This is a genomic window from Nonomuraea cypriaca (assembly GCF_015645445.1).
Lineage (GTDB): Bacteria > Actinomycetota > Actinomycetes > Streptosporangiales > Streptosporangiaceae > Nonomuraea > Nonomuraea cypriaca.
Window position 1 is genome coordinate 1 of sequence record NZ_JADOGI010000014.1, and the last position, 56,887, is coordinate 56,887.

General features: G+C 68.2%; 51 protein-coding genes (1 of these 51 cut by a window edge). 22 read left to right on the top strand and 29 right to left on the bottom strand.

Going from position 1 to position 56,887, the window contains the following annotated elements; translation table 11 throughout:
• Positions 1 to 1,834: glycoside hydrolase family 97 catalytic domain-containing protein (locus ITP53_RS06815; RefSeq protein ID WP_195894441.1), on the bottom strand; the 1,834-nt coding region annotated here is incomplete at its 3' end.
• 250 nt (positions 1,835 to 2,084) lie between these two features.
• Positions 2,085 to 4,592: a glycoside hydrolase family 97 catalytic domain-containing protein gene (locus ITP53_RS06820; RefSeq protein ID WP_195894442.1), complete on the bottom strand. Its 2,508-nt coding sequence runs from the start codon at positions 4,590 to 4,592 to the stop codon at positions 2,085 to 2,087.
• A 526-nt stretch (positions 4,593 to 5,118) separates the two neighbouring features.
• Between ITP53_RS06820 and ITP53_RS06825 the strand changes: the two genes are divergently transcribed.
• The 3 genes from ITP53_RS06825 (at position 5,119) to ITP53_RS06835 (ending at position 7,582) form a co-directional block, all read left to right on the top strand.
• A complete protein-coding gene (locus ITP53_RS06825) occupies positions 5,119 to 5,430 on the top strand; it encodes an SRPBCC domain-containing protein (protein ID WP_195894443.1) in 312 nt (103 codons plus the stop codon).
• A 709-nt stretch (positions 5,431 to 6,139) separates the two neighbouring features.
• Positions 6,140 to 6,928: an alpha/beta fold hydrolase gene (locus ITP53_RS06830; protein WP_207755605.1), complete on the top strand. Its 789-nt coding sequence runs from the start codon at positions 6,140 to 6,142 to the stop codon at positions 6,926 to 6,928.
• 177 nt (positions 6,929 to 7,105) lie between these two features.
• A complete protein-coding gene (locus tag ITP53_RS06835) occupies positions 7,106 to 7,582 on the top strand; it encodes a site-specific integrase (protein ID WP_195894444.1) in 477 nt (158 codons plus the stop codon).
• 13 nt (positions 7,583 to 7,595) lie between these two features.
• Here the strand turns inward: ITP53_RS06835 and ITP53_RS06840 are convergent, their stop codons facing one another.
• The gene (locus ITP53_RS06840) at positions 7,596 to 9,251 is read right to left on the bottom strand and encodes an ethanolamine ammonia-lyase reactivating factor EutA (protein WP_195894445.1); all 1,656 of its coding nucleotides are present in this window, start codon (positions 9,249 to 9,251) and stop codon (positions 7,596 to 7,598) included.
• Entirely contained in the window at positions 9,248 to 10,354 is a 1,107-nt protein-coding gene (locus tag ITP53_RS06845) for a cupin domain-containing protein (RefSeq protein ID WP_207755606.1), read from the bottom strand. Before ITP53_RS06845 ends, ITP53_RS06840 begins: the two co-directional genes overlap by 4 nt.
• A 302-nt stretch (positions 10,355 to 10,656) precedes the next feature.
• Between ITP53_RS06845 and ITP53_RS06850 the strand changes: the two genes are divergently transcribed.
• Together ITP53_RS06850 and ITP53_RS06855 are read left to right on the top strand one after the other, a co-directional pair.
• A complete protein-coding gene (locus tag ITP53_RS06850; RefSeq protein WP_195894447.1) occupies positions 10,657 to 11,394 on the top strand; it encodes a FadR/GntR family transcriptional regulator in 738 nt (245 codons plus the stop codon).
• A 68-nt stretch (positions 11,395 to 11,462) separates the two neighbouring features.
• Entirely contained in the window at positions 11,463 to 11,705 is a 243-nt protein-coding gene (locus tag ITP53_RS06855; protein ID WP_195894448.1) for an AAA family ATPase, read from the top strand.
• 131 nt (positions 11,706 to 11,836) lie between these two features.
• Here the strand turns inward: ITP53_RS06855 and ITP53_RS06860 are convergent, their stop codons facing one another.
• Entirely contained in the window at positions 11,837 to 13,090 is a 1,254-nt protein-coding gene (locus ITP53_RS06860; protein WP_195894449.1) for an MFS transporter, read from the bottom strand.
• Positions 13,091 to 13,462: 372 nt separating this feature from the next.
• Between ITP53_RS06860 and ITP53_RS59090 the strand changes: the two genes are divergently transcribed.
• The 6 genes from ITP53_RS59090 (at position 13,463) to ITP53_RS06885 (ending at position 20,313) form a co-directional block, all read left to right on the top strand.
• Positions 13,463 to 13,591 (top strand): hypothetical protein, encoded by a 129-nt coding sequence (locus tag ITP53_RS59090; protein WP_268960956.1) that lies wholly within the window; start codon positions 13,463 to 13,465, stop codon positions 13,589 to 13,591.
• A gap of 178 nt (positions 13,592 to 13,769) precedes the next feature.
• Positions 13,770 to 14,801, top strand: coding sequence for an ABC transporter substrate-binding protein (locus ITP53_RS06865; RefSeq protein WP_195894450.1), 1,032 nt, complete (start codon positions 13,770 to 13,772; stop codon positions 14,799 to 14,801).
• Positions 14,802 to 14,872: 71 nt separating this feature from the next.
• Positions 14,873 to 15,946: an ABC transporter substrate-binding protein gene (locus ITP53_RS06870; RefSeq protein ID WP_195894451.1), complete on the top strand. Its 1,074-nt coding sequence runs from the start codon at positions 14,873 to 14,875 to the stop codon at positions 15,944 to 15,946.
• An 84-nt stretch (positions 15,947 to 16,030) separates the two neighbouring features.
• Positions 16,031 to 17,758, top strand: coding sequence for an ABC transporter permease (locus tag ITP53_RS06875; protein ID WP_195894452.1), 1,728 nt, complete (start codon positions 16,031 to 16,033; stop codon positions 17,756 to 17,758).
• 26 nt (positions 17,759 to 17,784) lie between these two features.
• Entirely contained in the window at positions 17,785 to 18,936 is a 1,152-nt protein-coding gene (locus tag ITP53_RS06880; RefSeq protein ID WP_195894453.1) for an ABC transporter ATP-binding protein, read from the top strand.
• A 90-nt stretch (positions 18,937 to 19,026) separates the two neighbouring features.
• Positions 19,027 to 20,313 (top strand): MFS transporter, encoded by a 1,287-nt coding sequence (locus ITP53_RS06885; protein ID WP_207755607.1) that lies wholly within the window; start codon positions 19,027 to 19,029, stop codon positions 20,311 to 20,313.
• Between the two features lie 147 nt (positions 20,314 to 20,460).
• Here ITP53_RS06885 and ITP53_RS06890 read toward each other — a convergent pair whose 3' ends face one another.
• The 5 genes from ITP53_RS06890 to ITP53_RS06910 form a co-directional block, all read right to left on the bottom strand.
• On the bottom strand, positions 20,461 to 21,198 hold the full coding sequence (locus ITP53_RS06890; protein WP_195894454.1) for a phosphoglyceromutase: 738 nt from the start codon (positions 21,196 to 21,198) through the stop codon (positions 20,461 to 20,463).
• Between the two features lie 159 nt (positions 21,199 to 21,357).
• Positions 21,358 to 21,618 carry a hypothetical protein gene (locus ITP53_RS06895; protein WP_195894455.1) on the bottom strand — a complete coding sequence of 87 codons (261 nt, stop codon included), beginning with the start codon at positions 21,616 to 21,618 and terminating at the stop codon, positions 21,358 to 21,360.
• On the bottom strand, positions 21,609 to 22,922 hold the full coding sequence (locus ITP53_RS06900; protein WP_195894456.1) for an NAD(P)/FAD-dependent oxidoreductase: 1,314 nt from the start codon (positions 22,920 to 22,922) through the stop codon (positions 21,609 to 21,611). The genes ITP53_RS06895 and ITP53_RS06900 overlap by 10 nt, the downstream gene beginning before the upstream one ends.
• A 600-nt stretch (positions 22,923 to 23,522) precedes the next feature.
• Positions 23,523 to 24,518: a cupin domain-containing protein gene (locus ITP53_RS06905; protein WP_195894457.1), complete on the bottom strand. Its 996-nt coding sequence runs from the start codon at positions 24,516 to 24,518 to the stop codon at positions 23,523 to 23,525.
• A gap of 152 nt (positions 24,519 to 24,670) precedes the next feature.
• Positions 24,671 to 25,087 (bottom strand): hypothetical protein, encoded by a 417-nt coding sequence (locus tag ITP53_RS06910; protein ID WP_195894458.1) that lies wholly within the window; start codon positions 25,085 to 25,087, stop codon positions 24,671 to 24,673.
• 212 nt (positions 25,088 to 25,299) lie between these two features.
• Between ITP53_RS06910 and ITP53_RS06915 the strand changes: the two genes are divergently transcribed.
• Both ITP53_RS06915 and ITP53_RS06920 read left to right on the top strand, forming a co-directional pair.
• A complete protein-coding gene (locus ITP53_RS06915; protein ID WP_195894459.1) occupies positions 25,300 to 25,461 on the top strand; it encodes a hypothetical protein in 162 nt (53 codons plus the stop codon).
• Positions 25,458 to 26,792 (top strand): NAD(P)/FAD-dependent oxidoreductase, encoded by a 1,335-nt coding sequence (locus tag ITP53_RS06920; protein WP_207755608.1) that lies wholly within the window; start codon positions 25,458 to 25,460, stop codon positions 26,790 to 26,792. The genes ITP53_RS06915 and ITP53_RS06920 overlap by 4 nt, the downstream gene beginning before the upstream one ends.
• 11 nt (positions 26,793 to 26,803) lie before the next feature.
• Here the strand turns inward: ITP53_RS06920 and ITP53_RS06925 are convergent, their stop codons facing one another.
• Genes ITP53_RS06925 through ITP53_RS06945 form a run of 5 tightly spaced genes read right to left on the bottom strand, consistent with a single transcriptional unit; the run spans position 26,804 to position 31,373 of the window.
• A complete protein-coding gene (locus ITP53_RS06925; protein WP_195894460.1) occupies positions 26,804 to 27,541 on the bottom strand; it encodes a class II aldolase/adducin family protein in 738 nt (245 codons plus the stop codon).
• The gene (locus tag ITP53_RS06930) at positions 27,538 to 28,515 is read right to left on the bottom strand and encodes a substrate-binding domain-containing protein (RefSeq protein ID WP_207755609.1); all 978 of its coding nucleotides are present in this window, start codon (positions 28,513 to 28,515) and stop codon (positions 27,538 to 27,540) included. The genes ITP53_RS06925 and ITP53_RS06930 overlap by 4 nt, the downstream gene beginning before the upstream one ends.
• A gap of 10 nt (positions 28,516 to 28,525) precedes the next feature.
• Positions 28,526 to 29,530, bottom strand: coding sequence for an amidohydrolase family protein (locus tag ITP53_RS06935; RefSeq protein ID WP_195894462.1), 1,005 nt, complete (start codon positions 29,528 to 29,530; stop codon positions 28,526 to 28,528).
• Positions 29,527 to 30,231 carry a 4-carboxy-4-hydroxy-2-oxoadipate aldolase/oxaloacetate decarboxylase gene (locus tag ITP53_RS06940; protein WP_207755623.1) on the bottom strand — a complete coding sequence of 235 codons (705 nt, stop codon included), beginning with the start codon at positions 30,229 to 30,231 and terminating at the stop codon, positions 29,527 to 29,529. Before ITP53_RS06940 ends, ITP53_RS06935 begins: the two co-directional genes overlap by 4 nt.
• Entirely contained in the window at positions 30,228 to 31,373 is a 1,146-nt protein-coding gene (locus ITP53_RS06945) for a zinc-dependent alcohol dehydrogenase (RefSeq protein ID WP_195894463.1), read from the bottom strand. The genes ITP53_RS06940 and ITP53_RS06945 overlap by 4 nt, the downstream gene beginning before the upstream one ends.
• 46 nt (positions 31,374 to 31,419) lie before the next feature.
• On the opposite strand from ITP53_RS06945, the gene ITP53_RS06950 reads away from it, so the two are divergent.
• Complete coding sequence (locus ITP53_RS06950) at positions 31,420 to 32,352, top strand: substrate-binding periplasmic protein (protein WP_195894464.1); 933 nt, start codon at positions 31,420 to 31,422, stop codon at positions 32,350 to 32,352.
• Between the two features lie 3 nt (positions 32,353 to 32,355).
• Positions 32,356 to 32,799: an RpiB/LacA/LacB family sugar-phosphate isomerase gene (locus tag ITP53_RS06955; protein WP_195894465.1), complete on the top strand. Its 444-nt coding sequence runs from the start codon at positions 32,356 to 32,358 to the stop codon at positions 32,797 to 32,799.
• A 3-nt stretch (positions 32,800 to 32,802) separates the two neighbouring features.
• Here ITP53_RS06955 and ITP53_RS06960 read toward each other — a convergent pair whose 3' ends face one another.
• The 5 genes from ITP53_RS06960 to ITP53_RS06980 form a co-directional block, all read right to left on the bottom strand.
• Positions 32,803 to 33,657 carry an alpha/beta fold hydrolase gene (locus tag ITP53_RS06960; protein WP_195894466.1) on the bottom strand — a complete coding sequence of 285 codons (855 nt, stop codon included), beginning with the start codon at positions 33,655 to 33,657 and terminating at the stop codon, positions 32,803 to 32,805.
• 8 nt (positions 33,658 to 33,665) lie between these two features.
• Entirely contained in the window at positions 33,666 to 34,496 is an 831-nt protein-coding gene (locus tag ITP53_RS06965; protein ID WP_195894467.1) for a 3-methyl-2-oxobutanoate hydroxymethyltransferase, read from the bottom strand.
• The gene (locus ITP53_RS06970; protein ID WP_195894468.1) at positions 34,493 to 34,972 is read right to left on the bottom strand and encodes a 3-methyl-2-oxobutanoate hydroxymethyltransferase; all 480 of its coding nucleotides are present in this window, start codon (positions 34,970 to 34,972) and stop codon (positions 34,493 to 34,495) included. The genes ITP53_RS06965 and ITP53_RS06970 overlap by 4 nt, the downstream gene beginning before the upstream one ends.
• A 19-nt stretch (positions 34,973 to 34,991) precedes the next feature.
• Complete coding sequence (locus ITP53_RS06975; protein ID WP_195894469.1) at positions 34,992 to 36,275, bottom strand: aromatic ring-hydroxylating dioxygenase subunit alpha; 1,284 nt, start codon at positions 36,273 to 36,275, stop codon at positions 34,992 to 34,994.
• Positions 36,276 to 36,351: 76 nt separating this feature from the next.
• Positions 36,352 to 36,675, bottom strand: coding sequence for a 2Fe-2S iron-sulfur cluster-binding protein (locus ITP53_RS06980; protein ID WP_195894470.1), 324 nt, complete (start codon positions 36,673 to 36,675; stop codon positions 36,352 to 36,354).
• Positions 36,676 to 37,407: 732 nt separating this feature from the next.
• On the opposite strand from ITP53_RS06980, the gene ITP53_RS06985 reads away from it, so the two are divergent.
• Positions 37,408 to 38,175, top strand: coding sequence for a FadR/GntR family transcriptional regulator (locus ITP53_RS06985; RefSeq protein ID WP_195894471.1), 768 nt, complete (start codon positions 37,408 to 37,410; stop codon positions 38,173 to 38,175).
• A 57-nt stretch (positions 38,176 to 38,232) separates the two neighbouring features.
• Here ITP53_RS06985 and ITP53_RS06990 read toward each other — a convergent pair whose 3' ends face one another.
• Genes ITP53_RS06990 through ITP53_RS07000 form a run of 3 tightly spaced genes read right to left on the bottom strand, consistent with a single transcriptional unit; the run spans position 38,233 to position 41,925 of the window.
• Entirely contained in the window at positions 38,233 to 39,318 is a 1,086-nt protein-coding gene (locus tag ITP53_RS06990; protein ID WP_207755610.1) for a LacI family DNA-binding transcriptional regulator, read from the bottom strand.
• Positions 39,303 to 40,868 carry a glycoside hydrolase family 36 protein gene (locus ITP53_RS06995; protein WP_207755611.1) on the bottom strand — a complete coding sequence of 522 codons (1,566 nt, stop codon included), beginning with the start codon at positions 40,866 to 40,868 and terminating at the stop codon, positions 39,303 to 39,305. The genes ITP53_RS06990 and ITP53_RS06995 overlap by 16 nt, the downstream gene beginning before the upstream one ends.
• A 58-nt stretch (positions 40,869 to 40,926) precedes the next feature.
• Positions 40,927 to 41,925, bottom strand: a complete 999-nt coding sequence (locus tag ITP53_RS07000; RefSeq protein ID WP_195894473.1) for a hydroxyacid dehydrogenase — start codon at positions 41,923 to 41,925, stop codon at positions 40,927 to 40,929.
• 364 nt (positions 41,926 to 42,289) lie between these two features.
• On the opposite strand from ITP53_RS07000, the gene ITP53_RS07005 reads away from it, so the two are divergent.
• The 5 genes from ITP53_RS07005 (at position 42,290) to ITP53_RS07025 (ending at position 47,456) form a co-directional block, all read left to right on the top strand.
• Complete coding sequence (locus ITP53_RS07005; protein ID WP_195894474.1) at positions 42,290 to 43,759, top strand: glycoside hydrolase family 43 protein; 1,470 nt, start codon at positions 42,290 to 42,292, stop codon at positions 43,757 to 43,759.
• A gap of 34 nt (positions 43,760 to 43,793) precedes the next feature.
• Positions 43,794 to 45,107 (top strand): ABC transporter substrate-binding protein, encoded by a 1,314-nt coding sequence (locus tag ITP53_RS07010; protein ID WP_195894475.1) that lies wholly within the window; start codon positions 43,794 to 43,796, stop codon positions 45,105 to 45,107.
• A 65-nt stretch (positions 45,108 to 45,172) separates the two neighbouring features.
• Complete coding sequence (locus tag ITP53_RS07015) at positions 45,173 to 46,045, top strand: carbohydrate ABC transporter permease (RefSeq protein ID WP_195894476.1); 873 nt, start codon at positions 45,173 to 45,175, stop codon at positions 46,043 to 46,045.
• Positions 46,042 to 46,932, top strand: a complete 891-nt coding sequence (locus tag ITP53_RS07020; RefSeq protein ID WP_195894477.1) for a carbohydrate ABC transporter permease — start codon at positions 46,042 to 46,044, stop codon at positions 46,930 to 46,932. The genes ITP53_RS07015 and ITP53_RS07020 overlap by 4 nt, the downstream gene beginning before the upstream one ends.
• Positions 46,929 to 47,456, top strand: coding sequence for a LacI family DNA-binding transcriptional regulator (locus ITP53_RS07025; RefSeq protein ID WP_195894478.1), 528 nt, complete (start codon positions 46,929 to 46,931; stop codon positions 47,454 to 47,456). Before ITP53_RS07020 ends, ITP53_RS07025 begins: the two co-directional genes overlap by 4 nt.
• A 54-nt stretch (positions 47,457 to 47,510) precedes the next feature.
• Here ITP53_RS07025 and ITP53_RS07030 read toward each other — a convergent pair whose 3' ends face one another.
• The 3 genes from ITP53_RS07030 to ITP53_RS07040 all read right to left on the bottom strand — a co-directional run bounded on the left by ITP53_RS07030 (position 47,511) and on the right by ITP53_RS07040 (position 53,917).
• Positions 47,511 to 52,085 (bottom strand): Tat pathway signal protein, encoded by a 4,575-nt coding sequence (locus ITP53_RS07030; protein WP_195894479.1) that lies wholly within the window; start codon positions 52,083 to 52,085, stop codon positions 47,511 to 47,513.
• 65 nt (positions 52,086 to 52,150) lie between these two features.
• Positions 52,151 to 53,356 carry an alginate lyase family protein gene (locus ITP53_RS07035; RefSeq protein ID WP_195894480.1) on the bottom strand — a complete coding sequence of 402 codons (1,206 nt, stop codon included), beginning with the start codon at positions 53,354 to 53,356 and terminating at the stop codon, positions 52,151 to 52,153.
• A 261-nt stretch (positions 53,357 to 53,617) separates the two neighbouring features.
• On the bottom strand, positions 53,618 to 53,917 hold the full coding sequence (locus ITP53_RS07040; RefSeq protein WP_195894481.1) for an alpha/beta fold hydrolase: 300 nt from the start codon (positions 53,915 to 53,917) through the stop codon (positions 53,618 to 53,620).
• A 589-nt stretch (positions 53,918 to 54,506) separates the two neighbouring features.
• Here ITP53_RS07040 and ITP53_RS07045 point away from each other — a divergent pair.
• Positions 54,507 to 55,052 carry a hypothetical protein gene (locus ITP53_RS07045; protein ID WP_195894482.1) on the top strand — a complete coding sequence of 182 codons (546 nt, stop codon included), beginning with the start codon at positions 54,507 to 54,509 and terminating at the stop codon, positions 55,050 to 55,052.
• A gap of 242 nt (positions 55,053 to 55,294) precedes the next feature.
• On the opposite strand, the gene ITP53_RS07050 is transcribed toward ITP53_RS07045, so the two are convergent.
• From ITP53_RS07050 to ITP53_RS07060, 3 genes are all read right to left on the bottom strand, one after another.
• Positions 55,295 to 55,567 (bottom strand): SDR family oxidoreductase, encoded by a 273-nt coding sequence (locus ITP53_RS07050; protein ID WP_236050536.1) that lies wholly within the window; start codon positions 55,565 to 55,567, stop codon positions 55,295 to 55,297.
• 524 nt (positions 55,568 to 56,091) lie between these two features.
• Positions 56,092 to 56,256, bottom strand: a complete 165-nt coding sequence (locus ITP53_RS07055) for a hypothetical protein (RefSeq protein ID WP_195894483.1) — start codon at positions 56,254 to 56,256, stop codon at positions 56,092 to 56,094.
• Positions 56,249 to 56,887: the 3' portion of a DsbA family oxidoreductase gene (locus tag ITP53_RS07060; protein ID WP_195894484.1), read on the bottom strand. Its footprint extends 33 nt past the window's final position; 639 of the gene's 672 nt are visible here — the last part of the coding sequence; its start codon lies off the right edge, out of view — the gene reads right to left on this strand; the stop codon is at positions 56,249 to 56,251. The genes ITP53_RS07055 and ITP53_RS07060 overlap by 8 nt, the downstream gene beginning before the upstream one ends.

Consider the following 56,887-nt stretch of genomic DNA (forward strand, 5'->3'; position numbering starts at 1 on the left):
GGGCGGGATGGTGCGGCCGGGGCGCGGCGCGGAAGACGTCCGCGCCCGCCGGCGCCACGATGGCGGCGAAACCACCGTCGCGGGCCACGGCGACGTCGATGCCGTCCGCGGCGGTCGTCGTCGTCTCGGCGAGGCCGGTCGCCGGTGGGGCGTCGGGCGTCGGCGGGGCATACGGCGCCGGTGGGGCGTCGGTGACGATCCACACCTGGGCGTCCGGTCCCACGCCGAGCCGGTCCAGCGGCACGTGGATCACGCGCGCGTCACCGGTGGCGATTCCGCCCAGGAACCACCGGTCGCCGGCGCGGCGGCCGATGACCGCGTGCGTGTCGGGGTCGCCCGCCAGCAACACCGTCTCGTCCCAGACCGGCGCCAGCTCCGCCAGGAACCGGGCCGCGACCGGCCGCGCCGCATAGGCGTCGACGTGATCGGCGAAGTGGGTGATCCCGCATTCGAACGCCACCGAGAGCCCGAGCTCATGGCCGTCACTGGTGGTGCGGCCGGCGGCGCCGAAGGCGACCGGGGTGGCGTCCATCGCCCCGACGATGTTGCGGGTGAACGGCTGGATGACGTTGTGGGCGGCGGTGAGCGCCTGGTTCTCGAAGAAGACGTAGTACTCGGCGCCGCGGATCGCCTCGTACCCGATCACCTGGGGGAACGTGCGCATCCAGCCGCGCGGGATGACCGAGCCATGGAAGTTCACCATGAGGCCGAGCCGCGCGGATTCGGTCAGGATCGTGTCGTACCAGCGATAACGGTCCTTCGACTCCGACTCCATGAAGTCGACCTTGATCCCGGCGACGCCCCAGGAGCGCCACAGCGCCAGCTTGCGCAGGCCCTCAGGGCTGTTGAGATCGCGCCAGATGGTCCACAGGTGCACCTGGATGCCGCGGCGGCTGGCATACGCGACGATCTCCGGTACCCAGGTCTCCTCCCAGCCGCAGTCGATCAGCAGGTGCTCCCAGCCGAGGTCGGCGGCGACATCGACGAAGTGCCGCTGCTTGGCCTGCTGCGCGCCCGAGTAGAAGTCGGACCACCACGACCAGGCCGCGCGACCGGGGCGTACCCAGGTCGCGTCCGCCAACTCGGGCGCGACGGCCGGCGCCAGCTCCTCGACGAACAGCGAGGACACGAGCTCGGCGAGGGTTCCGACGAGGAAGACGCGCCACGGCGTCACGACGCCGCGGGTGACCTCGACGGCGTCGTCGGCCAGGGTGAAGCGCAGCGTCCGGCCGCCTTGCGGCGCCGACCCGTCCGAGCCGCCCGGCGGCTCTGGCTCGCCGGCGCGCACGTGCGCGCCGGCGAAACGGCCGTCGATCCCGGACTCGGTGATCAGGAGATGCGTCGTCCCGTCCAGGCGGGTGAGGAAGGGAAGCCCGTACGCGCCGCTCGCCAGCTCGGCGGTGTCCACGCCGAACCGGGCGGTTTCGTACCAGGTCTGGTAGTCGAGGACCCAGCTTCGCGACCAGGCGGGCAGGGTGACGGCGGTGCGATCCCCCGTCACACGGGTGGTGCCGTCCAGCGCGGGCAGGGCGTAGCGGATCGCCACGCCGTCGCGCCCGACGCGCAGGATGACCTGCCACTCGACACCGCCGGCCGCGCGGAACGTGTGCACGCTCTCGTGGTGTTCGTAGTCGTGGTCGCCGGCGGACTTGCCGGAGCGCAAAGTGAACCGATCGCGAACCGTTCGGTCCGAGACATGCACGAGCTCCGCGTCCGTGCCCAGGTGGATGCCGTCGATCGAGAATCCGAGCGGAACCCGGTCAAGGACCGTCTCGTCGTCGCGGGTCACGGTCAACTGCACGCCCTCGTCCGTGCTACGGATCCAGGCGTTCACTGGGCCGTTCACTGGGCCGTTCACTGGGCCGTTCACTGGGCCCCCGCTCGTCGTTCGGCGGGGGCGTACATCGTTGCTCAACACGTTCTCCATCGGATGCCGTCGGGTTGCTCACGTGGCGATGACCTGCCATCACCAGGGATGTCACAGGTCGCGTCATCCTCGGGCCCACTGAAATTTCTTAGTTGGGAAAGGGACGATTCGGCAATTCGGCGCAGGTCTGGGGCGCAAGCGCCCCAGACCTCTGAGCTCACATCACCACGTCGAGCGAGTCGACCGTCACCCCCGCCCCGGACGCGTCCTTGATCAGAATCGTGTTCACGCCGGCGCTCAGGGGGAGCCCGACGGTGGCGGTGCCGGGGGCGTCGTCGCCGCCCGTCGCGTGCAGCGGGACCGTCACCGGCATGCCGCCGTTGACCGCGACCTTGATCGACGCGGCGGCGGACGACGCATAGTGGATCCGCACCGTCTTGTTGCCGGTGAGGTGGCCCTGGAACGGCACCGAGAGCGAGCCGGCCGCCAGACCGGACACCCCGTTGCCGCCCGAGCATCCCGAGCACACGTCCACGGCCGCGCCGCCCGCGCGCGTGTTCGCCGCGGCCTCGGCCTCGACCGTGCGTGAGATCGTCAGCGCGTCGATGTCCGGCGCATGGGCGCCCGCGTTCATGAACGTGATCGTGTTCGCGCCGGCGTTGAGCGGCACGTCGAGCGACCACTTGCCCACGTGCTCCCAGCCGCCGGAGTCCTTGACGTTCTCCGTCGCGATGGTGGTGCCGTTGACCTGGACCTGGACCGATCGCGGGTCGCCGGAGGTGTAGGTGAAGGTCAGCTTGTGCGGGCCCGCGGTCGCGGTCGTCACGCCATCGAACCGCACCGAGCCGCCGGCCCCGACGTTGCCCACCTTCTGGCCGCCCGAACAGCCCTTGCACGCCTGGATGCCGGCGCCACCGCCCAGGGTGTTCGACGCGCTCTCCGCCTCGTACCGGCTGTCACCGGTGCCGATCATCGCGAGGGGCGTCTTCGAGATGCGTACCGAGACGCCGCCGGTGGCGATCATCGGCAGCGAGAGCGTGGTCGCGCTCGTGACGGTCCGGGTCGACGTGGTGAGCCGGCCCGAGGCGTCGTCAGAGAAGATCGTCGCGGTGTGGTCGCCCGAGCCGAGGAACGACAGCGGGACCGAGGCGGTCCTGGCCGGCGACGTCATCGCGCCGACGAACCAGTCGTCGCCGGACCGGCGCGCGACCGTGATGTGGTCGCCGGGGAACCCTTCGACGACCTTCGTCTCGTCCCACACCGTTGGGATCGCGCGCATCAGGTGACGGCCGGCCCACTGCTCGTAGGCCGCGGCCGAGTCGGCGTAGTTGACCATCGCGGAGGTGAAGACGATCGCCTGCGCCAGGGAGTGACCCTGGGTGAGAATCGACGCGTTCTCCGAGATCATCGTTGGCGTGTAGTCCATCCCGCCGAGCATGTTGCGGATGAAGGGGTACGTCACGTCCTGGCGAGCGGTCGTGGGCGGCGGATACAGGTAGTGCTCGGTGCCGGCGACCGCCTCCGAGGTCACCACCCACGGCCAGGTGCGGTTCTCACCGCTCGGCTTGGTGCTGCCGTGGAAGTTGAGCATCATCTGGTGGTTCGCCGCCGCCTGACCGATCGACTGGTACCAGCTCATCGCCTGCTGCGAGTCGCTGAGGAAGAAGTCCACCTTGAGGCCGTCGATGCCGTAGCCCTTGTGCTCGGCCATCAGGGCCTCGGCGTCGGCGGGTTCGGCGAACGGCTCGGCGGTGACCCAGGCGAACATCTTCACGCCGCGCTGCTTGGCATACGCGGCGATCGCCGGCAGGTCCGTCGTGCGGTTGTAGCAGCAGTCCATGGTCACGTACTCGAAGCCCATGGCCTCGGCGAAGTCGACGTACTCCTTCTGCTTGTCGAGATCGCTCGCGCTGTCCCCGTCGGCGTACCAGGACCACGCGGCGCGTCCCGGGCGGACCCAGGAGGCGTTCACCGACGCCGGGGGGTTGAGGTGCTGCACCAGATCGGAGTTGTAGAGCGTGTTCAGGTTCCCCGCGATGATCGCCGCGCGCCAGGGCGTCTGGAAGGGATACGTCGCCGAGATCGGGAACGCCTGATCCGGCGTCCGCTCGAGGTTCAGCAGCCCGTCGTTCGCCCCGCTGCCTTTCAGCAGGGACGGTACGTAGGAGGCGTTCGAGTTCACCACCTGTGCCTCGGTGATGACCGTGAAGTAGGCGTTGTCGTCGATCGACGCCAGCAGCGGCATCGTGAGCTCGGTGCCGGAATTCAGCTGGGACGCGTTCCGATAGGTGTAGTCCTGCTCGTAGTTCGCGTTCCACGGTGCCGCCCAGCCACCCGTCGTCGTGGGCAGGCGGAATCCGCTGGTCTCATCCGTGATCGACACCGCCCCGCCGCCCGGCAGCCGGTACCGGTAGGCGATGCCGTCGTCGTAGGCGCGAATCACCAGCTCCAGCGTCTGCCCGCTCTTCGCGTACCGCAGGATCAGCTCGTTGGCATGATCGCGATACGATGGCTTGGCTCCCGCCGGCAACGAGTAGGTGGTGTCGGTCGTGGTGCGCGCCTCGCTGACATAGCTCAGTCCGGACCGCAGATCGACCGTCGAGGTGGCGATGCCCAGGGGAGAGTCGCCGAAGACCGATGTGGTGCCGGCGGTCACCGCGAACGTCAGGGCGCCTGCCGTCTGCTCGGTGACGGTGAAGGTGACCTGTCCGTTGGGGGAGCTCACGCTGCGCGTGGTGAGCGCGGACGCGGGGGGCGCTGTGAGCAGGGACACGAGCATCCCGAGCACAGCGACGGCGACTAACACGGCTGAGCGTCGCTCTCTTGTCCTTCGCGACATTTCGCCTCCGGTTGAGCGTGGTGGGCTGGACTTCACTAGACAGACACGCACGGTGAGGCAAAACTATGGGCCCCGCTGAGCGCGGCCGGAATAGTGGAACCGTTGGATCGGCTGGACATTCCGACTGCGTCGGCTAAGTGTCCGACGGCCCCGCTGGAGGTCCGAGGAGCTTCACTGATCGGCCGGGCGCGCCCCGCTCGGGCGCACCCCCAGGTGGGCGCACGAACGTCACCCCGGCCGACAGGCAAGACCGACAAAGCTCAGCAGGTCTAATACGGGCTGTACGGTCCGCTGATCAAGGAACGCACCTGATGAGTGCTGTGATCCAGGCATCGACGGAGATCGGCCTGGAGGGCGCCGGCGTGGCGCGCGAGCCCGCAACCACCGCGAGATCGGCCGCCGAGACGGCGCCATGAGCATGATCCTTCGCCGCGACTACAACGCGTCCATCGAGGATGTGTGGGCGGCGTGCACGGAGCCCGACCGGTTGAGCCGCTGGTTCCTCAAGGTCAGCGGTGACCTGCGGCTCGGCGGCACGTTCGCGCTCGATGGCAACGCCCACGGTGAGATCCTCCGCTGCGAGCGCCCCCACCTGTTCGTGATCACCTGGAAGTACAGCGACTCCCCGACAGCCAGGTCGGCCGGCCTCGTCGCCCAGGAGTGGGTGGCCCTGGCGCGGGCCGAAGGGCTCCCACTGCTGGCGGAGCTGCCGGACCGGACCTGACGGATAGAGATCCTCGGCGAGGCCCCCGGCCGCATCTCTGGCCCGGCTCGCTCACGCTCGGATTGCCCACACACCCATCAAGATCCAGTGCAACGAATCATTATCCCGAATGAGGATCATGGGGGAGTGCACGCGGGAGTTGTCTGACGATAGCCCGTGAGGCTTGCCAGGGCCGTAAGACTTGGCGATACGTGGGTACATCGTGCCAACTCCAGACAACGCCGAACGCCCGAAGGAGCTGGTGTTGTCGGTTGCAGGTGAAGCTGTCGGTGTTCGCGCGTTGTTGTCGGTGCTCGTGTCGGTGTTCAGGTTGAGTTGACGGGCTCCGCCTTCGGTTCGGATCTTGGTGGTGCAGAATGGTCAGCCATAACGGCTTTGCGCGCGCTGGCCGGTGGGATGGACGCGCCTCCCCGGGACGAGGTGTACGAGGTAGGTCCGGTACGTCGCTGAGGGCGGCAGGTTATGCCGCGTCTCGTTTGGATGAGGTGGGTGCGGTGCGGTTCGAGGTGGCATCGCCGGCGCGGGGATTGCCTCCTACAAGGGGCAGCGGAACTTCCCGGTGAGGCGGCGGTCGTCCCCCGTCCGGTGAACTGACCTGGCGGCTCGTCGTGGCCGCGGAGAGGATGCATCCGGACGCGACCGTCCCGGGGCGGCGGGTCTGAACCGAACCTGAAGCCGATCGTAAGTCCCACTGGCCAGCATGAGCCGCATGACGAACCACATGAGCGACTACGCCCCCGTCAACGGCATGCGGATGTACTACGAGATCCACGGCACCGGCGACCCGCTGGTCCTGCTCCACGGCACCTTCTCGGCGATCGGCACCTCGTTCGGCCGGCTCCTGCCGCACCTCGCCAAGACTCGAAAGGTCATCGCCGTCGAGTTCCAGGGGCACGGGCGCACGGCCGACATCGACCGCCCCTTCTCCTCTCAGCTCTTGGCCGACGACGTCGCCGCGCTGCTTGACCACTTCGGCATCGGCACGGCCGACCTGTTCGGCTACAGCCTGGGCTCCAGCGTGGCCTTCCACGTGGCGCTCAAGCGGCCCGACCTCGTCCGCAAGCTGGTCCTCGCCTCATTCTCCTTCTCTGCGGACGGGATGCACCCGGGGCTGTCCGACGGTTTCGAGAGCCTGCGACCGGAACACCTCATCGGGTCGCCCTTCCACGACGAGTACCTCCAACTGGCACCGCGGCCCGCCGACTTCCCCGCGCTGGTCGAGAAGGTGAACGACTTCATGCGCAACCTGCGCAATCCCACCGCGGAGGACGTGCAATCGATCACGGCGCCCACAATGGTCGTCATCGGGGACTCCGACATCATCCGGCCGGAGCACGCCGTGGAGACGTTCCGGCTGCTCGGCGGCGGTGTGGCCGGCGACCAGGTCGGGCTGCCGAAGTCGCGGCTCGCCGTGCTACCCGGCACCACGCACGTCACGCTCGTGCACCGCGCCGACTGGCTCTCCTCCATGATCGACGAGTTCCTCGACGCGTCCTGAGGCGGCGGTGTCCACTCCTCCTTCATGCCGTCGCGTAGTTGGTGATCATGGTAAGTGGTTTGAGGATCGTCAGTTCACCGACAACAACTGGACGACTCCACCAAATCCGTCCGCATGAGCATGTCGGACCGCAGGTCACGCGTGCCCGCTCCGCCAACTTCCATCTGGAAAGGACAGGTGTGGACCGACGAACGCGTCATGGACTGGAACCGCGAGTTGCACAAGCGCCTGGCCGTCGAACAGCAGCGGCGCGGCACCTGTCTCAGCCGGGCCAACACGATCAACGTCTATGCCGCCACGCCGCGGCCGTCGCCGGTGATGGTGTGGACCCCCGCCCACACCTTCGCTTTCCTCGCCAAGGCGGCCACGCACCGGTTGTTCGCGCTGTATCGGCTGATCGCGCTGCGCGGGCTGCGCCGGGGTGAGGCGGTCGGGCTGCGCTGGAGGGACGTCGATCTGAAGGCCGGAACGGCCGGAGTGCACTGGCAGATCACCCAACTGGGCTGGGAGCCGGTGCGGGGCAGGCCGAAGACCGAGGCCAGCGACCGCACCATCGCCCTAGACGACGACACGGTCACCGCGCTGCGCGCCGTCGACTGCTGCGAGCGAGCCGGCAGCACCAGCCAACCCGCGAGCCGGACGAAGATCAGGTAAAGCAACCTCAGTGCTATGAACAGCGATCATGCCCGCCAGAAACTGGAACGCCAAACCCCAGGTCAGCCCCAACGGCCGAGTTTCGGGCACCCACAAGTTCCAGTGAGCACGCGCAGCCAGCGGCATCCATGTCGTTGAAGACCAGCGACTTGATCGTCACCGGCACCGTGCCCGAGGGCTGACGGACGAGCCCGAGGTCGACGTAGTCGAAGTCGCGCAGGAGCAGGCCGTCGAGGATCAGGAGGTCGTTCTCGACCCCCAGCTCGTCGCGCAGGATCCGGCCGAGCGTCCGGGCGATGTCGCCCTCCACCACGAGGTAGAGCCGCTCACCGGCGGCGAGTCGTGACGACAGCCCCTTGACGATGCCTTCGCCGAAAGCGCGAAGCCGGTGATACTCGGGGTCACCGCTCCACGACAGGGCGACGGCGAGATCGCCGTCGCCCTGCGTGAATCGGCCGAGGTGCTCCCTGAGCGCGTCGGCCATGGCTCCGGAGTCGACGGTGTCGCCGAGAACGTACGTGGGCCGCGCCACTGGGAGGTTGCGCCGGGGAAGGGTCCGCTCGGCCGAATCGAGGTGACTGGTGATGCCGCTGAGCTGCACGGTGTACTGCGAGGCGCCGAGCACCGTCGCGCGGATGCGTTCGGCAGCGGGTAGCACGGGCGCGGGGAGGAGCCCGCCTTCCGCGCTGCGTCGCAGCTCACCGCCGAGTCGACGGCCGAGGTCGCCGAAGTCGGCGGTCTGGGTGCCGTAGACGTACTCGGCCACGCCGCCCGAGAAGACGATGCCGTCGAGCCGCTCCGGGATGCTGAGCGGCTCCGTGAGCCACAGTCCCTCCGTCGCCTCGGTGTGCTGCCCGTTGAGAACTTCCAGCAGCTCACCTGCCATGAGCGTGGCCACGTCATCGAGCTGGTCGTCGGTCACCGGTGAGCTGAGCGCCAGGTCGTGCCCGGCCCGCAGAGCGTGTCGGCGGCCGCCGGGCTCGATCCGGGTGACCACGCCGTCGGTGACCGCGATGAGACGGCCGCCGACGTGGAACGCCGCCGTCTCGACGACCCGCCCGTCCTCCACCAGGGCAAGTTTGGTGGTGCCACCGCCGATGTCGATGTTGAGCAGGCGGCCGTGCTCCCGGCTCGACGCCCTGACGGCACCTGAGCCGTAGGCGGCGAGCATGGCTTCCATGTGATGACCGGCCATCGCGCAGACCAGGTCGCCCGCACGCTCGCTGACCACCTCGGCGATCGCCTCGGAGTTGCGGCGGCGGAGCGCCTCGCCGGTGAGGATGACCGCACCGGTGTCGATCATCTCGGGCGTGACCCGCGCCTCGGCGTAGGCCTCGTCGAGGAGCACGCCGAGGCGGGCCGCGTCGATCTCCAGGTCCGCGCCGAACGGCGTCAAGTGGACCGGCGACTCGTAGAGCGACTCGCGCCGGACCACGATGTACCGGCTGGTGAGGTCCTCGCTCAGCCGCCGGAGATGGAGCCGCGAGAACGCGAGCTGGGTGCCTGAGGAGCCGATGTCCACGCCGACGCTGTGCAGCGTGACGTTGTCCTGCCGCCAGATCGGGTTCTCGTCCAGCGGGACGTCGGGCTCGTCGTCGTGGTCGTGGTCATGGTCGCGCCCAGCGCCGTCGACGTAATCATGGTGCCCGTGCCCGTGCCCGGTGCTCATGCGGTGGCGGTGCTCTCGCCCGGCATCGGCGGCAGGTCCTCGAGCTCGGCCGCGTAGGCGGCGTCCATCTGGGGGGTCAGCCCCTTCTGGGCGAGCGCCTTGGCGAAGGTGTCGCGGACGATGGGGGATTCATCGGCGTAGTCGATCTGATCGCCGCCGATCCGCCGGCTGATCCAGGCCTTCGGCACGCCCTGGGCGTTGCGGATCGAGACCACCTCGTGCTTGAACGCCAGGTACCGGGCAGGACTGTCGCCGGTGTTGAAGTGCTGGTGGAACCACATGTTGGGTGGGACGATGAGCGCGCCCGGCTTCCAGTCGTAGCGCTTCGGCTCCTCGCCCTCGGGCCACATCAGGCTGAAGCCCTCACCGCTCATGATGATGACGTGCGCGCCCGGGCCGTGGCGGTGACCCTTCTTGTACGTCGCGATGGGGAACTGCGAGATGTGGCTGTTCATGGAGCCCTTGGCCATCATGAAGCGGATGTGGCCTCCGCCCGCACCGCGCTCCTTGGCGTGGATGAGCGGGAGGTTCACAGCGTCGGCGACGAAGTTCGTCTTGAGGAGCAGGCCCTCGACCTCGTCCTTGTCGGCGAAGTAGTCGGGCTCGCCGTTGAAACGGCCGACGAAGTCGTGTGCGGTGTCGAAGACGAACTCCGGCTCGTCGTACATGTTCAGCACCGGCGGCATGTTCGTCGAGGAGACGAAGCGGGCGGCGGTGGCCCCCGAGCCGTTGAAGTGCTGGTGCCAGGTGTTGAGCGGAATCGCGAAGAGGGAGCCCGGGCCCCACTCGAAGGTGACCTTCTTGCCGACGTCGTTCCAAACGCTGGTCGAGCCGTTGCCGGAGAGCACCATGATCATCTCTTCGAAGAGCTGGCGCTGCGGGGCCAGCTTGCCGCCGGCGGGGATCTCGCACACATAGCAGTCGTTGGACGTGCGGGAGGCTTCGTGGTTGATGAAGACACCGCGCCCGCCGCGGCGATCCCAGGGTTTCAGCTCGACCGTGTTGAGGTCAGGGATGTAGTGGGCGGAGATGATGTCCAGACCCTCGTTGCGGACCCATGAGGCGTACGGGGTGTTCTTCTCGCGGGCGAAGTTCTTCGCCATGCTGTCCGAAACGTTCGCATCTTTTGTCACTGAAACCTCCACCTTTCATCTGGTACAACGGTAAGACCAATGTCTGCGTGACGTCAACAAACGCCCCCGATCGAACGGGCAGGTGCGAGCGCCGTGGGCATCGCCGTCTGGGTGCGCCTGCACAGGCGTTGCCCGTCGGGCCGCTTGGCGCACGCGCCGCGCAGGTTACCGCTCCGAGGTGCAAAGGACATACCATCAGACCTGATGTTAGCTACAACCTGCATGGGGTGCCCGGCAACGTCTGCCCCACGATGGCCTTGAGGAGTGCGCAAATGGGGACAACGAGATCCGGGAGCAGCGCCGACCCGTCGGAACTCTTCAGCCGTGTCAACGTCGACCGTGTCTCGCAGGTCATCGTCGACCAGATCAAGCATCTCATCCGTGACGGGCGGCTGAGCTCTGGCGATCGCCTGCCTAGCGAACGCGAGTTGTGTCAGCGTTTCGGCGTCAGCCGGGTGACCGTGCGTGAGGCCCTGCGCGTGCTGGAGGCCAGCGGGCTCGTCACGATCAAAGTCGGTTCGCACGGCGGCGCCTTCCTGACCTCACCTTCGGCGGAGCGCCTCGGTGCCGGACTCGCCGACCTCATCTCGCTGACGCCCCAGACGGCGGCGAACGTCACCGAGGCGCGCATCATCGTGGAACTGGGCATCCTTCCCCTGGTCGTCGAACGAGCGACCGAGGAGGACATCGCTGATCTGCTCACCATGGTCGAGGAGAGCCGGCAGGCCGTCGAGAAGGGCGAATATGCGATCGAGATGTCGGCCGCGTTCCACACCCGGGTGGCGGCGTGCACGCACAACCCCGCCATCGAGATGCTGGTCCAGAGCTTCCACGGTCCCCTGCTGATGTCATTGCAGGAGTCGCACGTCGACGCGCCGATGGGACACCAAGGGACCGACGAGCACCGGGCGCTCACCTACGCCATCAAGGATCGCGACCAGGCGGCGGCTCGCGAGGTGATGACCAGCCACCTCGAGCGAACGGCTCGCCGTGTGCGGCGCGACGGGTGACCAGCCCGCGAGTACGTCGAAACGGGGCCGGCACCGGCGGCCGTTGGTAATCATGAGAGGACGGGGCAATGACGGAGGTCGTCCAGCCGACCGATCGCATTGACGAGCAGGCTCGTAAGACCATCGTCATCCTGCACTCCCTGACCGATCATCGACGGATGCCGCCGATGGAGCGGCTCGGGGCGTCGCTGGCAGCCCACACTGACTTCTTGCTGGTCGCGAGCTACAACCCGGGCTACCAGGCCGTCGGCACCCGACTCGAGCCGCCCCACTACGCGCCGTCCCCGATCCCAAGCGGATCGTCGACCTGAACGTACGCCGACGAGACCGGCCCGGCGGAGTCCTCTACCGAGTACTCGCATGCCGCTTGAACTGCATGGATGGGATTTTCGGCAGGGACGCAGGCTGCGGCCGGCGGACCTCACGATCGACTGACCGGAGGTCACTCCTCGCGCAAGGCGCGCACCTTCCGCAACCACGGTAACACCGCGAGGGCTGCGAGCCCTGCCGGGATCCCGGCCAGCAGGAGTCCGGCGCGTGCTCCCCACTGCTCGCACACCCACCCCGTGAGCGGGGCTCCCAGAGGAGTGCTGCCGAGAAATACCAGGCTGTGCAGGGCGATCACCCGCCCCTGCATCGTAGGATCCGCCCTGATCTGCAACAGCGTGCGGGCGAGCGTGTTGAAGCAGATGTTCGCGATACCGAGGGCGACGACCGCCGCCATCGCCAGGCCGAGTGCGGGAGCGGCCGCGACGGCGACGTTCACGCCGGCGAAGGCGAACGTCCACAACAGCAGGGACCACGCGGTGGCGTCCACGCGCGCGGCGCTCGCGAGGGCACCGAGCACCGCGCCCACTCCGAGGGCGGAGGTGAGCCAGCCGTAGATCTCGGCGCCTCCGCCGAAGGTCTCGCGGGCGAGCAGAGGGAACACAACCCGAAAGTTCTGGCCGAGCAGCGCGACCACGGCCACGAGAAACAGGCACGCGCGTAGCTCCGGGTGCTCCCATACATATCGCAGGCTCTGCCTGGCCTGGCCCTTGGCTCGGGGAAGAGCCGGAACCCGGTGTAGCTCCCGGGGATTCATGCGCGCGAGCCCGAGCAGGACCGCCACGAACGACAGCGCGTTGACCGCGAACGCCGCTCCGACGTCGACGGTCGCGATCAGGACTCCGGCGATCGCCGGGCCGACGAGGCGGCCGGCGTTGTGCACCGCCGAGTTCAGGGCCTGCGCGTTCACATAGTTCTCCGGGCTGACCATCTCGGTGACGAAGGCCTGCCGCGCGGGCACGTCGAGGACGGTGACCAGGCCGAGTCCGAGGGCGAGCGCGTAGACCATCCAGAGCTGCACCAGGTTGCCCAGCACGAGCACCGCGAGGGCGGCCGCGAGGATGGCGCTGGCCGCCTGCGTCGCCATGATCGTGCGGCGCCGGTCGAGCCGGTCGACGAGGACACCTCCCCACAGGCCGAACATGAGGGTGGGCAGGAACTGCAGCGCGGTCGAGATGCCGAGCGCGACGGGCGAGTCCGTCAGTTCGAGCACGAGCCAGTCCTGTGCCACCCGCTGCATCCAGGTTCCGATCACGCTCACCGCGTGACCGGTGAAGAAGCGTCGGTAGTTGGGCACGGTGAGCGACCGGAAGACACGCCGGTGCGCGGTGCGGACGCGGGCGAGGAACGTGTCATCTGCCGAACCCATGGCAACCCCTTCCCTGGATCAGGCTAATGGTATTACCTTAGATCCTCAACGAAGAGATTTGGGGTAATTGTTATGACGTGCCCCTGACCGGCCGTGAAGGGATATTCCAGTCTCACGGCCCTCGCAGACGCGGGTCGCCTGACAACGAAGGGCCTGGCCGGCGCAGTCGCGCCGGCCAGGGGTCGACACGGCGTCCCGCTCGTCTGAGCGGCCCGCGCGATCTCAACATGTGAGAGACGGCCGGACCTCTATCAAGGAAACCGCTCCGGGGCTTGTCCACCGTGTAACGGTCCGGTAAAAGTATGGCTAAAGGGTTAGACCTTTAGTCCGACCGGGGTGTGTACTCGGGTAATTCGCTCAAAGGAGGCAAAAATGTGCGATGACCATCTGGCTGGAGCTCTCGCCGGCGAGACGGGGAACTGGGACGGGCCGGAGATCGCCGCACGTGATCCGTGGCGCCAGCACTGCAACCTGGGCCACATCGAGACGGGCGTCATCTGAGCACTATTTCTCGCGGGGGGGAACAAAGTGCACCATCGCCGGGCCGGTGCTCGCACCGCCCAGTCGAGCTCGCGGGAGAGCATCCATGCATCACCAGAAATTCTTCGGATCGGTGGCGGTGGCCGCCGCTGTTCTCCTCCTAGGAGCCTGTGGCGCCTCGCCGACAGCCGGAGGGCCCATGCCGGCCGACGGGGCCGACAAGTCCAGCGCGAGGGCCCAGGAGGTTTACGACCGCGTCAACGGGCTCACCGGTGACGAACGGACCAAGGCCCTCGTCGACCTCGCAAAGCAAGAGGGCACGCTCACGATCTACACCTCGAACACCGACCTGGACAAGGTCATCAAGGGATTCGAGAAGACCTACCCGATCGAGGTGAAGGTCTACCGCGGGAACTCGGAGTCGGTGCTTCAGCGCGTGGTGCAAGAGCAGCAGGCGCACTACGCCGGCAGCGACCTCATCGAGACGAACGCCGGCGAGCTCAACGTCATGGCCGACCAGAACATGCTCTACCCGTACGAAGGCGCGCTGCGCGACGCCGTACGCAAGGAGGGCCAGGCGAACGGCTGGACCGCGACCCGGTTCAACGTGTTCGTGGTCGGGTGGAACACCACCAAGGTGAAGCCCGGCGAGGAGCCGAAGACGTTCGAGGAGCTTGCCGACCCGAAGTGGAAGGGACTCGTCTCCCTGGAGGTCGGCGACGTCGACTGGTTCGCCGCCATGTACAAGCACTACCTCGACCAGGGCAAGACCGACGCCGAGATCCGCGACCTGTTCGACCGGGTCGTCGCCAACGCGAAGATCGCCAAGGGGCACACGGCGCAGGGTGAGCTGCTCTCGGCCGGACAGTTCGCGGTGACCGCCTCCTCCTACAGCCACACGATCGACAAGGCCGCCGACCAGGGCGCCCCGGTGAGCTGGCATCCGGCCTCGGGGACTCCGGTGCAGCCCATCGTGATACGGCCCAACGGCGTGGCGCTGATGAAGACGGCGCCACACCCGGCGGCGGCGATGCTGTTCGTCGACTACGAGCTCGGTGAGGGACAGAAGATCCTGCACGAGTCCTTCCGGGTCGGCTCGATCCCCACGGCGAACGATCCTCTGGCCGGACTCACGACGATTTCCGTGCCCGAGAAGGAAATGCTCGACAACCCCAAGAAATGGGACGCGCTCTACGAAGAGATCGTCCAGTCAGGCCGGGAGAACCAGTGAACACCGCACCCCTCTCAGGCCGCCGTAGCGGCAGGCCCGTGAAGCACGTGTTGGCCTCAGCGTCCGCACTCGTGCTCCTGCTCTCAGGCTGCGGAGGCTCGCCCACAGCAACCGCACCACAAGCCACGACCGGCGGCGGGCCCACCGCGGCGGAGAAGCTCTACGCCGAGGTCAACGGGATGACCGGTCAGCAGCGGCGCGACAAGCTGGCCTCGCTCGCCGAGAAGGAAGGCACGCTCGACCTCTACACGTCCATGACGAGCGATGTGGCCGACGCGGTCCTGAAGGCGTTCGAGGGACAGTTCAACGTCAAGGTGAACCTGTACCGCGCTGGGTCGGAGACGGTGCTCCAGCGGGTCGTGCAGGAGCAGAAGGCCGGCTACCAGGGCAACGACGTGGTGGAGACCAACGCGACCGAGCTGTTCGACCTGAACAGCGAGGGCGTTCTCGCCGATTACGACGGTGAGCGGCGCCGCATGGTCCCGGAGGTCGGTCGGCAGCAAGGATGGACGGCGACGCGGCTGAACCTGTTCGCGCCGAGCTGGAACACCGGGCTTGTCACCCCGGAGCAGGCGCCGAAGACCTGGGAGGATCTTGCCGACCCCAAGTGGGACGGCAAGCTGGCCTTGGAGATCAGCGACTCCGACTGGTACCTGACTCTCTACAAGTACTGGGAGAAGCAGGGCAAGTCCGACGACGAGATCAACAAGATCTTCGAGGGGATGGCCAGCGGCGCGAAGATCGTCAAGGGCCACACCGTGCAGGGCCAGTTGCTGTCCGCCGGCCAGTTCTCGGTCGCCGCCTCCAACTACTCCTACATCGTCGAGCAGGCCAAGGCCAAGGGCGCGCCCGTCGACTACCTGCCCTTCGTCCAGCCGGTCATCGCCCGGCCCAACGGCGTCGGGCTGATGAAGACGGCCAAACACCCCGCCACGGCGATGTTGTTCACGGACTGGCTGCTCCAGGAGGGCCAGGCGCTTCTGGTGAAGCAGGGGCTCACCCCGGCCATCGTGGAGGGAGACGACCCCCTCAAGGATGTGGAGATCATCCCGATCGACGTCGAAGAGCTGACGAAGAACGGCGATGAGTGGAACAAGCGATATGACCAGGTCATCTCCAACGGTGAGCAGGTCGACGGAAATTGAGTCACCAATCGCGCGGCGGCACCGGTATCGGTGGTGCCGCCGCGCTTGTGATCATCGCAGACTGGTTCAGAAAGAGGTGAGGGCATGACCACGGCATCTCCCGCCGTCCCTGCCCGCAGGGGAGCCACGCTCGGATGGCTGCGCCGGTTGGGGACCCCTAAAATAATCGTCATTGTCGCGGTGGCCGGCTTGATCGGCTATCTCGCGCTCGTGCCCCTTTACTACCTGATCTGGGGCACTTTCTTCGACGCCGGCGGCTTCACCCTCGGCGGCTTCGCCCGCGCATACGGTGACTCGCGCGTCGGCGACATGATTGGCAACTCACTGTGGTTCGCGGTGGGATCGGCCGTGCTGTCGCTGTGCGTCGGCACCGCGCTCGCCTACCTCAACGTGCGGACGGATGTCCCGTTCAAGGGGCTTTTCTTCGCGGCCTCGATCATTCCGTTGATCATCCCGGGGATTCTGTACACCATCGCGTGGATCTTCCTGGCAAGCCCGGACATCGGCCTGCTCAACAAGGTGATCGAACCGATCTTCGGCCCGGGGTTCTTCGACATCTTCACCGTGTGGGGAATGGTCTGGGTCGAGGGCCTGCACCTTTCTCCCATCGTGTTCCTCCTCATGGTCGCCGCCTTCCGGTCGATGGACCCCTCGCTCGAGGAGTCGGCCCTGATGTCCGGGGCCAGCAGGTGGCAGGTCTTCCGCAGGATCACCGCGCCGCTGACGCGCCCGGCGATCGTCGCCGCCGTGCTCATCATGGTCGTGCGCAGCCTGGAGAGCTTCGAGGTGCCCGCCCTGCTCGGCCTGCAGAACGGGATCTACGTCTTCACCAGTCGCATCTACTTCGTCCTGCGCTCCTACCCGCCGGACCTCGCCGCGGCCGGCGCGCTGGCGGTGGGCCTTCTGGTGCTCGCGTTGATCGGCGTCGCGATCTCCAACTTCGTCGGCAGGTCGGGCAAGACCTACCAGACCGTGACAGGTAAGGGGTTCCGTCCTCGTCCGATGGAGCTCGGCAAGTGGCGGCCGGTCATGGGCGGCGTCATCGTGGTGTACTTCTTCTTCACCGTCGTCGGGCCGCTGCTCGTGCTGCTCTACACGTCCCTTCTGAAGTTCTACCAGGCGCCGTCGGCCGCCGCCTTCGCGTCGATGTCGCTGGACAACTATCGCCAGCTCTTCAACATCTCCGACGCGATGACGGCACTGAAGAACTCCCTCGTGCTCGGCCTGGGGTCGGCAACGCTCGTCATGACCCTGATGGCGGTCGGCGCCTGGATCGTCGTGCGTTCGCGCATTCCCGGGCGGCAACTCGTGGACCACTTCTCGTTCGTCCCGCTCGTGATCCCCGGTCTGGTACTCGGGCTCGCGCTCTCGTTCGTCTACCTGCGCAGCCCTGTCCCGATCTACGGCACGATCTTCATCCTGTTGATCGCCTACGTCACCCGCTACATGCCGTACGGCATGCGCTACGCGGTCACGTCGATGCACCAGATCTCGGCCGAGCTGGAGGAGTCGGCACAGGTGAGCGGAGCGAGCTGGTGGCAGACGTTCCGCAGGGTGCTCCTGCCGCTCCTTTCGCCCGGCCTCCTGGCCGGTTGGATTTACATCCTCGTCGTCTCGTTCCGCGAACTGTCGAGCTCCATCCTGCTCTACAGCCCCGGCAACGAGGTCCTTTCCATTCTCATCTTCGAGCAGTACGAGAACGGCCAGTTCACCGTCCTGGCAGCACTCGGTGTCGTCATGGTGCTCACCCTTGCCGTGCTCGTTGTCATCGCCTACAAGCTCGGCGCCAAAGTCGGGCTCCGGCAGGACTGAACAACGGGCTCTTATCAGGAGGACAGATGCTCCGCATCAACAACCTCGTCAAGACCTTCGACGGAGAGCGCCGCCGCCGGCGTGACTCGCGCGCATCCTCGGCACAGGAAGCCCGGGTGTTCGCGGTCAACGACGTCAGCTTCAACGTCGAGAACGGTCAGCTGTTCACCTTGCTCGGACCCTCGGGCTGTGGCAAGACGACGACGCTGCGCTCGATCGCCGGGCTGGAACGCCCTGACTCGGGAACCATCGAAGTCGGTGGTCGCGTTCTCTTCTCCACCGACGAGGGGAAGAAATCGGTGAACGTCCCCGCGAACGAGCGGGGACTGGGCATGGTCTTCCAGTCCTATGCCATCTGGCCGCACATGTCGGTCTTCGACAACGTCGCCTTCCCTCTGCAGGTGCGCAGGCGGGGCGACCGGCTGGGCCGCAAGGAGATCTCCGAGCGGGTGATGCGCGTGCTCGAGACCATGGAGCTCTCCCACCTGGCTGACCGCCAGGCCACCAAACTGTCCGGCGGCCAGCAGCAACGGCTCGCCCTGGCCCGGGCACTCGTCATCGAACCCCCGCTCCTGCTGCTCGACGAACCGCTGTCCAACCTCGACGCGAAACTGCGGGAGTCATTGCGCTACGAGCTGAAGAGAGTGCAGCGCGAGCTCGGCATCACCTCGGTGTACGTGACGCATGACCAGGTCGAGGCCCTGGCCCTCAGCAACGCGATCGCGGTGATGCAGGACGGCAACATCGTCCAGCTCGGCCGTCCCCGCGAGATCTACGAGAACCCCAACTGCAGGTTCGTCGCCGAGTTCATCGGTACGTCGAACTTCCTGTCCGGCAACGTGGTGGCCAAGGATGGCGATCGATACACCGTCAACACCATCGACGGGCAGCTCGCACTCGACTCGGCCATGAACCTTCCCATAGGCACGGACGTGATCGTGTCCGTGAGGCCGGAAGCGGTGGAGGTCAGCACCACCTCACGGGCGGGCGAGGTGCCCAACGAGTGGAAGGGTACGGTCCTGACCCGTGCCTACCTCGGGGAAAGCCTCGACCACGTGGTGGATGTCGGCAAGCACGAGATGCGGACCCGTGGGAACCCCTCGACGTCGATAGAACCCGGGACCGAGGTCTATCTGCGGATGGATCCCGCCAAGCTCGTGCTCGTCCCCATTGACTGACCGTACGTCCGATAGTGAATCGCCGGGCTCGGCAGTGTCCGGGCCCTGGCGTGAACAGGGGTGCGTGATCGGGAAGGTGGGGGGCACCGCGTGACATCAGCGATCATGCGGAACCGCGACTTCACGCTGTACTGGGCAGGGGTCGTCCTGTCCCAGATCGGCACCCGCGGGACCGTGGCGGCGAATTTCTATCAGGTCTACCAGCTCACCGGCTCCGTCGCCTACACCGGACTGGTCGGCGCCGCGCAGGCGGTCGCGCTGCTTCTCCTCAGTCCGCTGGGCGGGGCGCTCGCCGACCGCCTGGACCGGCGCCGTCTGCTCCAGGCCGCGCAGGCCGTCGCGTTGCTCGTCGCCGTTGTGCTCTCCTGGCTGACGCTGACCGGCCAGGCCGAGGCATGGCACGTCGTGCTCTCCGTGGTGCTCACCACCGCCGCGGCGACCTTCGACCAGCCGGCCAGGCAGGCGCTGATCCCCGCTCTGGTGCCGAAGAACCAGATCGGGCAGGCGGTCGCGCTGCTCAACCCGTCGAGGGAGCTGGCCGTGCTGGTGGGCCCGCTGCTGTCCGGCGTGCTCATCAGCCTGGCCGGGCCCGGACTGATGTACGTGGTCGACGCGGTGACTTACGCGGTGCTGGTCGGGGTGCTCGCCACGCTCCGGATCCCCAAGCTTGAGCCGGCCGCGGAGCGCCGCTCGATACTGGGATCGATCGCCGAGGGCGCCAAGTACATCGCCCACCGGCCGCTCATCTACAACCTCATGCTGCTCGACCTGTCGGCGACCGTGTTCAGCGCCTATCGCGTCCTGCTACCGGTGCTCGCGCTGGATGTGCTGCACGTCGGCGCGACCGGATACGGAGTGCTGTCCGGTGCCCCGTCCGCCGGTGCGTTGATCGCGACATATGCGGTCTTCCGTACGGTGCAGCGAAGTCAGAGGCAGGGCCGGGTCCTGCTGGTTTCCACGGTCCTCTACGGCATCTCCGCCATTCTCCTGGCGCACTCGCCGGTCTTCTTCCTGGCCGTGCTCGCCGCCCTGCTCCTCGGCGCCTTTGACGCCATGGCGACCACGATCCGGCATGCCGCGGTCCAGATCGACACCCCGGACGAGATCCGGGGCCGGGTCACCGCCTTCTACCAGATGTCTTCGCGGGGAGGTCCGGCGATCGGGGACGTCGTCGTCGGGGCGGTGGCCGGTGCGATCGGACCCGTGGCGGCACTCACCGTCGGAGGGCTGGGTCCGATGGTCGTCGCCGGGTGGTCATGGCTGCGGGGCGGCGTGGTGCGGTCCTACACCGGAATCGTCAAGGCCGATGGGGAGGGGGTGGCGGAGTCGTTCGACGAAAATCCCGAAGAGAAGCGGCGCTCCACGCCGGGGACATGACCGTCAAGGTCGGGAGAGCGGACGCCTCGCGTGGCCGCGGTGCAAGCCGTCGTGCGACGCCTTCGCCGCGCCTGAGCCGTAGGCGGCGGGCATCGCCTCCATGTTGTGGCTCGCGCTCGCATTGACGCGCTCGCCCCCGCGCTCGGCTCAACGCCCTTGGTCCGCCACCGCCAGGGCACCCACAGCGGCCGCCTCCGGGTCAAGGTAGCGGCCACCGCGCAGGACCGGCTTCAGATCGTCGTCGAGGTCATAGCGCAGGGGAATGCCGGTCGGGATGTTCAGCGCCATGACCTCCTCACGGTCGAGGCCGTCGAGGTGCGCGACGAGTGCCCGCAGCGAGTTGCTGTGCGCCACGACAAGCACCGTATACCCGGCGCGTAGGTCAGGAGCGATGACGTCGTACCAGTAGGGCAGCAGGCGGGCGACGACGTCAGCGAGTGACTCGGCCCGCGGCACGAGGCCGCGGGGTAGCCCGGCGTAGCGCGGGTCGCTCCGCACGTGCCACTCGTCGTCCGGGTCGCCCGGCGGCGGCACGTCGTACGACCGGCGCCAGAGTCGGAACCGCTCCTCGCCGTACTCTTGGAGAATCGCCTTTTTCTCCTTGCCCTGCAGTGCACCGTAATGCCGCTCGTTGAGCCGCCAATGCCTGCGGGCCGGGATCCAGACCCGACCGGCCGCCTCCAGCGCAAGATTCCCGGTGCGCACCGCGCGTGTGAGCAGGGACGTGTGCACCACGGTCGGCAGCAGTCCGGCCTGGTGCAGTAGTTGCCCACCCTGCCGTGCCTGCTCCTCACCGAACGGCGTCAGGTCGACATCGACCCACCCCGTGAACAGGTTCTTGGAGTTCCACTCGCTCTCACCGTGCCGAAGGAGGACCAGTCTCATCGTGGCTTCCGCATTCTGCGCCGGCGCGTCATCAGATGACCGCCGACTCCAACGGGAGCGAACAGCTCCTCGGGTCTCCACAGCCGCTTCGACTCGGCGCGGGCACGCGTGCGGTCGTAGTCGCCGCAGGCGGAGGTGAGATGCGGCCGGGACATGGGTCTACCTGCCTTCCGCGGTCAGTCGCGCGTGCCGACGGGGGTAGACGCGCCGGGTGTTCGCCACAGGAACAGTTACAGCCGCATTCCGCGACGCCCCCGGGACGCCGTGCTTGGCCGCGGTCGCCATGACCGTGTCGCCGGCAGTCGCGTCTACGGCGTACTCGCGACCGGCGCTGTCGATGTAGATCACTTTGGACAGGGTGCCCATATCCCTCTCACGGTCGTTCAACTCCCATGTGCCGGGCGCGCCGATCAAGTCCATAAGTGCGATCCCGCACTTAGCGGTTCGCCGATCCCGTTCACGGTTCCGCTCGATGAGCCGCTGGCGTTGATGAGGGATTTCAGGGGAATGGCGGGATCGCCGGCGCGGTCGGGAGCGACGGTCGCTCCCTGGCTGAGGGCCTTGCGTACGGCCATGTAGTCGGCTGGGCGGTTGACGGCGTCAATGGCCAGCAGTCGGTCGTCTCGGTAGTACAGGACCGAGAACTGCCCGTCATCCGGATCACCCCGCACGACCTGGCTGTCGTAACCGGTGGTGAGACCGGCGATCTGCAACTTGAGGTCACCCTGATAGGACCAGAACCACGGTACCGATATCACGCTGTCGAGCCGGCCGAGCAACGTCGCGGCCGCCACGTGGGCCTGGGCCACGGCGTTCTGAACCGATTCGATCCGTACCCGCCCCTCCCCGGTGATCGGGTGCGGTCGCACGGTGCAGTCGCCGGCGGCGACGATCGAGGGGTCGCTGGTGCGGGCATGGGCATCGACGACGATGCCTTGGTCGCACACGAGTCCTAGCTGTTCGGGGAGTTCGGTGCGAGGGAGGACGCCGACCCCGATCAGGACCAGATCGGCCGGCAGATGCGTGCCGTCGGACAGCTTGACGCTGGTGACCCTGTCGCGTTCACCCTGGAACCCGGACACCACGGACGAGAGCCGGACGTCGATGCCGTGGCGCAGGTGCGCCCGACGGTAGAACTCCGAGATCACCGGTCCCACCGACCGTGCCATCAGTCGTTCCGCGGCCTCGACCACCGTGACGGATCGGCCAAGGGCGCGGGCCGCCGAAGCCACCTCCAGGCCGATGAACCCGCCGCCGACGACGACGACGTTCGTGGCGGTCGCGAGCCGCGTCCGCAGGTCGGCGGCATCGTTGTATTCGCGCAGGTAGCAGATCCCGCCGAGGTCGGCGCCGGGCACGGGGAGCCGTCTGGCGCCCGCTCCCACGGTCAACGCCAGCCGATCGAAGGGCAGTTCGCGCCCGCTCGTGGTGATCGCGACTCCTGGCCCCGGAGGGCCCGATGGGGACAGGCTCACCTCACATACCCGCTCACCGCATACCAGGTCGATTCCGGAGTCGGCGTAGAAGCCGGGCGTGCGGAAGGCCAGTGAGTCGAGCTCTTCCTCGCCGGCGAGGAACTCCTTCGAAAGGGGCGGCCGCTGGTACGGCGGATGTTCCTCCTCGCCGACCAGGGTGATCGGCGAGGTGTCGCCGAGCTGCCGCAGTGACACGGCCACTTGCAGACCGGCCTGGCTGCCACCGATGATCAGCGTCCCCTTGCTCATCAGGCCCTCCGGAAGTCGGGTCGGAAGGGCCGCCCCTGTGGAGATGGCCGGGCATCTTGAGCCCGGCAAGGGCGACACCGATGATCCCTGCGTGACATGGAATCCTCTCGTGGAGGCGGTCATACGGAACTCGCGGTTGTCAGTCCGCGCACGTGCCGCTGTCCGGGCGGCCTCTACCATCGTCGGGACGATGTTCATGTCGAGCACGGAGCCGTTGACCCCGGGCCCGCTCGGCGAGATCGAGCGCCGGGTCTCCCTCGGCGTAGGCCAGGTCGGAGAATGCGCCGGCGCAGCTCAGGGTGCGATATCCGCTGCACCTGACGCTGCCCGAGGCGACGGCCGTCAGGCCCGGATCTGCTCCGCGACCGTCCGCCACGCACAACGCGGGGTGTCGCGGAACAGAGGCCGGGCCGACAGCACGATCAACTCAGCTCACACGGTGATCCGTTAACCAGCCGGCCACCTGGTCGAAGGTCGTCTTTACTGTGTCGCCGTACTGCCCCGGTGGCGTCCGGTAGTGACCGGTCATCGCCATCATGAGCGGCGGCGAACCACCTCGCTCCGGGTGTTGGAGCGAGGCGCCCTTCGTCCGCGAGGTCACTACATCGTATTCGAGGCCGGCTCGAAGTAGTGGACGGTGTCGTAGCCGAGGTGCTTGAAGACGCGGTTCTGCGCGTTGAACAGACGCAACGGGGTCCCGTCCGCCGCGAAGATCTGGCAGACGTGATTCTGCGGGACATAGAGCGTGTCGCCCCGCCTGATGTCATAGCGCTTCGGCTCAAGGGCGATCCTCGCGTAGTACTTCTCCGCGATCTCCGCCTCGACCTCCCACTGGAGCGCGTACCCGTCGCCGTCGAGGACGTAGTAGACCTCGTCGGCCATCTTCCAGTACTTGCCGCTGTGGCCGCCCGCCGGGATGTCCAGCTCGAAGGCGTCCACGCTGAAGATGCGGGCGTCCGTGCGCTCCGGTGACGACATGACGCGGGTCCGCCCGAGCGGGGTCTGCTCCCAGGTCGTGTCCGAGGGAGAGATCACCTTCTTACGGTCGAGCACCCCCGGCGTCCAGATGCGCGACCAGTCCTCACGGGGACCGAAACGCTCCTCCTGCTCGACCGGTCCCGACCGGCCCTGCTGGATCAGCCCCATGAACATCCACGTGCACTTCGCCTTCACCACGAGCGCGACGGCCCGCTCCTGGTACGGGTTGAAGTGCCGGTGCACGGAGTCGGTGTGCACGAAGACCAGGTCGTCCTTGCTCCAGTCGTAGCGCTGGTCGTCGTGGATCTCGTAGCCCCTGCCCTCGAGGATGTAGAAGGCGGCCTCGTTCTGGTGCCCGTGCCCGTGATTCGACGACTCAGGGGGGAGCTCCACGAAGTGCACCTGGATCGTCTGGGTGAGGAAGTCCTCATCACCCGGACCGATCCGCCACCAGGTCCGGCTCTTCGCGCTGTCGCCCGAGTGCCCGACCTTCGCGTCGTCCACGACGACGCTGTCGTCACGCACCCGCTCGACTGCCAATTGGCGGCTCCGGAACTCTCCGAGACCGTACGTCTGCGAGGTCAGTCCGCGCACGAACACTCGTCCGCTCTTGCCCATGGGTCCTCCTATTTTCGATCATCGTCCTGCTCGGGCGCCGGTGTCCCACCGGTACCCGTGTCACGGTTGCTTCGATCGGCCAGCCGAATGGTCTCCGTGTCCACGCCTACCCGTCCCCCCTTCGAGACTCCGCCGGGATCCCCCCAGCGGAGTCAGATGGCCAGGCAGGAGGTCGTCGAAGAGACGCGCGTTGTCCTGTATGTGCTCATATGCCGCTTCGGGCTCCGGTCACCGACGATCGCGTCGACGGGGCAGAACGGGTCAAGTGTCCGGGGAACGGGTCGAATGACCACGGCCGCTTCGTTGACCGAAGTGGCCGCCTCGTCCGGCGCGAAGTGCTCCAGCTCACGACCGAGGAGCTCTTGCCCGGCGGGGGTCGGCCCGAGGAGGTCCGCGATGATGTGGCTCATGTTCTCCGGGTACATCGCGCTGGTCCGCTCTCCGGGCTCCTGCAACGAGTCCGGGATCCCCGTTGCCGGGCCCCGGGAGCCGGCGTAGTACGCGCCGAAACGCCTCACGGGGCCGGCGCCTACGACCGAACCCTTGACTTCGAACGCGTGCGTATCCATCTCCTCCTCTCACGGGATCCAATTAGGGTCAATGGTATTACCTTCCTACCGACAGCCGCAATGGCCGTTCGACTGCAGCTATCTCCCATCTATGAGTCTTCCGGGTGTCCTCGAAGTAGTGCACGGTGTCGTAGCCCAGGCGCTTGAAGATCCGGTTCTGGACCGAGATCAGGTGCAGGGGTGTTGGCGCCATAGGGCTGGAGCTCGACGAAGTGAATCTGCACCGTCTGGGTGAGGAACGGCTCGTCGCCGGGACCAATCCGCCACCACCCCGCGACTTCGCGGAGTCGCCGGAGCGGGCGGCGTTGTCACCGGTGTCGACGACGATCGAGTCGTCGCGTACTCGTGGCGCCGCCAACCAGGAGGTTGAGTGAAGGTCCGGAAGGTAATAAGGTATAAATGTTATACCTTTGAAGGAGGTGCGGCGGTGAACTCCAGCGACCCGGAACGCGTTGGCACGCTGATCGTGGGCGCCAGTCAGGCTGGGCTGCAGGTGGCGACGAGCCTTCGGGAGCTGGGCGCGACCGATCCGATCACGCTGATCGGCGGCGAGGCGCGCCCGCCCTACCAGCGGCCACCGCTGTCCAAGCGGTTCCTCCAAGGCGATCTCCCCGAGGACCGTCTCGCGCTGCGCGGCGAGGGCTTTTACGCGAGCAACGCGATCGAGCTGATCTGTGGGGAATGGGTCGAGACCATCCGTCTCACCGATCCCGTCACCGGCTCGGGTGAGGCGCTGACGCGCGGTGGCCGGCGGCTCGCCTTCACTGGGCTCGCCCTGACCGTCGGTGGCACCCCTCGGCGCATGCGCGTACCCGGTCACGGTCTGGCCGGCATCCACTACCTCCGAGACGTCGACGACGCGCTCGCGCTGCGCCACGACCTGGAGGCCGCCGAGCGCGTCGTGGTCGTCGGCGGCGGATTCGTCGGCCTCGAGGCCGCTGCCGCTGCGCGAGCCGCGGGCAAGGACGTCACCGTGGTGGAGGCCGCCGACCGGCTGATGGCGCGTGCGGTCGCGCCCGCCGTCTCCGGCTTCTATGCCGAAGCGCACCGGCGCCGTGGCACGGCGGTGCGCCTCGGCGCGACGGTGACCGCGTTCACCGGCGACGAGCACGTACAGGGCGTGGAGGTGAGCGATGGCGCCACCCTTCCGGCGGACGTGGTGGTCGTGGGTATCGGCCTGGAGCCTCGCACCGAGCTCGCCGAGCAGCTGGGGCTGCGGGTGGACCGCGGCATCGTCGTCGACGCCGACGCGAGGACCAGCAACCCGGCGATCGTCGCCGCCGGCGACTGCACCGTTCTTCCCCATCCGCTGACCCGGCAGGGCCAGGTGCGGATCGAGTCGGTGCAGAACGCCGTGTCGCAGGCGCAGGTCGCCGCAGCCTCGCTGCTCGGGCTCAGCAGAGAGACGCGTTCCGTGCCGTGGTTCTGGTCGGATCAGGCCGATCTGAAGCTGCAGATCGCCGGCCTGTCCGCGGGCTACGACTACTGCGTCGTGCGTGGCGATCCGGCGACCGAGCAGTTCTCGGTGTTCTACTACAAGACCGGCCGACTCATTGCGTCGGACTCCGTCAACGCGCCCCGTGACTACATGGTCGTGCGCAAGGTGCTCGGTGATGGGGGCACGCTGCCACCCGACCGGGTCGGTGACGAGTTGGTCTCCCTCAAGGACCTGATGAGCCCCTCGACCTCGACCGCGGTCGCCTGAAGGCCCGCGCGTCAGCCGACGTCCGCGAGACCCTGCAGCTCCAGGAGCCCCACGTGGTGGCGCCACAGCAACTGTTCGTTGAACGCCGCACCGAGATCGGGCAGGTGCTCACGGTCCTGTTCGGTCACCGCGGACGGCGCGGCACCCAGCTGGGCCAGCTCGACGCTGATCCGCAGCAGCTCGTCGAGCGCGAGCAAATGGCTCAGCACCTGTGGTACATCCTGGCCGACCGTTGCGACACCGTGGCCGCGGAGCAGAACGACAGCGGACCCGCCGAGGGCGCGGGCGAGCTCTCCGCCCGCGGCGGCGGTGCGGACCAGGCCGGCATGGGGGTAGACGGGCACGCCGCCGTCGGCCAGCCGGAACGCCGGGATGTCGTAGGCGCCGAAGATCGGGCGGATCGGCACCGCCGCGAGCCCGCCGAGAAGGGCCGAGCGGGGATGGGCGTGCAGCACGGAGGCGATGTCCGGGCGTGCGCGCAGGATCTCGGCGTGGATCGGATACTCGTTGGGCAGCCGGTAGCCGTCGCCGACGTCGCCCTCGTCGTCGAGGGAGACGAGCCGGACGTCGGACACGGTGGTGAAGAGCAGGCCGCGCTCCTGAGGGCCGCGGCAGCGGACCAGGACCCGGTCCGGGCCGACGCGCAGGCTGATGTGCCCGAGCAGCGGCGTGGTCAGCCCGGCCGCCGCCACGATGCGGCAGCCGAGGGCCACTGTCCTGCGCAGCTCGTCGAGTTCGTCGGCCATCATATGACGAACGCTTCCAGGCTCTCCGGGGCGAAGATCGCCTCCGGCTCGCGAAGCCGGCGGGACAGGCCCTGCTCATGGTGATAGCGCAGGAACGTAGCCAGCACGTGCTGGTTCGCCTGCACGCCGTACGACCAGTAGTCGGCGCCGAGCAGGTCACGGGCCTGCTCGATCTCCTGGATCAGCCACGGCGTCATGAAGCGCAGCGCGGAGGAATCGTAGATCCGTCCGTAGGCGTCGTCGCGCGCGGCCACGAAGGCCTTGTAGAGCGACTGCGCCACCCAGCGGTGCCGTTCGTAGACGTCGCGGCGGATGACGACGACGTGCATGATCGGGAAGATCCCCGTCGCGGCGAAGTAGGCATGTTCCGCCCCGACGACGTCGGGGAAGAGCCGCTTGACACGAGGGTCCCGCCGCTGGAAGGGGCTCGGCACGCGAGGGGTGTAGAGCGCGTCGATCTCGCCGTTCGCGAGCATGTCGGCCAGGGTCCGACCGGGCGGTGCCGTCTCCATCCGGAACGGTGTCTCGACCCGGCCCTTCTCGATGCGTCCCGGCGACTCCTGGCCGCCGGAGACGTAGGTGACCGAGTCGAGGGGGACGCCGTGATGCTCGGCGAGGATGCCGCGGATCCACACCCCCGCGGTCAGCTGGAACTCTGGGTTGCCGACGCGCTTGCCGCACAGGTCGGATGGCTTGTCGATGCCGGCGTCGGCGTTGAGGTAGATGCCGCCGTGCCGGAACATCCGTGAGGTGAAGACGGGCAGCGCCACGAACGGCGGTGTCTCCGCGTCGAGGGTGGCGACGTACGTCGACAGCGACATCTCCGCCACGTCGAACTCGCGGTGCCGCAGCATCCGGAAGAAGGTCTCCTCGACCGGGAGCCGCAAGTAGGTCAGATCGATGCCGTCAGGGCGGATGCTGCCGTCCTCGAGGGCACGGGTGCGGTCGTAGTCGCCACAGGCGAGTGTCAGCGCCACGCGGCCCATGTCAGGCTCCCGCCGCGACGCGCTCGAGCCGGGTCGCCAACCGCGGGTAGACCCGCCGCGCGTTCGCCTCGCAGACGGCCGCCAGTTCGGCGGGGGACAGGCCCGCGGCCTCGACGTACCTCAGCGTGTCGTCCCACGCGATGCCGGTCTCGGGGTCCGCGCCGCGTACCGCGCCGAGCATCTCCGAGGCGAAGAGCACGTTCGCCACCGGTACGACGCGGGTCAGCAAGTCGATTCCGGCCTGGTGGTAGACCGCGGTGTCGAAGAAGATGTTGCCGAGCAGCTCGGCGGGATCCTGCCAGCCGTAGCGGATCGCCAGTCCCCGGTAGCGGCCCCAGTGGTAGGGGACCGCGCCTCCGCCGTGCGGGATGACGAAGCGCAGGCCGGGGAACCGCCGGAAGAGGTCGCTCTGCAGCAGCTGGACGAAGACATTCGTGTCGGCGTTGAGGTAGTGCGCGCCGAGGGTGTGGAAGTTCGGGTTGCACGCGGTCGAGACGTGCACCATGGCAGGGACGTCCAGCTCCTGCAGCACCTCGTAGACCGGGAACCACGACTCGTCGGTCAGCGGCAGCCCGGACCAGGTGCCGGACGGGTCGGGGTTGAGGCTGCAGCCGACGAAGCCCAGCTCCCCGACCACACGGCGCAGCTCCGCGATCACGCCGTCGAGGTTGCCGTCGGGCGTCTGCGGCAGCTGCGCGACCGGGGCGAAGTGCTGGGGATAGAGCTCGGAGACCCGGTGGACCAGGTCGTTGGACGCGCGTGCCCAGGCATCGGCCACCGCGGGGTCGGGAACGTGGTGCTCCATGCCGGAGGCCCTGGGAGACAACAGCATCACGTCCCCGCCGCGCTCACCCAAAATGCGCACCTGGTTGCCCTCGACGCTCTCCCGCAGCCGGTCGTCGGAGATCGGGGCCGGTACGGCGTCGCCGCCGGCGAGCTGGGCGTTGCGGAAGGCCTGGAGCGCGGGCGGCGCGGTGGTGTAGTGGCCGTGGACGTCGATGATCACGCTTGCTCCCTGCGGTAGGTCTCGTAGCCGACGTAGCGCAGCCCCTTGTGCTCGAGCCGCTCGCGCATAGCGTTCACGTCCAGCCCGAGCTCGCCGGCGGCGTACCGCCGGCGCGAGCGCGCCTCCTTCTCCTCGCGCGCCTTCGAGGCCGCGAGCACGGTCGCCGCCTCGGTCCGGCGGACGACCACCACGCCGTCATCGTCGGCGACGATCACGTCACCGGGCTCGACCAGCCGCCCGGCGCAGACGACCGGCACGTTGACCGCGCCGAGGGTCTCCTTGACGGTGCCCTCGGCCGAGACGCACTTCGACCAGGCAGGGAAGCCTATCGCCTCGAGCTCGGCGACGTCGCGCACGCCGGCGTCGATCACCAGGCCCCGCACCTCGCGGGCCTTGAGCGAGATCGCGATCAGTTCGCCGAAGTAGCCGGCATCCGACGGCGAGGTCGGGGCCACCACGAGGATATCGCCGGGCCGGCACTGCTCGACGGCGACGTGGATCATCCAGTTGTCGCAGGGCGGCACGCTGACCGTGACCGCCGTGCCGGAGATGCGGGTGCCGCGGTAGACCGGGGAGATGGAGGACGCCAGCAGCCCGGTGCGGCCCTGCGCCTCATGGACCGTGGCGACGCCGTACTCGCCGAGGCCGTCGCGCAGGTCGGCCGGCGTGCGCGGCGGATCGGTGACGACGATGCCGTTCAACGCGTCACCGCCCCGCCGGCCTGGCCGATCAGCTCGGGCATGAGTGAGATGTGGATCGCGTCCTGCTCGGTCTCTCCGGCCAGCACGCGGATGGCGTGGTCGACCTGGTCGATGCCGTAGCGGTGGGTGGCCAGCTTCTCCAGCGGGAAGCGGCGGGAGGCGAGCTGGTCGAGGGCGAGCTCGCATGCCTTGAACGAGTGACCGCGAGCGCTCTTGATGGTGATCGCCTTCTCGGTCAGCTTCTTGACCGGGAAGGCGGGGAAGGCGGCCAGCTCGCCCTGGATGAGGAGCGTGCCCTCCCGCCGTACCAGCGCGTCGATCCCGAGCAGCATGGGTCCGGTCCCGGCGCGCGAGGTGCAGTCGAGCACGAAGTCGACCCCACGGCCGCCGGTGAGGTCCATGACCTTCTCCAGCGGGTCCTGCTGCAGGATGTCGATGACGTCGTCGGCGCCGAGCTCGCGGGCCAGGTCGAGCCGCGTCTTGTCACGGGTGGTGCCGCTGACGATGATCCGCGAGGCGCCGGCCTGCTTGCAGGCCACCACCTGGGAGAGGCCCTGCTGGCCCGGGCCCTGGATCAGCACGGTGTCGCTGTAGCCCACTCCGGCCGCCCGCAGCGCCCACTCGATCCCGTTCGACAGCGGAGTGACGAGACCGGCGAGCTCGGCGGTGACGGTTTCGGGCACACGGTGGAGCACGGCGTTCCAGGGCAGGTACATGTACTCACCGAAACCGCCCCACAGGCTGCCCGGGTTCTCCGCCGAGGTGTAGCCGTAGCGGCGCGCGTCGGGGTTGGTGCGCCAGTCGGTGGCCTCGCAGTGGCGGTATTCGCCGATGCGACACCACTCGCAGGTGAAGCAGCCGACATAGTGCTCGACGAAGACCCGGTCGCCCTCGCCCAGGCCGTGTCGCTCCTTGAACCGGGCGCCGGCCTGGGCGATCACGCCGACGTTCTCGTGGCCCATGATCACCCGGCCGTGGATCATGCTCGGCGGGCTGGCGTACATCTTCACGTCGGTGCCGCAGATGCCTGCGACCTCCACCTGCAACAGGGCCGAATCCTCGTCGATCGCCGGGAGAGGGAACTCCTGCATCTCGGTCGTGCCGGGCGCGACGCGCACCGCCGCGCGCACCGTGTCGCTCATATCTCTCCTTTTGGCAAAATGGTAATGCCATTAGTACCATAGACCAGTGCGCTACGTAACTCTCACCCGAGCCCAAGGCAACAACCGAGCCGTCATCGACGGGAGCGTCGTCCCCCAGGGCTTCCCGCTCGAGTTCGCCCAGGAGGCGGCCCTCGTCCAGGGCTTCCGCAAGATGGTCCGCAACCTGGCGTACGACGTCAGCGAGATGGCGCTGACGACCTACCTGTGCGCCCGCGAGCACGGCGTCCGCTTCAGCGCGCTGCCGGTCTTCCTGGTCCGCGGCTTCCACCACGGCGCGATCCTGGTGCGCCGCGACGGCACGATCACCGGCGCCAAGCAGTTGGCCGGCCGCCGGGTCGGCGTCAACCGCGGCTACACGGTCACCACGGGCGTCTGGGGTCGGGCGATCTTGGGCACCGAGGGCGGGCTCGACCTCGACTCGGTCACGTGGGTGCGCTCCGGTGACGAACACGTCGCCGACTACCGCCAGCCCGCGAACGTCGTCTCGGCCCCCTCGGGCCGCACCCTGATCGACCTGCTGAAGGCGGGTGAGCTGGACGCGGTGATCGGCGTCGACACGGACGACCCGGACGTCACGCCGCTCATCGCCAACCCCGGGAAGGCCGGCTTCGCCGCCCTGCGCGAGCGCGGCCTCTACCCGATCAACCATCTCGTCGTCGTCAAGGACGACGTCCTGGCCGCCGAGCCCGGGATCGCCGCCGCCGTCTTCGAGGCCTTCGCCGAGTCCAAGCGACGCTACGTCGAGCGGCTCCGCTCCGGGACGGTGGAGAACGCCAGCGACCGGATGTACGCCCGCGTGCTGGCCGAGACCGGCGCGGACCCGTTGCCGTACGGGCTCGAGCCCAACCGGGCCGTCCTGGAGGAGCTCATGGGCCACGCCGTGCGGCAGCACATCCTCGCCGCGCCGGTCCGGCTCGAAGACCTCTTCGCACCCTCGACCCTCGACCTGGCGGGCTGAGACATGCGAGTCGCGATCGCGGCTGACCACAACGGCGTCCTGCTCAAGAGCCGACTGGCCGACTGGCTCATGGCGCGCGGCCACCTGGTCGACGACCTCGGTGCCTACACGACCGACATCGTCGACTATCCGCCACTGTGCGCCGAGGTCGGGCGGCGGGTGGCCACGGGGCACGACGACCTCGGCATCGTCATCGGCGGAAGCGGCCAGGGCGAGGTGATCGCCTGCAACAAGATGCGCGGCGTGCGCGCCGGTCTGGCCTACAGCCGCTTCGCGGTCGAGATCTCCCGTGGCAACAACGATGCCAACGTGATGGTGCTCGGCACCAAGGTCCTCGGCGACGACGAAGCCGAGGAACTGCTCGCGCTGTGGCTCGGCACGCCCTTCAAGGGCGGTGTGCACGCGGCCCGCGTGGCGCAGATCAGCGCACTCGAACAGCAGGCCTGATCATCATCTGTCGTGGGACCGGAGGAACTCCAGGATGCGGGCCGGTGCCGTCTCCGCCGTCTGCTCGATCACCGGGACGTCCCAGTACTCGTGGACGGGCAGGCACTCCTCCAGGTAGCGCGCGGCCGAGGGCGCGTGCGAGGCGTCCTGGCCGGGCACGATCAGCGCCGGCACGTCGAGCGCCATCAGCTCCTCCGGCTCCACACCCGGGACGGTGTCGCGGTCGAATAGCCCGCGCACACTGCCCGTCACGATCAGGTCGTAGCGGGCCTGGTCAAGGGCGGCGTAGGCTGCGGCGAACACCTCGTCGGTGCGCAGCGGAGCCGCCCACGGACCGACGCGCGGGTCCTTGCTGAAGCCGGCCGTCGTGGCGCGGGCCAGCTCGACGACCGCGCCCAGCCCCTGCTCGGCGACGAACGCGAGGTGCCGCACGAAGCGGCGGTGCTGGGCCATCCGGTAGCGGGGCCCGCCGGCGGGGGAGAAGAGCACCATGCCGCGGACCCGGTCCGGGGCCTCGACGGCGAGCGCGGCAGCCGTCGAGCAGCCCACGCAGCCCCCCATCGTGTGGGCGGAGTCGATGCCGAGGTGGTCGAGCAGCCCGAGAGCCTGGCCGACGTACTTCTTCCAGGTGAGCCGCTCGACCTTGCCGCCCGACTGGGCGGCCTCCCGCCGGTCGAAGACCACGCAGGTGTAGTGCGGCGCGAACGCGTCGACGAAGCCCAGGTCCCGGTAGCGGCTGAAGCTGGTCCAGTTCTCCAGGCCGGAGTCGAAGCCGCCCGGGCTGAACATCAACAGCGCCGGACCCTCGCCCACTGTCTCGTAGCGGGTGCGGATGCCGTCGAGGTCGACGAAGGGCATGGAGGCTCCTAGATCTTGATGCCGCCGCGGATCTGCCGACCGGCGCGGATGTCGGCCGCGCACTGGCTGAGCGCGTCGTAGGCGAGCCGGGCGACGTTGAGGTAGGTGTCCGGCGCCCTGTCGAGGTTGTCGGCCGAGTATCCGAGCGCCGCGGTCGTCATCCTGATCCGGCCGTCGAGCCACGGCCCGCCGCCGAAGCCGCCCAGCACAGGGATCGACACCGCCTCGACCACGGCGGGCCCGACGACGGGACCGGAGTTGGTGAAGTTGAGCGCGACGGCGCCGGCCGACTCCAGCCGCCTCGCCTCGCCGACCAGCTCGTCCAACATCTCCTCGGGAACCTGCACGGAACTGGCCGCCGAGTACTCGATGCCGTACTTGAGCGCGGTCTGCGGAGTGATCCCGAACTGCGCGAAGACGGGGATGCCGGCGCGGGTCACCGCTTCCACGGCCTCGGGGAAGTCCGCGGCGCCGTCGAGCTTGACCAGGTCGACGCCGGCCTCCTTGACCAGCCGGATGGCGGCGCGGACGGCGCCGGCCAGGCCCTGCTGAAGCGGGCCGAACGGGAAGTCGCAGCTCAGCAGCGCGCGGCTGACGCCTCGCCGCACCGCCTTCGCGACGACGAGCATCTCCTCCATCGTGATCTCCAGCGGATGCGGCTGACCCCAGAGGTTCACCCCGACGGTGTCGCCGACCGAGACGATCTCGACGCCGACCCGGTCGGCGATGCGCGCCATCTGGTAGTCCCAGGCGACGAGGCACACGCTCTTCTCGCCGGCGGCCTTCATCGCCTGCAGCGACGGAACGGTCACCTTGCCGGGAGCGGCCGCGGCGCTCATGCGCGGGTCGCCCTGAGCAGCTCGAAGAGGTCGTCCTCCTCGGCGGGGACCAGCAGGATGCGGGCATAGGGCCGGAGCGCGAACAGCGCCTCACTGGTCAACTGCCCCGGCGTGACGGCCAGGCCCGCCGTCATGATGCCGCGAACCTTGCAGGCGGCACCGATGGTCGCGGCAGCCTCGGTGTTCTCACCATTGGTGGAGACGAGTACGAGGGTGTTGCTGTCCTCCAGCTCCCCGACGAGCGGCACCCTCTCACCGGACATGGTGACGAGGCTGTGCCCCGGGTCGACGGCCGAGTAGAACCTCGCCTGCGCCCACTGCGTCTGCGCCGCCTGGCGCACGATCTCCCCGGCCGCGGCGTCCAGTGCCACCACCCGGGTGTTCCGGGCGGCAGCCAGGGGATAGTCGATGCGGAAGGCCGCCTCCTCGGCGGTCGCCGCGCGAGCGCAGCTACTGACCAGGCGGGATTGTGTCATCGGTGTACTCCTCGGGATGTCAGACAGTGGTCTGCGGGACGCCAGGCTTGGCGACCATGGCCTCGCCGATGCCTTCGACGAACGACTGGTCGGCTGGCAGCACGATGGCGACGGAGCGCACCTTCTGGTCCTGCGTGCGGTTGCCGACCGGATCGGCGCCCTCCTGCGCGAGCGCCAGCGCCGCCTTGCGGAGCTTCTGACGTGCCTTGATGATGCCGGCGTCGGTGGCGACCAGGCGCTCCTTGGTGCGGTCGACGATCGGGCCCATCGACTCCTGCAGCGAGGCGTCCTGGAGGGCGATGCCCTTGATCCCGGAGTACGTCTCGCCGCGGCGCTGGGCCTCGCGGTCCATCAGGTAGTCGTTGTCCTTGTTGGCGAGCGGACGGTAGTTCTCGTCGTTCGCGCTGTGGACGCCCATGCCGGCGCGCATGGCCGCGACCTCGGCCTCGGTGAGCGGGCGGGTCGGGTGGTAGTCGAAGCTCCAGGCCCAGCAGTTCTCGTCGTCGATCGGCACCCAGAAGTGGCCGTGCATCGGGTGGTCGCCGCGCGGCGGCACCATCGTGAAGTTGGGCAGCACCCACGGCGTCACCCGCCAGTAGTAGTGGCCCTCCTCGGCGTTGCGCCGGGCGCCGATCAGCAGGCCGCCCTCGTAGTCGACGACCTCGAAGAACGGCTTGAGGTCGCCCTTGTTGTAGGCGTTGCCCCTCGACCCCTTGAACAGCGGGTCGCTGTCGAGGCTGCCGGAGTGCAGGAAGGTGACGTGGCTGGAGTCGATGCCGCCCTCGAGGGCCTGCAGCCAGTTGCACTCCTGGAACCGCTTGGAGGTGTACGCCTGCCCCTCCGGCACGGTGATGAACTCCCACTCCGGCAGCGGCGGCCGCTTGTCCGGGTCGCCGAGGTAGGCCCACAGCACGTCACCGCGCTTGATCATGGGATAGGACTTCAGCTTCACATTGGCGCAGAAGTTGCTGCTCTCGGGCTCGCTGGGCACCTCGATGGCCTGGCCGGTGTAGTCGTACTTCCAGCCGTGGTAGGGGCAGCGCAGGCCCCCTTCCTCGTTGCGGCCGAACCAGAGCGAGACACCGCGGTGGGCACAGAACTCGTCCATCAGGCCGTAGCGGCCCTCGGAGTCGCGGAAGGCGATCAGCCGCTCCGAGAGGACCTTGACGCGGACCGGCGGACAGTTGTTCGCCGAGAGCTCCTCCGCCAGCAACACCGGCTGCCAGTAGCGGCGGAACAGGTCGCCCATCGGGGTGCCCGGTCCGGTCTGGGTCAGCAGCTCGTTGATCTCGGTGCGCAGCATATGCGGTCCTTTCGCCCCCTAAGGGGATAACTATCAGACCATTTGCCAGCTGGCAATGGCCGGGAGATGGTGGATGCTAGGCCTGGGCCGGGGGCACGTCGACGACCAGACCGTCGAGGTCGTCGGTGAGCTCGATCTGGCAGCCGAGCCGGCTGGTGGCGCGTCGGTCCTCGACGCCGAGGTCGAGCAGATCGTCCTCGAGGTCGCCGGGACCTCCTACGCGACCTGCGAAATCGTCGCGCACCCAGACGTGGCACGTGGCGCAGGAGTTGTTGCCCCCGCACTCGCCGATGATTCCCGGCACGCCGTTGCGGACCGCGGCGGACATCACCGTCTCTCCAGCTGCGGCTTCGACGACGCGCTCGTCGCCCATGGTGCTGACGTAGACCACTTTCGGCACGTACGCCTCCTTCTGGGAGAATGGCCTAACCAATATACCTAGAATCGCATCGGGTAGGTCAACCTTTGCCACGCGCGGGAGCTGAAGTGCCGTGGTGGGCTGCCTACGACTGTTCCGCCGGGACCCGGGCGACGGAATATCGGCTGACCCGGCTGCCTCGCAGGTAGTGGAGGCCCGCAGAGGCGATCGAGACGAAGCCGCCCAAGGACAACGCGGCGACCGGACCCAGAAACCGGCGACCCAGCCGATGTCGACGTCGTCCAGCGCGGGCCCGCCGCGCGAAGTCATCTGGTGGATCGCCGACACCCGGCCTCACATCGCGTCCGGAGCTCCAGCTGCGCCGCCGCCTGGCGTTTCGTCGTCGCCAGCGTGTCGAAAGCGCCGATCAGCAGGCCGGGCGTGAGTGCGAGCGGCAACCAGGGCGACTGGGCCGGCGCCAGGGTGGCGACGCCGTAGCCGGCCGAGGCCAGCACCGCCAGGGCGGCGGCGACGACACCGACCAGCAGAGGGTGAAGTCGTGATGGCGCAGGGCCGGCGGCAGTTTCATGAAAGTCGCTCCCCATTCGGCGGTGTCGCGAACGGCTCGACACGGCCGCAATCTAGCAAATGATAAGACCATTGCCGGATAGGGGGCCGTTAGGCTGCTCTAACAATTGGTTAGACCATTTCTTGGTACGATGTAGCCGGGGGAGGACCGAGATCGACGGACGAGATCGTGAAGGGGGCGCCGGCATGGCCAATGCGTCAGTGGGGCCATCGGATGGGACGCCGGGCAAGAGGAGCACCGCCGACCTGTTCAGACCGGTGAGCGTCGATCGCATCTCCGAGGTCATCGTGGAACAGATGCGGCTCCTGATCAGGGAGGGCAAGCTCGTCCCCGGTGATCGGCTGCCCAGTGAGCGGAGTCTGTGCGAGCGATTCGGGGTCAGCAGAGTGACCGTCCGTGAGGCTCTCCGCGTACTCGAGGCCAGCGGCCTGGTGGAGATCCGCGTCGGGGCCCGGGGCGGCGCCTTCGTCACCCGTCCGTCGAGCGAACGCGTCGGGAAGGGTCTGGCGGAGTTGCTGACCCTGGCCCCGATGACCGCCCTCGACGTCACAGAAGCCCGCATGGTCGTCGAGCTCGGCATCCTTCCCTTGGTGGTGGAGCGCGCCACCGAAGAGGACATCGCGGAGTTGCGCGTCCTGGTCGATCAGGGTCTCAGCGCGCTGGAGAACGGCTCCTACACCATGGCGATGTCGGCGGCCTTCCACGTGCGGGTCGCCTCCTCCGTGCACAATCCGGCGATCGAGATGCTGGTGCACACGTTCCACGGCCCCCTGCTCATGTCGCTCCAGCAGGCACAGGTCGCCGCGCCGTTGATGGGCCTTCGGGGAGCCCACGAACACTTCGAGCTGGTTGAGGCGATTGAGCAGCGGGACGTCGAACGAGCACGCAACGTCATGACCCGCCATCTTCAGCGCACTGCCGATCGCCTGGCGAATCCGGACGGCGAGGAGTAGCTCTGCCGGGATCAGCCGGCCTCGCCCTGCACCGCCGGTCTGGGCCACGAGTTGTTGTCACCGCGTGTGCGGATGGGCGGGTGGGCGGACGGAGCCGCGGACGACGATGTGGGTGCCGAGCACGACGTGCTGGCGCTCCTGCCGGTTGAGGGCCAGCCGGACCGCAGTCCGGCCCAGTTCCTCCGTGGGGATGTGCACGGTGGTCAGGCCCGGGGACAGATCGGCGGCGAACGGGATGTCGTCGTAGCCGGCGAGTGAGACGTCCTCCGGCACGCGGAGCCCGGCCTCCCGCAGCGCGGCCAGGACGCCGATCGCCACCATGTCGGTGGCGGCGAAGACGGCGGTGAACTCGGTGCCCAGCGCGATCAGCCGGCGCGCGGCGTCGTACCCGTCGGCTCGGCTGAACCCCGCGGGGACGATCAGCCCGGGGTTGTGCGGGACGCCGAACGCCTCGTGCGCGCGGATGAACCCGCGGACGCGGTCGAGCTTGGTGGTGCTGAGGTCGTCGGGGGCGGAGGCGCCGACCAGGGCGATGTGCCGGTGCCCCTGCGAGAGCAGGTGGCTGGTCATCGCGTAGGCGCCGCCCTCGTTGTCGTACTCCACCACGGTCGTCGGCACGTCCTCGCCCAGCGGCGGGCGCCCGCACAGCACGAGCCTGGAGCCCGCCTTGTCGAGCGCGTGCGCGAAGTGCGACATGCGTTCGCGATAGGTGTCGTCGAGCGAACCGCCGCCCACCAGGATGACGGCGTCGGCCCGCTGCTCGCGCATGGCTTCGACGACGGCCAGTTCGCGTGAGGGGTCGCCGTGGGTGGCGCAGACCATGCACAGCCGTCCCTCGGCCGTGGCCTGCTGCTCGACGCCCTTGGCGACATAGGCGAAGGACGGGCCGGTGACGTCGTCGAGCACGAAGGCCACCATCTTCGTGCTTGCCCCGGAAAGGGCGCGTGCGTGCACGTTGAGCACGTAGTCGAGCTCGCGCATCGCGCGCAGCACGCGTGCCTTGGTGGAGGAGGCGACGGGGTAGTCGCCCTTGATCACCCGGGATACCGTGGTGGCCGAGACTCCCGCCCGCGCGGCGACGTCGCGTACGGTGACGCGCTCGTCGTCGGCGTTCGGGCCCTTGGGGCTCAGGTTTCGCGACAAGTCGGGCCTTCCACGGTCTTCGACAGACGGAGCAGTGCTGCTGAGCAAGGTTCGGGCAGCGTGATGCGGAGGGTTTCGGCCTCCCAGCGGGCGTCCGCCGTCTCCGGCAGCAGCAGCGGGGTGAGATCATAACCCGCCGGCCAGGGCACGTCGATCATGTCCGAGGGGGAATGCCTGCGCCATATCGCGAGGTACGCGACCTCACCGCAGTCTACGGCCAGCGCGATCTGCTCGGCGTCCCAGCGCGGCAGGCCCAGGGGCCATCGTGGCACGCCCCTGGCCAGGTCGCCGCGGTAGCCCTGGTAAATCTCGACTGCCCGTCTGGCTTGCGCCAGCTGCTCGGGACTCAGCAGGTCGAGGCGACCGCTGAGGTGGATGCGCCCGAGCATGGCGGTGACCATGCCGAAGGTGATCAGGTCGTCGTGCGGGTAGGCCCAGACCGCGCCCTGCTCGGGTGGCACGGCGGTGGGCGCGGCTGCCGCGATGGCCGGCAGCAGCAGGTCGTCCTGCTGATCGGTGAGCGACTGGACGGGGAACGTCCGCAGCGTCGCTCCGTCGAGCCGCATGCCGCCTGCCGCACACGCTTCGAGGACCAGGCCGGGGTGACGCTCCATGACGCGCTCGGCCCACGCGAGGTAGGCCCGGTTGTGTTCGAGCAGGCGGTCGGCGGGCCCGATGTCGATGTTGTAGTCGAGCTTGAGGTAGCCGACACCGAAGTCGGCGATCAGGCGGTCGACGGCCGCGTCCAGGTGCGCGACGGCTGCCGGGTGGCTCAGGTCGAGCTGGTGGCGGCCCCATTCGGTCAGGCGCACGCCTTCGCGGCGCAGGTACGCCTCGTCGGGGAGGCCGACGTCGCTGCGAACGCCGACCACCTCGGGTTCCAGCCACAGGCCCGGGATCATGCCCGCTGCCCTGATCGCGCCGGTGACCTCGGCCAGGCCGTCGGGGAAGCGGCTCTTCGAGGGCTCCCATGCGCCGACGGTGTCCCACCAGCCGGGCACGCCGCCGTCACCGGGGCCCGCCCGCTCGTCGTCGTACCAGCCGGCGTCGATGCAGAAGTACTCGGCTCCGGCCTCGGCGGCGGCGGCGATCAGGGGACGCAGGCGCTCGGTGGTGGGGTCTCCCATGAGGCCGTTCATGAAGTCGTTGAAGACCACAGACAGCTCGGCGTTGTCCCGGTGCGGCCTGCGCAGGGCCCGGCGGTAGCGGGTGAGCGCGGCCACCGCCTGCTCATAATCGCCGGCCAGGGTGAAGGCGGCCGGGACGGTGGTGAACGACTCGCCCGCCGCCAGGCGCACCGACCATTGGTGCTCGCGCAGGGACGGGCCCGACAGCAGGAGGTAGATCTCGCCGTGGCGCTTGCCCGCGGTGCCGCTCCTGCCGGTGCTGGTGACCTCGATCTCGACCACGGGCAGCGCGGCCTCGCCGGCGCCCGCGAGGCCGCCGATCGCCAGCAGTCGCGGCGGTCCGTCATCGGGGAGGTCGAACCGCAGCTCACGCCAGTCGAGCACGCCTCCGCCGGCGTGTCCGGCGGCTGCGGGGGTGTTCACGTACGGTGCGCGTGATGGGTTCTCGCCGTCGGCGTCCCCCCTGCCGGGGATCCCCACGTCAGGCCACCCGGTCGAGGTCGTCGTGCGTCACCTGGTGGGCGAGGGGGAAGCCGGATGCCAGCCGTTCCAGCTCGTCGAGCACGGCGGCGCCCATCCTGGCCAGCTCGTTGCCATGGGAGCCGGCGATGTGCGGGGTCAGGAACGCGTTCGGCAGCTCGAACAGCGGCGAGTCGCTCGGCAGCGGCTCAGGCTCCGTCACATCCAGCACCGCGGACAGCCTGCCCGTCCGCAGTTCCTCCACCAGCGCGCCGGTGTCCACGAGCGCTCCCCGGGCGGTGTTGACCAGTGTCGCGCCGTCCCGCATGAGCGCCAGCCGTCCGCGGTCCAGCATGTGCCTGGTCTCGTCGGTCTCGGGCGCGTGCAGGCTGACGACGTCGCATGTCCTCAGCAACTCGTCGAGCTCCACCTGGCGCACGCCCTCCACCTGCGTGTACGGGTCGTACAGGCACACATCCAGATCGTGTGGCGCGAGCAGTTCGAGCACCCTGCGCCCGATGCGGGAGGCGCCGACGACGCCCACCCGCCTGCCGTAGTTTCCCACCGCCGCCTCGATCTCGCCGATCGTGAAGGCCCGATTCCGCCGGTAGCGCTCACGCAGCGCGAAAACTCCCTTGCCGGCCAGCAGAATGACGGAGACGGAGTACTCGGCCACGGGCATCGCGTTGGCGTCGGCGGCCGATGAGACGAGCAGCCCGCGTTCCCACAGAGCGGGAGAGATCAGGCTCTTGACCGAGCCCGCCGCGTGCAGCACCGCCCGGAGCCCGGGCGCCTCGTGCAACAGCGCCTCGTCCAGTGGCGGGCAGCCCCACCCGGTGATCAGGACGTCCAGCTCGGGGAGCACCTGGGCCAGTCGCGGGTCGTCGAAACGCTCGGCGACCAGCGACACATCGATGTCGGCGACCCTCTCCAGCCGCTGTATGAGCGGCGCGGGGAAGAGCATCGCGAGGTGTTCCGCGCGCATGGCGAACAGCACCTTCGGGCGGGCTAGCACAGGCATGGCCTCCGTCCAGGGAAATGCTATAGAAACCGATAACTACCGTAAGAGTGTCACTAATCCAAGGTCAACTGCGATCTGGCTTTGAGATCTCTGCAGGAAGGAGTGCCTGTATGTAACTTATATGTAACGTATCCTTGTGGTGCCCGTCTCTCCGCCGTAGCGTTCGCAGCGACCGGTTTCTGTGACTGGAGGCAGAAATGAGACGGACGGCCACGACAGAGGCCGCGGCCCCGGTGACCGCTCTGGCCGACTCCGGCCGAGGCCGGACCCCGGCCGCAGCGCACCGTTCAGCGGGCTTCGTGCAGATCGGCTACTGGAGACGGATCACGGCCGTCGGCGAGCCGGTCGCCGCGAGGCCTCTTCGGTGATCCGCAATCCCGTGCTGCCCGGCTGCCATCCCGATCCGTCCATTCTGCGGGTGGGCGACGACTACTACCTGGCCACCTCGACCTTCGAGTGGTATCCCGGCGTACGCGTCCACCACTCGCGCGACCTGGTCAACTGGCGGCCTTTGGGCGGCATTCTCACTGATCGGCGACTGCTCGACCTGTCGGGCGTGCCCGACTCCGGCGGAGTGTGGGCGCCCGATCTCACCTATGCCGACGGCCTGTTCCACCTGGTGTACGGCGTGATGGACAACTACGCCTTCGGCTTCAAGGACATCGCCAACTACCTGATCACCGCTCCGTCCGTCGAGGGTCCGTGGTCGGATCCGGTTCCGCTTGCGGGGCGCGGGTTCGACGCCGCGCTGTTCCACGATGAGGACCGGACATACCTGTTGAGCATGGTGTTCGACTCTCGCCCCGGCCACGGGTTCGGCGGGATCGAGTTACGGCCGCTCGACGGTGGCGAGCCGAGGATGATTCTCGGCAACCGGCACGTCACGGAAGGGCCGCATCTCTACCGGGTCGGCGGCTGGTACTACCTGATGGTGGCCGAGGGCGGCACCGGTTACGACCACGGCATCACGGTGTTGCGGGCACGGACGCTGGAGGGCCCGTACGAGCCCGACCCGGCAGGCCCGATGCTCACCTCGCGCCACGACCCAGATCTTGAGCTGCAGAAGGCCGGGCACGGCTGTCTGGTTCAGACCCGCGACGGCAACTGGTACGTCTCACACCTGGCAGCCCGCCCCTATGGCCGGCGCGGCCGGTGCGTGCTCGGCAGGGAGACCGCGATCCAAGGCGTCGAGTGGGTGGACGGGTGGCCGCGGGTGGCCGGGGGAGTGCCCGCCGTCGAGGTCGCCGTGCCCGCCCTGCCACCTCACCCGTGGCCGGCCTCCGACCCCGGCTGGAGCACGCTGCGCCGCCCGGCTTCGCCGGACTGGCTGAAGGAACAGAACGGGAGCATGACGATCCGGGGCGGACAGTCGCCCTACGGCTTGCGCAGCCCCAGCCTCGCCGGCCGGCCTGTGACCGCCAAGAGGTGCCGGTTCGCGTCGACCGTCGTCTTCGAGACCGACAGCGTGCACCAGTCCGCCGGCATCACCGCCTACTACAACTCGCGTAACTGGTATCACCTGGCGCTCACGGCCGACGGTCTGGTCCTGACCGGTAGCGACCGGGGTGTGCGGACCGTCCACTTCACGGCGGAGCCGGCGAGCCGGCTCGGCGTCGAGTTCGACGGCCCGGCGCTGCGCTTCACCTGCGACGGCCGGACCATCCCCGCCGAACTCGACGCCACGGTCCTGAGTGACGAGAACGCCGACGAGATCGCCGATGGTCAGGTGCGCGCCTTCGGCTTCACCGGCGCGTTCGTTGGCCTGTGGGTGCAGGACCTCGCAGGCGAGGGCTGCCAGGCCACCTTCCACGACATCACCTACGACGCGCTGTGATGGTCGCGCTGACGAACCCCCCGAGGAGAAACGTATGAGAAGTCTGCGATGGCTCGCCCTGGCCGGGGTCCTCACCCTGACCGCGTGTGGCGGTGACCCTGCCACGTCGTCCCCGCCGGTCGGGCAGGCGGGGACGGGCCCGGTCACGCTGGACTACTGGACCGACAAGCAGGGCTCGGAGGCGGCAGTCGCCGCCTTCAACGCCGCCCACAAGGACGTGCAGCTGAAATACGTGAAGGCGCCCGCCGTCGACCTGGTGAAGAACCTGCGCAACGCGCACAAGGCCGGCGACAAGGCGACGATGCCGTGCGTCGTTCAGACCGACAACCGCAACGGCGGCCAGCTCCTGGCCGAGGGCGTGATCAAGGACATCACCCAGGAGGTGAGCGGCAGCGCGGCCACGTTCTCCCCGGGTGCGGTCGAGGAGCTCACCCTGGCCGGGATCACCTATGGAGTGCCGGACAAGCGGGACCCGCTGTTCAGCATGTACTACAAGCCGATCTTCGAAAAGCGCGGGCTGAAGTACCCCACGACGTGGGAGGAGCTTATCGAGATCGGCAAAGACCTGAAGAAGGACGGCATCGCGGTCTTCAACCTGGCCGGTGAGGACCCCTCGACCATGATGGGGCTGGCGTGGCAGGCCGGCGCCCGGTGGTACACCGTGCAGGGTGACGCCTGGAAGATCAACTTCACTGATGACGCGTCGAAGTGGGCGGCCGGCATCATGCAGCAGCTCCTCGACAACGGCTTGGTGGAGAAGATCTCCTACGCCGAATACGCCGCCATGATGCAGGAGTACGACCAGGGCAAGATCGCGATGCGGCAGGTGTCCACCTGGCAGCTCTCCGGTCACCAGCGCAGCATGAAGGACTCACTGGGGCAGTGGGAGGCGGGTCCGAACCTGCTGGTCAAGGGCCAGAACGAGCCCGTCTCAGCCGCGGATACCGGCGCGCTGTCGGTGCCGTCGCTGTGCAAGGACCCCGCCAAGGCGGCGCAGGCGGCGATCTGGCTGGCCACGGAGAGCACGCCGGTGGCGGCCATGGCCGACCCGGTGGACGGCTCCGGCTGGTACCCGGCCGTCGCCGACCCTGCCCCCTACCTGGACGCGGTGGTGCCCAGGCAACTGTGGGGCGAGCACGCCGAGGCGGGCAAGCAGGTCATCGCCGACTCGGACAACTTCGCCTCCGGCTGGGTGTACGGGCCCAACTCCACCGCCATGTACGAGGAACTGGCCGACAAGTGGGGCAAGGCCATGAACGGCGACATGAAAGTCGAGGACGTGCTGACCCACATGCAGCAATGGACGGTCAACGACCTGAAGCAGAAGGGCGTCAAGGTCGTCGAGTGATCGCTGTGAGGGAGGCCTCCGAGAAGACTCCGCGGCCTCCCTCACACCTGATTAGGGAACCCCTCATGTCTTCTGTCACGCAACGCAAGGGCGCGGCCTTCTCCGCGCCGTTCTTCATCGGCTTCGCCTGCCTGTTCGTCATCCCGCTGCTGTACGCCGTGTACCAGAGCCTGTTCACCATGCGCACCTCGGGGCTCGGCATCGGACCGCGCCAGGAGGTGTTCACCGGGTTCGGCAACTTCGCCCGCGGCCTGTCCGACTCCACCTTCTGGGCGGCCGTGGCCAGGGTGTGCGCCTTCGCGGTGGTGCAGATCCCGGTCATGCTGGCGCTGTCGCTCACGATGGCGCTGCTGCTGGACTCGGTCACCAAGCGGACGGCGCACCGCTACCGGCTGGCCTTCCTGGTGCCGTACATGATCCCCGGCATCGTGGCGGCACTGATGTGGATGTACATCTACAGCCCCCGGCTGGGCCCGCTGATGGACCTGACCGGGATCAACTTCTTCGCCTCCGAGCTGATCTGGGTGTCGATGGGCAATCTGCTGACCTGGGTGGGCGCCGGGTTCAACATGCTCATCGTCTACGGGGCACTGCAGTCGGTGCCGCGCGAGATCTTCGAGGCCGCGCGCATGGACGGCGCCTCGGAGCTGCGCATCGCGCTGTCCATCAAGATCCCGTACGTGCGGGGCGCGCTCGTGCTGACCGGCATGTTGTCGATCATCCACATGCTGCAGATCTTCAACGAGCCGCTGCTGTTCCGCAACGTGGTGCCGGAGATCGTCACCAAGGACTTCACCCCGATCATGATGATCTACTACGAGGCGTTCGACAGCAACGACTACAACTACGCCGCCGCCCTGTCGATCATCCTGGCCGTCATCGTCGGCGTCATCTCCATGCTCTTCTACCGCGTCACGAACAGGGCCCAGCAACCATGACCGCAGTCGCATCGGTACGGACGCTGGACGGGCTGCCCGTCGGCGCCACCCAGTCACGCACCTCACAGGCCCTCGTCCTGGGCGGCCTCGGACTGTTCGCGCTCTACTCGATCGCGCCCGTCTGGTGGCTCGTGGTCTCGGCGACCAAGTCCCAGACCGACATGCTCTACACCAACGGCCTGTGGTTCGGCGAGTTCAACCTGGGCCGCAACCTGGAACAGGTCTTCACCTACGGCGACGGCATCTTCCTGCGCTGGGTGCTGAACTCCTTCCTGTACGCGGGCGTGGGCGCCGCCGTGTGCACGCTCATCTCGCTGGCCGCCGGCTACTCGCTGTCCCGCTTCACCTTCCGCGGCCGCGGCACGGGGCTGGCCCTGGTGATCGGCTCGTTCCTGATCCCCGGCGCCATGCTGACCATGCCGCTCTACCTGCTGTTCGCCAAGCTCGGCCTGGTCGACACCGTGTGGGCGGTGCTGATGCCCGCCTTCGTCAGCCCGTTCTCGGTCTACCTGGCCAAGGTCTACGTCGATGGTGCCGTGCCCCCCGAGCTGCTGGAAGCGGCCAGGGTGGACGGGGCGGGCGAGTTGCGGATCTTCTTCCAGATCGTCACCCGGCTGATGAAGACCGGCGCCGCCACCGTGTTCCTGCTCGCCTTCGTCAGCAACTGGAACGGCTTCTACCTGCCGCTCACCATGCTGCGTGGCGAGGACAAATGGCCGCTCAGCCTCGGCCTGTACGCCTGGAACCTGCAGCGCACCGAGGCCGAGACCGACCTGACCGCCCTCGTGCTCACCGGCTCTCTGCTCGCCATCATCCCGCTCGCCGTCTTCATGATCGCGATGCGCCGCTACTGGCAGTCGGGCGTCACCCTGGGCAGCCTCAAATGACCTCCGGGTGGGGTGCGCCGAAGCTGACGGCCATCGCCCGCGAGGCCGGCGTGTCGCCGTCCACCGTGTCCAAGGTGATCAACGGCAGGATGGACGTGTCGACGCCGACCAGAGCCCGTGTCATGGACATCCTGCGCCGCCGCGGCTACCGGCGGCGCACCCCACCCAACCAGCGGCTGTTCGACCTGCTCCTCGACGACCTGGCCGCGCCCTACGCCGGTCAAGTCATCGCCGCCGCCGAGCGCGCCGCCCGCAGAGTGCGCGCGGACCTGGTGGTCTGCACGCCTTGCGCCGCCTGGCTCGGCCGGGTGACCGCGAGAGGAAGCGCGGGAGTGCTGCTGGCGGGCGCCCGGCTCACGCCGCTCCAGTCGGCCTGGCTGGCCGACCACCACCTGCCGGTGGCCACCATCGACATCTCCCATCGGCCGCTGGACGAGCTGTGCATGGCCGTGGTCGCCTCCTTCGCCGAGCCGGATCCCGCTCTGGAACCCGTGCTGAACGCCTGCCAGGAATCGGACTCGTAGATCGTCGTTCGGATCAGGCCCGGGAGCACGTGCTCCCGGGCCTGATCCATGGCGTCATCCCACGGGTTCCACCCGCACGTCGTCCACCTGGAAGGTGCCCGACGAGCCGCGCAAGCCGAAGGTGAGCTCCAGGTTGTCGATGTCTGCGTCCACCGAGGTGTACTCGCGCTCGAACCTGGCCCACGTGCCGGCGGGGGTGTCGCCGGCGGGCAGCCAATTGCGCTGCTCGCTACCGACCCCGGTACCGCCCTTGAAGGAGCGGACGAAGGCGTAGGCCCCAACCGTCCGCCCCGGCACGTAGTCCGTCAGCCGATAGTCGAAGGACACCTTGTAGCGGGTGTTCGGTTTGGCCGCGATCGGAGAGATCCCGCCCGCCTTCCGGCTGTTGAACCACAGGTTGTAGCCGCCGTTGCCGGTGGTGTCGGTGCTGGAGAAGAACAGGCCGCGCTCGCCGTTGTGCGCTCCGTCCTCGCTGATCACCCGCTGGTAGCTGCCGGGTGCCGAGCCACCGGCCGCCCAGATGTCGGGCTCGCCGGCCTCGAACCCGTGCTGGAACACCGGAACCAGCAGCGCGTACGCGTCGTACACCCGCTTGACCCTGGCCGACTCGTCGCCGTCCGGGTCCGCCTCGACAGCGTCAATCTCGGCCTTGAAGGCCGCGTAACTGTCCTGGGTGTAGTCCCCGGCCTTGACCGCCCGAGCCTGTTCCAGCACCGTGTCGATGCCTTCCGCCGTCACCTGGACGGCGTCGGACGCGGTCCCGAGCGCGGCGACCTTGTAGAACAGCTCACCGGCCAGGATCCGGTCGTCGTGGACCAGCGAGGCGGAGTTCTCCGCCACCTTCGTCCAGCCGGGGGCGGTCAGTGGGTCAGTGGCGGCCACCGCGGGGTCGGCGGTCCGGTAGACGTCGAAGGCCACCGCATCGTCCGGCTTGCTCCACTGCACGCGCACGGCTCCGCGCTCGCCGCGCACCGCCGTGGCCGTGACCAGGCTGCGGTCACGCTGCTCGACCGCCACGCCCGCGAACGTGGCATCCGCGGCGGCGGCCACACCCGCGTGGATCACCTCCGTCATGGGCACGACCAGCGTGCCGACGCTTGCCCACGTCTGTCCGTCGGCGGAGGCGTAGCCGGTGACCTGATGCGAGCCGACCGCGCGCACCAGCTTGAGGTACTCGAGAGGCTCGGACCGCGCGACGGTGTAGGGGCTGCGGGTCACGCCCCCCGAGTTGTTGCTGCCGGCCAGGCCCGCACCGGCATCGGCCCGGGTGTCCAGGGTGCGGGTGCGCATGGCGAGCTTGCCGTCGGCGTCGAGGCCGAACCACACGTATCGCCCGACCGGGTCGGTGTTGTCGCGCAGGATGACGCCGCCGGCGCCGGAGCGCAGCTCGGCGCGGACTTCGACGCTGCCCGCCACCAGCTTGCTCGCCATGGCGTAGGAGTCCTCGGCGTAGCGCCGGTAGATGACGGAGTCGTCGCCTTCGCCGAAGCCCTTGCCGTTCACACCGGACAGGGTGATCTCGGAGCCGTTCACCGCGGCCTTGCCGGAGGTCGCGCCGATGAGATCGTCACGCCAGCCGGTCCGTGCGAGGTCGCGCGTGTGCGGAGCGGTGACGCGGGCCTTGACCGGATTGGAGGGTTGTCCCGCTCCGGCGGCGACCTTGTAGTAATACGTGCCCTCGCCGGGCACCTCGTCGATGTGTGAGGTGGTCGTCACCTCGGAGACCTTGGCGTACGGGCCGTTCTCCCGGGTGGCTCGGCTGATGGTGTACGACTCGGCGCCCGCCGCGGGCAGCCAGCTCAGGCCGACCGACCGGGTGCCGGGTGTGGCCACGGCCACATCCACGGCGGCGGGAGGCTCGGCGCCCACCGTGTCGCTGCCCAGCTTCAGCACCATCGCGCTTTCCGGGGGAAGCGTCACGGCGTTCTTCTTGACCTTCACCGGCTTGCCGGACACCAGGTCGGCGACCTCGCCGCCCCAGTCACCGGCGGGCAGCGCCACGGTGAAGGACTGCTTGTTGCCGAACTCGGCCCTGGTGGTGTTCACGGCCATGAAGTACTGGCCGTAGCGGGAGGTGATCAGGTTCGGGTAGCCGCTGTAGGGGGTGTCCTGAGCAAAGTTGTCCCTGACGACCGTCCCCACCCCCGGCTGGTAGGACACCGGCATGAGGTCGCCGACCCAGGCCAGCGGGGGAGCTCCTGCGGTCTCGGTCCAGTCGTAGGCGAGGATCTGCTGCGCCGAGTTCGAGCCGCGTGGGTAGTAGTCCTGGCTGTCCAGCCTGGCTTGCGTCTGAATCTCGGCCAGGTGCTCGTAGCCCGCGCTCTGCACGTGCACCCGGCCCGCGCCGGTGTAGCCGATGTTGCGCTCATTGAGTGCCGCGTACAGGTGCGTGTCGCCGTCCCTGACGGTGAGCAGCAGGTTGTCGATGTCCGCCCACGCCGTCGCGGTGCCGAACGCCGCCCGGTCCACGCCCAGCGCGGACAGCTCGGCATCGGTGTAGCGGGCCGGATCGGTGTGGGGCAGCAGCACCCCCGCTGCGGCCTTGCCGCCGAACCGCTCATAGCCGGCGCGGCCCGCCGTCACGTAGCCGTACTCCTCGGTCAGACGCAGGTCGTATGTCTGCTTGGCGACCACCGAGTCGAAGTACGGGAAGAACTGGTTGTCGGCGAGTTGCTGCTGCATGAATCCGACGGCTGAGCGCGCGTACTCCCAGTACGGCTCCCACTCCTTGCCCCGGTACCGGCCGGGGTTGTCGGCCATGAACGTCTCCAGGCCGGCGAAGGCGAACGCCTGCGGGGTGCCGACCTCGGTCCCATAGGCGGACTTCCCCGGATAGGCGCTGTTGCGCCAGTCGACCACCTGCTGCATGGTCATGACCCGGTTGCCCGCCGCGTCAGTGCCCTGGTAGCGGGTCTGACCCCGGGCGTGGACGTTCTTCAGCGACAGCTTGAGGATCTCGTCGTTGAGCTGCTCGTCGCCCTTGTGACCGAGCGTGCGGTAGAACCAGGCCGGCAGGTAGTTGGTGGACTCGCCGTAGCTGCCGACGTAGCCGTTCTCGCGCGTCAGACCGGCCTCGGTGATGCCGGTGTAGTGCGTGCCGTACGGAGTGCGCCTGACGACCTCGCCCTTGCGGTCGAGCTTGCTCTTGGCCAACCCCTTCATGACGACCTGGAGGTAGTCGTCGGTGTATTGCGCCGTCTGGTCATGATTGAACAGCGAGTGATAGAGATCCAGGTCCTCGCCATCGGGGCCGACCAGCACCTCCTCTCCCAGGAACGGCTTGGCCCCCAGCGCCTCCTCGACGATCCTGTTGCTGCGCTTCTTGCCCTCGTAGAACCGCGAGCCGATGATGCGAAGGCCCTCGTGCGCCTTCCACGCGCCCTCATAGGTGTACATCATCTGGTTGTAGATGTAGGACAGGCGGCTTCTGGCGAAGTCGAAGTTGGCCTTGAGCACGCGCTCCCAGGCCTCGCCTCGGGTCAGCTCGCCGCCCTTCCAGTCGACGCCCGCGATGCTGTTCGGGCCGTCCTGGGTGCCGGTCGTGAACGGCTCCTTCAGGAACGCGTCGAACTCCTTGCGGTCGATCAGGTTCTCCACGATGTAGAGAGCCTCACCGAGTGCGCCGTAGTAGCCGCCCCAGTCGGACTGGTGACCACCGTTGCCCAGGCTCTTGACATCGCCGTAGTACTGCCGGGTGTAGTTGTCGATCGAGGCGAAGATCCGCTGCAGGCCCTTGCGCTTGTCCTGGGTCGGCGACCAGTCCATGAGCAGCGACTCGGCGTAGAAACGCAGCTCGTCCTTGTAGCGGACGATCGACATGGTGGCCTTGGGGTCGGCGTCCACCCGGGCTTCCAGCGCTTTGACGTCGGCGATCTGCTTGGCGCGGTACGCGTCCACCTTCGCCTGCTCCTCTGCGGGAGTCAGCTTGGCGGCGGCCTGCGTGGAGGGCTGGTACCCGGTGTCGTCCGTCGGTGTGATCTTCGGCGAGGTGTGCGTGAACGCCTGGTAGAAGCTGCGGGAGTCCTCGGTGGACTTGGCCGTCAGGGTGGGGTGATAGGTGCGCAAAGTGATCCGCGCTTCGGTTCTACCCTGGGTCGAGGCCAGGGGGAGCATCGCCGTGCTGTAGAAGAACCGGCCGGGCTGGGCGTTGCCTCGGGTACCGACGTTGATCGGCTCGTGGTCGCCGTTGGCGCGGTAGCTCACGTACTCGCCGTTGATCATGACCACGGTCTTGTATGTCGAGTCGTCGCCGCCCCAGAACTTGACCGACAGGTAGTTCTGCAGCTTGGGATGGACTTTCACGGTGAAGGTGAGGTCGCCCAGGTTGTAGCCGGGCGGGGTGAGCGGGCGGGAGACCCTGGCCTTCTGTCCGTTCGAGCCGTCTACCACCGCGGTCGACCCGCCGTTGAAAGCGTGCGCCTGCTCCGATGCCGTGTCCCCGAACGTGATCTCGTCCAGCCGGTCTGCGGCCTGGGCCACGTGCGCCCGGGCCGGGATGGCCGAGACTGCCGACGCCTGGGCCGGTACCGCTGACAGCGCTCCGGCCAGGACGGCAGCCAGGAGGGCTGCGCCTGTCCGGCGCAGCCGCGATCGTCTGGGCCGGTGTGAGCCGGGCCCGATGTGCTTCATCAGGGGTCTTTCGCCTTTCTTCTCGGGAAGCGCTTTCCCGGGTGGGATGCGGAAAGAGGAGCGGATCAGCTGCGAGTGCAGGTGAGGGTGCCGAAGCCGAGGTGGTCGAAACCGCCGCTGTTCGGGCCGTAATGGCCGCCGCCGCCCTCGGGGCGCACCCGGGCGGCGTACGCGGTGATGTTCGGCACGGACAGGCCGCGCCGGACGGCGTAGTGGTTGTACAGGGCCTCCCAGATCGGCCGGTCGCCGCCGCGCCCGGTCGCGGAGATCGCCGTGTGGGAGTTGGGCGCGCAGGTGGTGCCGCTGCCCCAGTTGTAGGTGGTGAAGGGGACGTCCTGGCCGAGGTTGTAGCGGGCGACGTACTCGGCGGCGCGCATGAAGCGGTTGCCGCTGTAGCCGTACAGGTCCTGCCCCTGGTTCCAGGCCATCTCGCAAAAGGTGCCCATCAGGCCGATGCCGAGCATCGCGTGCCCCTGGTCGCGGCCGCTTTCCTGCCACTGCGCGAGGTTGCCCGGGTGCAGGAACGGCACCGCTTTGGTGATGGAGCCGTTGCCCGCGCCGCTCTTGAAGTATGTGACCGCCTGGTCGAACTTGGCCTGGTCGTCGCACAGGATCCCGATGGCCAGCACGGAGGCCATGTTGCACAGGTCCCAGTTGGCCCAGTAGTGGGTGATGCAGGCGCCGTTGTGCCTGGTCAGGAAGTCGTTGTTCATCGGGTAAAAGACGCCGAGCATCATGTTGCGCAGCCGGTTGAACTCCAAGCCGGAGTAGCCGCGCATGATCTCGGCGACGTTGGCGAGCTGGTAGCCGTACAGGCCGGCGGCCAGATACTTGTCGGACGTGCCGGTGATCGTGGTGAGCGTGCCCGACCAGGCGTTCAGGATGTCGCGGGCGGTGTCGCCGTGGGCGGTGCTGCCGCTGATCTTCCAGCGCAGCGCATTCTGGTAGGCGGCCGCGATGTCGCGGTAGAGCTGGGGGTAGTTCTCTCCGGTGCCGCCCCGCACCACGGTGGCTACCGGACGCGGTGTCCAGCCGCTTTGCGCGTAGGAGTTGGCGATCAGCCTGTCCCACCCCGCCTTGTACGGCTGGACCTCGGCTGCGACCCGGGTGGCCATGCGGGTGAAGTCGGCCTGGGTGTGCAGCATGCCCGGGTGGGCGAAGGCGAGGCGGGTGGCGACGGCTGCGGGTGCCTGGCCGCCGACCAGGGCCGTGCCGGCTCCAGCGATGAGGGCGGATTTCAGTAAGTCGCGACGGCTCGGGATCATAGACATGATCGCTCCTTTCGCCGTAGAAATCGGTACCAGGACCGTACGGTGTCGCACAGTGATCGACAAGAGCCGGTGAAACCTCACCGCACGGGTGCACGGGGTCCGATACGAAGCGAAGTTATCCCTGTTCAGATGCGGTTCTAAATCGCTAGACGGCGGCGGTCGCATGGCATCAGCGCCGGCCGCGAAAGTTTTCGTTGACCTGAGAGCTGCAGGGCCGTTGCCTCTCCGAGCCAACCGAATCTAGCCTTATGGGACCGATTTCTATGACCGTTCACGTTCAGCGGAAGGCAACGTCCCGGCGCCGTCATGAAGAGATTCCATGAGCCATTGTGTGAGGAGTGCGGCGAAAGCCGCCGGGCGCTCAAGGTGCAGGAAGTGGCCGGTGCCAGGCCAGGTGACGACCCTGCTGCCGGGTGGCGCGGGAATGGCCGACTCCCAAGTGGCGGCCTTGGGCAGCGAATGCAGGGACAACGCCGGGCAAGCCCGCCTCGCCAGGAACTTTTCGGCGGTCCGGCGGGTGCCGAACGCGCCGGCGGTGACGTACAGGCCTTCGTAACACATGAGCACCACCAGGTCCCCAGCCAGCTCGGCGGGTCGGTATCCCGACGGAGGAGCCGAGGACCGGCCGTGGCCACGCAGGTCGGGGCCATGCAGATGCTACGCGAGGATCATGAACGCACGACATCCGGCCCGCTTTCTCACGCTGTGGTCCATCAACGCCCCGCTCGCCGAAGAGGAACTGTTCGCGCAGCTCCAGGTCTTCGCGGCACACGGGCTCGACGGCGTCGTCTTCCATCCGCGCCACCACCCTGGGCCGCCCGCCTGCCTGAGCGGCCCGTACTTCGACGTCGTCTCACGGGTGATCCTGCGGGCCAAAGAACTGCCTTCCGCGCGGTCATACGGTCCGACCTCGCCGAGCCCGCCGACCTGTTGCTCGTCTTCGCCGACCCGCTACGGGCTCTATCGATCGACGACATCGCCACCTGCTGGACGGCGCGGACGCCGATCACATGCCGGGCGGGGGATGCGCCGATCCTGCGCGGGGCAGAAGAAGCGGTCGCGCGGCTCAGGCTCGGTGCAGGTATGCACGAGACGGTGGTGAGGTTCGTACCTGAGACGCCGGTCGAGCGCCCCTTCGCCTGGGTGCGCGGTGACATGCTGGTACGCAGCCGGCTACTGGGACGCGCCAGACGCGACCGAAGTCCTCACCGACGGCCCGTTCACCATCACGGGTGTCCCGTCCGCTCCCGCACAAACTGGGCCCACGTGGAAGGAAGTCGATCTCGTCGCGGCCGGCTACGCGTTCACCCGCGAGCCCATCGCCCTCCATGCCGAGATCCAGGTGACCGGGCACACCAAGATCCTCGCCCTGAGCCCCGTCCACGCCGACGCCGTCCATGTGCGAATCGCCAGCGTCGACTATGGATGGCACTGGCCGGCCGCCCGCGGTCAGGGCCTTGCGGTCCCGGCCGAACTGACTCCCGGCTCGTACACCCTCCGCCTCGACCTCGTCCCCAGCTCGTACAACGTGTACGGCCCGCATCACTATGTCCTCGGTGACGCTCCCGCGATCAGCCCAGCACAGGTCATAGGCCAGCGGAATTTCATCGACGAGGCGCTGCCCCACCTCGGCACGCACGAAGCCGCCTGGCATCTCAAGCGCTTCTCCGCGCCGTCGCGGATCGAGCCCATATGAAGGGCGACCAACTCGACCAGAACGAAAGGTTGATGCCCTGATGTCGATACCCCCGGGACCGATCCGGCTCACCGGCTCTGCACACAGCGCGCTGTGGCCACTTGCCTCCACCCGTATCACTGGTGGATTCTGGGCAACCCGCCGGCGCACCAACGAGCAAGTGAGCATCCCGCAGGGCCCTGCACTTCTCGAAGCCGCGGGGGGAGGTCCCGGAGATGCCTCCGGCCGGCACAGCGCTACGCTCAAATGATCTGCTCGGTCGGCAGAATAGTGATCTCGGTGAGGTTGACGTGCCTGGGCACCGCCGCCATGAACGCCACCGTCTCGGCGATGTCTTCCGACTGCAGCACATCAATCTGCTTGATGAGGTCAGCCATCAGCCGGCTCGCGTCGGCGTCGGTGACGTGGCTCGGCAGCTCGGTGTCGACCATGCCGGGCTCCACCGCCGAGACACGCACCTTCTTGCGGCCGAGCTCGGTGCGCAGCAGCCGGGTCAGTGGATGGCTGCCGAACATACGGTCACACCTGGTCGGCGACTTCGCTGCGGCCCTGCGGTGTCATCAGCAGGCTGCCGGGTCCCAGCCGCAGGCGATGATCCGCTTTCGGTTGGAACGGTGCTACCCATGGCTACGAGCGCAAACTCGCGAACGCTGTCCGGGCGGGCATCACCGTCTGAGAGGGCGTCTGAAGCGCGTAGTTTGTAATTGATTGCCAGTTACGTGTATCGCCAGGTTGAGACTCGGTAGTCGATGCCCGGCCTCGAAAGTGAATGACTTGCCGATGGTGTGTCTGCCGGATGGGAGCGGTACAGAGCCGAAGTCCATGGACTTCCCCATGAGATGAGGTGGCGCGCCGGTCGGCCATCAGGCGGGGCAGCAGCCGGGCCGTGAGGTGGCCCAGTGCACGTATTCGATCGCGCCGCCCTTGGAGACGACGCGGGCGCGGCGAAATTCGACACACGAAAGAAGGGGTGGGCCGGTCGATCGACCGGCCCGGGACTCTCCGAGGCGATCCGCGATCGGTGTCGCCCTGCGGACGCTCAATCGCTCGATATTCCGCCGTCGCGGTTGCCGTCGTCGGCGGTGGGCTCAGGCTTTGCCGCGCCCGGCACCGCGCATACTCCGGTCACGGGATCGCAATAGCCGTCCGGGTCGCTCTCGATGAGCTGCAGCGGCAGCGCCGGCATGGGCGTCTCGTCAACCATGGACCTGCTCCCATGCCTGGTCGATGGCGCTCACATATTGGCTGACGCTGACCGCGCCCGGGATGCCGAGTCGTTCGCCGAGGACGGTGAACGGCACTCCTCGCGCACCCAGAGCCACGGCGGCGTCGTGATCGGCTCGCACCGCGTCGGCGTAGCGGTCCGTGGCGAGGACATCGCGGATCTCGCCGCCGGGGATGCCGAGTTCCTCACCGAGCCGGATGAGTGTGCTGTGCTCAAAGGCATCGTCGTTGCCGCTGAACACCTCGGCCTGCATCGCACGCAGGTACTCCCACGAGAGGCCGTACTCCGCGCCCAGATGCACCAGGCGCAGCAGGTCGAACGTGTTGCGTGCGGGACGGTCGACCTCGTACCTCAAACCTTCGGCGGCGGCCTGCCTGGCCATCCCCTCCTCCATCGACCGAGCCTGCGCCGCCGAGACCCCGTACTTCTTCGACAGGTAGCCGAGAGTCGCGAAGACCTCAGCAGGCGCGGTGGGATCGAGCTGGAAGGTATGGACCTTCACGTCGATGTCGTTCGCATGGGAGGACTGGGCGATGGCGGCGCTCAGCCGCTGTTCGCCCAGATAGCACCACGGGCAGAGCACGTCCGCCCACACATCGATCGTCAGTCG

Bases quoted from the DNA above. Each gene is read 5' to 3' on its own strand.
- ITP53_RS06865 (WP_195894450.1), top strand. From the start codon at position 13,770: ATGCCGGCCGACGGGGCCGACAAGTCCAGCGCGAGGGCCCAGGAGGTT.
- ITP53_RS06970 (WP_195894468.1), bottom strand. From the start codon at position 34,972: ATGACACAATCCCGCCTGGTCAGTAGCTGCGCTCGCGCGGCGACCGCC.
- ITP53_RS06860 (WP_195894449.1), bottom strand. From the start codon at position 13,090: ATGGGTTCGGCAGATGACACGTTCCTCGCCCGCGTCCGCACCGCGCAC.
- ITP53_RS06840 (WP_195894445.1), bottom strand. From the start codon at position 9,251: ATGAGCACCGGGCACGGGCACGGGCACCATGATTACGTCGACGGCGCT.
- ITP53_RS07040 (WP_195894481.1), bottom strand. From the start codon at position 53,917: ATGTGTTACGAAGGCCTGTACGTCACCGCCGGCGCGTTCGGCACCCGC.
- ITP53_RS06890 (WP_195894454.1), bottom strand. From the start codon at position 21,198: ATGAGACTGGTCCTCCTTCGGCACGGTGAGAGCGAGTGGAACTCCAAG.
- ITP53_RS06855 (WP_195894448.1), top strand. From the start codon at position 11,463: ATGACGGAGGTCGTCCAGCCGACCGATCGCATTGACGAGCAGGCTCGT.
- ITP53_RS07035 (WP_195894480.1), bottom strand. From the start codon at position 53,356: ATGTCTATGATCCCGAGCCGTCGCGACTTACTGAAATCCGCCCTCATC.
- ITP53_RS07020 (WP_195894477.1), top strand. From the start codon at position 46,042: ATGACCGCAGTCGCATCGGTACGGACGCTGGACGGGCTGCCCGTCGGC.
- ITP53_RS06895 (WP_195894455.1), bottom strand. From the start codon at position 21,618: ATGGACTTGATCGGCGCGCCCGGCACATGGGAGTTGAACGACCGTGAG.
- ITP53_RS06845 (WP_207755606.1), bottom strand. From the start codon at position 10,354: ATGGCGAAGAACTTCGCCCGCGAGAAGAACACCCCGTACGCCTCATGG.
- ITP53_RS06955 (WP_195894465.1), top strand. From the start codon at position 32,356: ATGCGAGTCGCGATCGCGGCTGACCACAACGGCGTCCTGCTCAAGAGC.
- ITP53_RS06875 (WP_195894452.1), top strand. From the start codon at position 16,031: ATGACCACGGCATCTCCCGCCGTCCCTGCCCGCAGGGGAGCCACGCTC.
- ITP53_RS06985 (WP_195894471.1), top strand. From the start codon at position 37,408: ATGGCCAATGCGTCAGTGGGGCCATCGGATGGGACGCCGGGCAAGAGG.
- ITP53_RS07000 (WP_195894473.1), bottom strand. From the start codon at position 41,925: ATGCCTGTGCTAGCCCGCCCGAAGGTGCTGTTCGCCATGCGCGCGGAA.
- ITP53_RS06975 (WP_195894469.1), bottom strand. From the start codon at position 36,275: ATGCTGCGCACCGAGATCAACGAGCTGCTGACCCAGACCGGACCGGGC.
- ITP53_RS06830 (WP_207755605.1), top strand. From the start codon at position 6,140: ATGACGAACCACATGAGCGACTACGCCCCCGTCAACGGCATGCGGATG.
- ITP53_RS06905 (WP_195894457.1), bottom strand. From the start codon at position 24,518: ATGGGCAAGAGCGGACGAGTGTTCGTGCGCGGACTGACCTCGCAGACG.
- ITP53_RS06900 (WP_195894456.1), bottom strand. From the start codon at position 22,922: ATGAGCAAGGGGACGCTGATCATCGGTGGCAGCCAGGCCGGTCTGCAA.
- ITP53_RS07055 (WP_195894483.1), bottom strand. From the start codon at position 56,256: ATGGTTGACGAGACGCCCATGCCGGCGCTGCCGCTGCAGCTCATCGAG.
- ITP53_RS06925 (WP_195894460.1), bottom strand. From the start codon at position 27,541: ATGATGGCCGACGAACTCGACGAGCTGCGCAGGACAGTGGCCCTCGGC.
- ITP53_RS06945 (WP_195894463.1), bottom strand. From the start codon at position 31,373: ATGAGCGACACGGTGCGCGCGGCGGTGCGCGTCGCGCCCGGCACGACC.
- ITP53_RS06960 (WP_195894466.1), bottom strand. From the start codon at position 33,657: ATGCCCTTCGTCGACCTCGACGGCATCCGCACCCGCTACGAGACAGTG.
- ITP53_RS07025 (WP_195894478.1), top strand. From the start codon at position 46,929: ATGACCTCCGGGTGGGGTGCGCCGAAGCTGACGGCCATCGCCCGCGAG.
- ITP53_RS07015 (WP_195894476.1), top strand. From the start codon at position 45,173: ATGTCTTCTGTCACGCAACGCAAGGGCGCGGCCTTCTCCGCGCCGTTC.
- ITP53_RS06825 (WP_195894443.1), top strand. From the start codon at position 5,119: ATGAGCATGATCCTTCGCCGCGACTACAACGCGTCCATCGAGGATGTG.
- ITP53_RS06850 (WP_195894447.1), top strand. From the start codon at position 10,657: ATGGGGACAACGAGATCCGGGAGCAGCGCCGACCCGTCGGAACTCTTC.
- ITP53_RS06910 (WP_195894458.1), bottom strand. From the start codon at position 25,087: ATGGATACGCACGCGTTCGAAGTCAAGGGTTCGGTCGTAGGCGCCGGC.
- ITP53_RS07050 (WP_236050536.1), bottom strand. From the start codon at position 55,567: ATGTTCGGCAGCCATCCACTGACCCGGCTGCTGCGCACCGAGCTCGGC.
- ITP53_RS59090 (WP_268960956.1), top strand. From the start codon at position 13,463: ATGTGCGATGACCATCTGGCTGGAGCTCTCGCCGGCGAGACGGGGAAC.
- ITP53_RS06880 (WP_195894453.1), top strand. From the start codon at position 17,785: ATGCTCCGCATCAACAACCTCGTCAAGACCTTCGACGGAGAGCGCCGC.
- ITP53_RS07030 (WP_195894479.1), bottom strand. From the start codon at position 52,085: ATGAAGCACATCGGGCCCGGCTCACACCGGCCCAGACGATCGCGGCTG.
- ITP53_RS06965 (WP_195894467.1), bottom strand. From the start codon at position 34,496: ATGAGCGCCGCGGCCGCTCCCGGCAAGGTGACCGTTCCGTCGCTGCAG.
- ITP53_RS07010 (WP_195894475.1), top strand. From the start codon at position 43,794: ATGAGAAGTCTGCGATGGCTCGCCCTGGCCGGGGTCCTCACCCTGACC.